Consider the following 45,869-nt stretch of genomic DNA (forward strand, 5'->3'; position numbering starts at 1 on the left):
CGCCGGACGCTCCCGCGCCGGACGCTCCCGCGCCGGACGCTCCCGCGCCGGACGCTCCCGCGCCGGACGCTCCCGCGCCGGACGCTCCCGCGCCGCGCGAGGCGGGGCCGGGCGGTCAGGCCGGGGGCTCGTCGACCAGGATCACGTCCAGTCGCCTCGGGCCGTGGACCCCCTCGACGCGGTCGAGTTCGATGTCGCTCGTCGCCGACGGGCCCGAGATCCAGGTCAGCGGGCGTGTGGGGTCCAGGCGTTCGAGTGCCGGCGGTACGGAGGCGACCACCTGCTCGGGAGTGCGCACGACGCAGATGTGGTGGTCGGGTACAAGGGTGACGCGGCGGCGGCCCTGGTCCGGCCCGGCGTCGAGGACGACGGTGCCGGTCTCCGCGACGGCGACGGCGCAGCCCGTCACGACGCTGTCGATCCCGTCGAGGTCGTACGGCGTGAGTTCGGCCCGCTCGTCCACGACGGCCGCGTCCGTACGGCTCAGAAGGGCGCGGGGCAGCCCCGCAGGGGCCAGGACCCGGCGCGCGCCCCGCTCGGCCAACAGGCGTCCGATCAGCTCGGGGAGCGCCTCGGGGCGGCAGCGGTGGACGACGGCCCGGTAGTCCGCCAGGTTCTCGGCCAGCAGGGCGACGGTCTCCTCGGCGTCCCGATGCCCGTGCTCACGGGCGTAGTTCCTGTCGACGGCCCGGTCGTAGGGCGCGTCGGAGGCGGGTACGTCGGTCAGGGCCGCGCGGATCCGGCGCAGGATCAGCTCTCTGCCGCTCACTCGGACCCCTCCTTCCGCTCGTGCTCACGCTTCCACCAGTCGCGGAAGCCTTCCGCCGGGACCTCGGGGAGATCGCGGCTGTCCGTCCACGCCCGTCCGGGACCGGGCAGGCGGGAGGGGTGGAGCCTCCGGGTGAGGGAGGCCAGGCGCTGCCCGGCCGCGTAGACGCCCGGCCGGCTGAACGCCCATGTGGCCGCACCCATCGCGGCCTTCTCCAGACGGTGACCCTCGCCCTCGGCGACCTTCTCACGGAGGTGGACGAGGACTTCGGGGATGTCGATGGCGACCGGGCACACCTCGTAACAGGCCCCGCAGAGGGAGGAGGCGTACGGCAGCGAGGCGTCGATCTCGCTCGCGGTGCCCCGGAGCTGAGGGCTCAGGATCGCCCCGATGGGGCCCGGATAGACGGAGCCGTAGGCATGTCCGCCGGCCCTCTCGTAGACGGGGCAGACGTTCAGGCAGGCCGAGCAGCGGATGCAGCGCAGGGCCTGGCGGCCGACCTCGTCCGCAAGGGTGTCGGTACGGCCGTTGTCGAGCAGGACGAGATGGAAGGTCCGCGGTCCGTCACCCTCCGTCGTGCCGGTCCACATGGAGGTGTACGGATTCATGCGCTCGGCCGTCGAGGAGCGCGGGAGGGTCTGCAGGAAGACCTCCAGGTCCCGCCAGGTCGGCACGACCTTCTCGATGCCGACGACGGAGATCAGGGTCTCGGGCAGTGTCAGGCACATACGCCCGTTGCCCTCGGACTCGACCACGACCAGCGTGCCGGTCTCGGCGACCATGAAGTTCGCGCCCGAGATCCCGACCTTGGCGCGAAGGAACTTCTCGCGGAGGTGGAGCCGGGCGGCCTCGGCCAGCTCGGCGGGGCTGTCGGTCAGGTTCTCGGGCGCCGGACGGCCCCAACGGCGCATCTCGGACAGGAAGATGTCCCGGATCTCACCCCGGTTGCGGTGGATGGCGGGTACGAGGATGTGCGAGGGACGGTCGTGGCCGAGCTGCACGATCAGTTCGGCGAGGTCGGTCTCGTACGCGGCGATGCCTTCGGCTTCCAGTGCCTCGTTGAGCCCGATCTCCTGCGTCGCCATCGACTTGACCTTGACGACCTCCCTCTCACCCGTGGCCCGCACCAGACCCGTCACGATCCGGTTCGCCTCGGCCGCGTCCGCGGCCCAGTGGACGGTGCCCCCGGCCCGTACCACCGCCTCCTCCAGCTGGAGCAGATAGCGGTCGAGATGGCGCAGCGTGTGGTCCTTGATCCGCTTTCCGGCCTCGCGCAGCTCGGCCCAGTCGTCCAGCTCGGCGACCGCCTTGGCCCGCTTGTCCCGGATCGTGTGGGTGGCGTGCCGCAGGTTCGCCCGCAGAGTGGTGTTCCGCACCGCCTCGCGCGCGGCCTCCGGGAAGGCCGGCATGCCCAGAAACGTACCGCTCACGCCGTCGGCTCCTCTTCCGTGCTCGCCAGGATCTCGGCGATGTGGACGGGCCTGACGCCGACCCGGAGCCGGCTCATGGTGCCGCCGAGGTGCATCAGACACGAGTTGTCCGCCGCGCACAGGACGTCGGCCCCGGTCGAGACGGCGTTGCGGACCTTGTCGGTGCCCATGGCCGCCGAGACGTCGGGGTTCTTCACGGCGAAGGTGCCACCGAAGCCGCAGCACTCCTCGGCGCCCGGCAGCCCCACCAGCTCAAGGCCCTTGACCGCCGACAGCAGACGGTACGGCCGGTCCGCCAGGCCGAGGCCGCGCAGACCGTGACAGGTGGGGTGGTAGGTGACCCTGTGCGGGTAGGAGGCACCGACGTCCGTCACGCCGAGGACATCGACCAGGAACTCGGTCAGCTCGTACGTCTTCGGCACGATGGGTGCCACGGCCAGGGCGAGCCCGTCGCCTCGGCCCTCCGCCCGGGCCCGCTCGCCCATGCGCGGATACAGCTCGCGGACCATGGCGCCGCACGACCCCGAGGGCGTGACGATCGCGTCGTACCCGCCGAATACCTCGGCGAAGCGACGGGCGAGCGGCTCGGCGTGCCGCCGGTAGCCGGTGTTGTACTGGGGCTGCCCGCAACAGGTCTGCCCCGTCGGGAAGTCGACGTCGACGCCCAGCCGGGTCAGCAGCCGCACGACGGCGCGGCCCGTGTCCGGATAGAGCGTGTCGTTGACGCAGGTCAGGAAGAGAGCGACACGCATCGCGGCTCCTTCGCGGATCGGGGGCGGTGGATCGGGAGGCGGGGGGCGAGGTCCGGGAGATCGATTCGTTCCCCGAACGTAGCCTCCGCCCCCGCCCGCCGGCGACCCGCCCCGCCCGCCGGCGACCCGCCCCGCCCGCCGCCCCGCCCCGCGCTCCCGAGGCGCGGGGCGCCACGGCGTTCCGCCGGTCCGGCCGTCAGGCCTCACCCGCGACGCGCAGCAGCAAGGTGTGCAGGGCCGTACGTTCGTCGTCGGTGAGCGGGGCGGTCAGCTCGTCGGTGACTCCGCGGCTGGTCCGGTCGGTGTCCCGGAGGAAGCCTCCTCCGTCGCCGGTGAGGACGACGATCCGGCTCCGGCGGTCGCCGGGGGCCGGGCGCCGCTCCACGAAACCGAGCCGCTCCAGGTCGTCGACGAGGCTGACGATCGCGCTCGGGTCGTAGCCGAGGCTCGTGCTCAACTCCCTCTGCAGGGCGCCCTCCACGGTGGAGAGATAGCGCAGTACCGCGTAGTGGCGCAGCCGTACCCCGGACTCCTGGAGTGCCGCGTTGAAGAGCTGTCCCGAGCGCAGCCCCAGCCGGTAGAGCAGGTAGCCGGTGTCGGAGTGGAGCGAACGCATCCACGGTTCGTCGGAGTCCATCGCCAGGTTCATGCCTCCAGGATGCGCCATCCCCGACGGTTACGACAACTATTGACGTCGACAATTATTGGTCTTAGCTTCCCATCAGTCGTCCATCACCCGCACCTCCTGTCGAAGGGCCACCTGTGTCTGCTCCCGCCTCACCTGTCTCTCCACTTCCTTCCCGGGCTGTCGATCTGTGCGGGAAGGTCGCCGTGGTCACCGGCTCCGGGCGCGGTCTCGGCCTCGCCTACGCCACCGCGCTGGCCCGCGCCGGAGCGCACGTCGTCGTGAACGACCTCGACGCCCAGGCCGCCGAACAGGCCGCCGAGACCGTACGGAAGGCGGGCGGCGGTGACGCGGTCGCCGAGGCCGTCGCCGTCGGCACCGCCGAGGCCGCCCAGCGTCTCGTCGACCGGGCCGTCGCCGCGTTCGGCCGGCTCGACATCATGGTCACCAACGCCGGCATCCTCCGCGACCGCGTGCTGTGGAAGATGACCGACGACGACTTCGACGCCGTCGTCACCACCCATCTCAAGGGCACCTTCACCTGCGCCCGCGCCGCCACCGTGCGGATGCGCGAGCAGGGCGAGGGCGGACGTCTCGTCCTCGTCGGTTCACCCGCCGGCCAGCGCGGCAACTTCGGCCAGACCAACTACGCCGCCGCGAAGGCCGGGATCGCCGCCATGGCCCGCACCTGGTCGATGGAGCTGGCGAAGGCGGGCATCACCGTCAACGCGATCGTGCCGGTCGCCGCCACCGCCATGACCGAGACGATTCCCGCCTTCGCGCCGCACGTCGAGGCCCTGCGTGAGCGGGGTGTGCCACTGCCCGGCTTCCTGCGCAAGGGCGAGGGCTTCGGCACTGCCGAGGACTGCGCCGCGCTCGTCCCCTTCCTCGCCTCGGACGCGGCCCGTGACATCACCGGCCAGTGCGTCGGCATCGGCGGTGACCGGCTGACGCTCTGGTCGCACCCGCAGGAGGTCGCCTCGGCCTACTCGGACGGCGGCTGGACCCCGGACGCGATCGCCACCGCGTGGCACACCTCCGTCGGATCGAACCCGCAGACCGTGGGCATCGCCGCTCCGCGTGTGCCGGCCGCCGAGGAGATCCGATGAGCACCCCCGCCGCCCCGCCGGAGCGAGGACCCCTCGACGTCGACGCCCTCGTCGCCATCGACGTGCACACCCACGCCGAGGTCTCCGCCCACGGGCACGCCTCCCTGGCCGACGAGCTGAACGACGCCTCGTCCGCGTACTTCAAGGTCGCGGGCGACCGCAAGCCGACCGTCCCGGAGATGGCGGCGTACTACCGCGAGCGGAACATGGCCGCGGTCGTCTTCACCGTGGACGCCGAGTCCGCGACCGGCACTCCGCCGGTTCCCAACGAGGAGATCGCCGAGGCCGCGGCCGCCAACGCCGACGTGCTGATCCCCTTCGCCTCCGTCGATCCGTTCCGCGGCAGGGCGGGTGTCCGCCAGGCCCGTCGGCTGGTCGAGGAGTACGGGGTCAAGGGCTTCAAGTTCCACCCGAGCATCCAGGGCTTCTTCCCCGACGACCGCTCCCTCACCTACGCGCTGTACGAGGTGCTGGAGGAGACCGGCACCATCGCCCTCTTCCACACCGGCCAGACCGGGATCGGCGCGGGCGTCCCCGGCGGCGGCGGGATCCGGCTGAAGTACTCCAACCCCCTCCACGTCGACGACGTCGCCGCCGACTTCCCCCATCTCAAGATCGTCCTGGCCCATCCCTCGTTCCCCTGGCAGGACGAGGCGCTGGCCGTCGCCACGCACAAGCCCGGCGTGTACATCGACCTGTCGGGCTGGTCCCCGAAGTACTTCCCGCCGCAGCTCGTGAACTACGCCAACACGCTGCTGAAGGACAAGGTCCTCTTCGGCTCCGACTACCCCGTCCTGACCCCGGACCGCTGGCTCGCCGACTTCGCCCGGCTGCCGATCAGGGACGAGGTCCGCCCCAAGATCCTCAAGGAGAACGCCGCCCGGCTGCTCGGGCTCGTCTGAAGGGTCGCCCCCCATGCGCGACAAGGGAACGAACGTGGGCCTCGGCTCCTGGCCCGCACGCCGGGCCCGCAAGACCCCGCACCGCACCGCCCTGATCCACCAGGGAACGTCCCTGACCTACGCCGGACTTCACGACCGCGTCGGCAGGCTCGCGGCCTCCCTGCGACAGCAGGGTGTCCGCCGCGGCGACCGGATCGCCTATCTCGGACCGAACCATCCGTCCTTCCTGGAGACGCTGTTCGCCGCCGCCCTGCTCGGCGCCGTCTTCGTCCCGCTCAACACCCGGCTCACACCGCCCGAGATCGACCACCAGCTCACCGACTCCGGCGCGCACACGCTGGTGCACGCGCCAGGACACGCGGGCCGGACCACGCTGCACCTCGTCCGCCGTCTCCAGGTCGGCGAGGAGTACGAGGAGGCCATCGCCTCCGCCACCGGCCACGCACCGCCCGACGAGCCGGTGTCCGAGGACGACGTCTGCATCATCATGTACACCTCGGGTACCACAGGCCGCGCCAAGGGCGCCATGCTGACCCACTCCAACCTCACCTGGAACGCGGTCAACGTCCTGGTCGACACCGATCTGCGTGCCGACGAACGGGCCCTCGTCACCGCCCCGTTGTTCCACACCGCCGGTCTCAACATGCTGGCCCTGCCCGTACTGCTCAAGGGCGGCACCTGTGTTCTGGTGGAGCGGTTCGACGCGGACGCCACCCTGGACCTGGTGGAACACCACGGCATCACCTCGATGTTCGGCGTCCCCACCATGTACGAGCTGATGGCCCGCTCGCCGCGCTGGGCGCACGCCGACCTGTCGTCGCTGCGCACCCTCAACTGCGGTGGCGCGCCCGTCCCCGGCCGGCTCATCGCCGCGTACCAGGAGCGTGGCCTTCGCTTCCAGCAGGGGTACGGACTGACCGAGGCCTCGCCCGGGGTGCTCTTCCTCGACGCGGAACACGTCGTCAGCAAGGCCGGCTCCGCGGGTGTCCCGCACTTCTTCACCGACGTCCGGATCGCCGGGCCGGACCGGAGCGACGCCCCGCAGGGCGAGACCGGCGAGGTACTCGTCCGCGGCCCGCACGTGATGTCCGGTTACTGGGGGCTGCCCGAGGCGAGCGCCGCCGCCTTCAGCGACGGCTGGCTGCGCACCGGGGACGCCGCCGCGGTCGACGCCGACGGCCATGTCACCATCAACGACCGCATCAAGGACATGATCATCTCCGGCGGCGAGAACATCTACCCGGCCGAGGTCGAGGACGCGCTGCTCGCCCATCCCGACGTCGCCGAGTGCGCCGTCATCGGCGTACCGGACGCGAAGTGGGGCGAGGTGCCCCGGGCGGTGCTCGTGGCGCGCCCCGGAGCCACGCTCGACGCGGGCGCCGTCCTCGCCGGGCTCGCCGGACGGCTGGCCGCGTACAAGATCCCCAAGACCGCCGTCGTGGTGGACGTCCTGCCCCGCACCGCCTCCGGGAAGCTCCGCAAGCCCGAACTCCGCCGTCTCCACGGCGGCTCCGCCCACGAGAACCACGAGAACCACCAGAACCACCAGAACCACGAGAACCACGAGAACCACCAGAACCACGAGGAGAACCCCGCATGACCACCACCGTGAACGGCATCGACGAACTGCGTGAGCTCGCCCTCCGGAACGACGGCGACCTCGGTACGAGCGACTGGCTGGAGATTCCCCAGCAGCGGATCGACACCTTCGCCGACGCCACCGACGACCACCAGTGGATCCACACCGACCCCGAGCGCGCCGCGGCGGGCCCCTTCGGTGCGCCGATCGCCCACGGCTGTCTGACGCTGTCGCTCTTCATCCCGCTGTTCACCGGACTGCTCGACGTCCAAGGCGTCACAACGAAGGTCAACTACGGCTTCGACAAGGTCCGTTTCCCGGCCCCGGTGCCCGTCGGCTCCCGCATCCGCCTCGCCGGCCGCCTCGCCTCGGTCGACGACGTCCCCGGGGGCGTGCAGATCGCCGTCGACGGCACGATCGAGATCGAGGGCGGCACGAAGCCCGCGGCGGCCCTGCGCTTCCTCTCCCGCTTCTACGTCTGACGCCCTCGCGCGGTCGAGGGCGGGAGGAGCCCGTTCCCCTCGCGCGCGGAAGACCGACGAGAACGCCTGTGGGCCACCCCGACCGGGGTGGCCCACAAGCGTTTCGGCGGTCGGCGGATGCCGCCGGGTGTCACACGCCGTCGTCCGGCGGGCGCCGGCCCGCCGAGGCCAGGGCGGCCGGGTTCCAGCCACGGCGGGGGACGGAGTCGAGCAGCAGACGGGTGTAGGGGTCGGCCGGTGCGTCCAGGAGGGCCGACGTGGTGCCCTTCTCCACCACACGGCCCTGCCTGAGGACCATCACCTCGTCCGTGATGTGCCGGACCACGGCCAGGTCGTGCGTCACGAAGAGGAAGCCGATGCCCGTCTCGCGCCGGATCCGGCTGAGGAGTTCGAGCACCTGCGCCTGGATCGACACGTCCAGCGCCGCCACCGCCTCGTCGAGGACGAGGAACCGCGGCTCGGCGGCCAGCGCGCGGGCGATCGCCACGCGCTGACGCTGAGCCGCCGCCTCCCGCTCGCCGAGGCCCACCTGGTCGAGGAGTTCGGCGACGCGGGCCCGCCGCGCCGCCGCGTCCGAGGGGACGTGGAGGCGCAACACCTCCTCCACGCAACGGCCCACCGGTACGCGCGGGTCGAGGGAGAGGTAGGGATCCTGGAAGACCATCTGGATCTCGCGGGCCCGCGCCAGGCGCTCGGCCCGGCCGCGGGCCGGCGCCGAGCGGTCCCGGTCACCGACCCGGACCGTGCCGCCGTCCGGTCGCTCCAGGCCGACCAGCATCCGCACGGTCGTCGTCTTGCCGCTGCCCGACTCGCCGACGATGCCGAGCGAGGCACCCGGCGCGAGGGTGAACGACACGTCGTCCACGGCCATGTGGTCCCCGTACCGCTTGCGCAGTCCTTCGACCACGAGCTCCTCCGGGTCGTTCATGGTTCCGTTCACCGTGTGATCCCTTCGTCGGCGCGGTGGCAGGCGGCCAGGCCGTCGCCGTGGCGCGCCAGTACGGGTGTCTCCTGCGTGCACCGCGCCTGCGCGTGGACGCAGCGCGCCGCGAAGGCGCACCCCGGCGGGGCCTCGGCGAGCGAGACGGGCCGACCGGGGATGGGGCGTGGAGCGGAGGCGCCGGCCTCGATCCGGGGCGTGCAGGCCAGCAGTCCCGCCGTGTACGGGTGGAGCGGCCGGTCGAACAGCGCGTCGGTGTCCGCCGTCTCGACGATCCGGCCCGCGTACATCACGTAGACGCGGTCGCAGATCGCCGACGCCAGCTCCAGGTCGTGGGTGACGAAGAGCAGTCCGGTGCCGCGTTGGGCCTGGAGCCGGGTGAGGATCGCGATGATCTCGGCCTGCGTCGTGACGTCGAGCGCCGTGGTCGGCTCGTCGGCCACCAGCAGCTCCGGCTCGCCCGCCAGGGCCGCGGCGATCACCACCCGTTGCAGCATCCCGCCGGAGAACTGGTGCGGATGGCGGCGCAGCGCGCCTCGCGGATCACGGATGCCGACGGCGTCGAGCAGCTCCTCCGCCCGCGCGAGCGCCGTCGCCGCGGGGGTCCCGGCGGCCCGCAGGCCCTCGGTGAGGAAGTCGCCGATCCGGCGCAGCGGGTTCACGGAGGCGCGGGGGTCCTGGTAGATCATGGCGACCCGCCGGGCGCGCAGCCGGGTCAGCTCCGCGCGGTCCATCGTCAGGACGTCGCTGCCGCCCACCCGTACGGCACCGCTCGTCCGCGCCTTGGCCGGCAGGAGCCCGAGCACGCTGCGGCACGCGACCGACTTGCCCGAACCGGACTCGCCGACCAGGCCGACGGTCTCGCCGGCGGCGACCCGGAGGGTGACGCCGTCGAGGAGCGGCCTGGCCGCCTGTCCGTCCGGCAGCCGGACCCCCAGGCCGTCGATCTCCAGCACGGGAGGCCGTCGCGTGTCCTTGAGGCCGACGGGATCCACGTTGTTCACGGTGTTCATGAGGTTCATCTCTCCCGCTTCGCGATCCGGTCGGCGAGGCCCTCGCCGACGATGCCGAACGCCACCACGGCCAGGACCACGCAGAACGACGGCGCGAGTGCGGGCAGCATCGCCCCCTGCTGGAGGGCCGCCTGGCCTTCGTTGATCATGGAGCCCCAGTCCGCCGTGGGCGGCTGCACACCGAAGCCGAGGAACGACAGCGCGGCGAGGTCCATCAGGGCGTACCCGAAGTTCATCGCGGACTGCGCGAACACCGTCGGGGCGATGTTGGGCAGCAGATGCCGCAGACAGATCGTCCAGCCCGACCAGCCCTGCACGCGGTACGACTCGATGTACGGCCGGGCCTTCTCCTGCCGGGCGATCCCCCGCACGAGCCGCCCCACGTACGGCGTGTACGCCACCGCCATGGCGATCACCGGCGCGGTCATGCCCGAACCGAGGACGGCCACGAGGAGGATCGCGAACAGCAGTCCGGGAATCGCGAAGGCCAGGTCCATCGACCGGGACAGCAGCACGTCCGCCCAGCCGCCGCGCCAGGCGGCGACCAGTCCGACGAGGGTGCCCAGGAGCGTCGAGACGCCGACCACGAGCAGCGGGCCGAGCAGCCCCGTCCGCGCGCCGTGCAGCAGTCGCGACAGGATGTCCCGGCCCGACTGGTCGGTGCCGAGGAGATGGTCGCCACCGGTGCCCACCAGGCTCGCCGACAGATCGAGCGCCTCCGGGTGGTACGGCGCGAGTACGGGCGCGAGGGCCGCGACCAGGACGAGCCCGGCCAGCACCACGACGGCGGCCGCGAAGAGCGGCCCCTGACCGAGGACGCGCAGGGCGCCCAGACCCGGGCGGCGGCGCAGCGCCCCGGACGCGGGGGAGACGGTCATGGTCATCGGGATGCCTCCCCGTGGACGGACAGCCGGGGGTCGACCAGCGGAACGAGCAGGTCGACAACGAGATTGACGACGACGAACGCCGTCACGCTCAGCAGGGTGATGGCCTGGACGACGGCGAAGTCCTTGGCCGTCACCGACTGCACGAGCAGTGAACCGACGCCGGACACGTTGAACGCGGTCTCCACGATCGACGTACTGATCAGCAGACCGGCGAGCATCGTGCCGCCGACGGTCACGATCGGGCCCAGCGCGTTCCGGAGCACATGCCGGCGGACCACCGAGCCGCCCGCGACCCCGCGTGCCCGCGCCACCTCGACGTGCTCGCGCCCCATCTCGTCGAGCATCGCCGACCGGGTGACGCGGGCGAGCATCCCGGCGAAGGTGATCGCCAGCGCGAACGCCGGCAGGGTCAGGTGGTACACCCGGTCGGTGAAGCTCTCCGGAGTGCCACCGGGCCCGGGGAACCAGCCCAGTTGGACGGAGAAGAGCGAGACGAGCGCGATGGCGCTGACGAACGAGGGGGTCGCCGTCGCCACACCGGTGCCGAGCAGCACCGTCCGGTCCACAGGCCCGGGCCGCAGGGCCGCCAGGACGCCCGCGGACACCCCGAGGACGGCGACGAGCAGCGCCGCGTACCCCACGAGCACGGCCGTGCCCGGCAGGCGCGAGCCGATGAGCGGGCCGACGTCCTGGTGGAACTGCGCGGAGCGGCCGAAGTCGCCGTGCAGGACCCCGCCCAGCCACTTCGCGTACTGGACCGGAAGCGGATCGTCCAGGTGGTACTGGGCACGCAGCGCCGCCACCGCCTCCGGCGTCGCGGGGCGGCCGTGGAGCAGGAAGGACACCGGGTCGCCGGGTGCGAGATGCACGGCGGCGAAGACCAGGACCGACGTGACGAGCAGGACCGTCACCAGGCCGAGGAGCCGGCCCGCCAGATAGCGCGTCATGACTGTGCGGCCCCGATCGTCGCGGCCCAGGGGTAGTACAGCTGCGCGATCCCGGTGGGCGCGCCGGTGACCCCACTGCCCAGGAAGACCGTGTACGGGGCTTCGTACAGCGGGATGACGGGGAGCTCGCGCACGGCGATCTTCTGCAGTTCGGCCGTCAGGTCCGCCCGGCGGGCCGGGTCGGGCTCGGCGTTCGCCCGGTCGAAGGCCGCGTCGTACTGGGCGTTCGACCAGTTGCCGTAGTTCCCGACGTGGCCGGTGCTCAGGTACTGGTAGAACTCCAGCGGATCGGGCGTGTTGTCGTACCCGTTGGTGATGACCAGGTCCAGGCCCTTGCGCGCCTCGGGGTCGACGAAGATGCTGCTGTACGCCTCCGGGGCGACGGACTTCAGCCGGACGTCGAGCCCGATCTGCCGCCCCGCCGCCTGGACGGCGTTGGCCACGACGCTGATCTCCGGCGCGAGCGCACTGGTGACGAGCGTGATCTTCCGCCCGGTGGCACCTGCCTCCGCGACCAGCTTCTTCGCGGCGGCCACGTCGTACACCGGCTCGGGCAGGGCGTCGAAGTAGGCGTCGGTCCTCTCCGGCACGAGTGCCCACGCGCCGCGCGCGGTGGGCGCCTTGGCCGGGACGCCGATGCCGCCGGCCGCGGCCTTGACGATGTTCTCCCGGTCGAGGGCCATGGAGAGGGCCTGCCGGACCTTCAGATCGCCGAGCGGGCCCGTGAAGTCGAGGACGGAGAGGTCGGCGGCCGCCGTGTTGGGGCCGAAGTAGACCTTGCCCTTGGTGGTGGACCGCAGCTGGGCGAGCGAGGTGGCGGGCACCATGTAGCCTCCGTCGGCCGTGCCCGACAGGAAGGCGTTGGTGCGGGCGGCCGGGTCCTCGACGAACGTGAACGTGACCGTGTCGTTCTTCGGGGCCAGGGAGGTGTCCCAGTACCCCGGGTACTTCTTGAGCGTGACGCTCTCGCCCTGGGCCCAGCCGTCCAGGGCGTACGGGCCGGTGCAGTTGACCTTCCCCTTGGGGCCGCCGTAGTCCTTGCCTGCCTTCGCCAGGAAGGCGGCGCTCTCGACGGTGCCGGGGGACGCCGCCATCAGCTCGTTGAGCAGGACGTCGGGCCGGGAGAGCCGGATCGTCACCTCCAGCGGACCGCTGCTGGTGATGGAGGCGACGTTCCTGAACGCCGATCCCCAGGGCGACCCGGTCGCCGGGTCCATGTGGCGCTTGAGGGAGGCGACCACGTCGTCGGAGGTCATGGTCGTGCCGTCGTGGAACGTCACGCCCGGACGCAGGGTGTACACCCAGGTCTTCGGATCGGGGTTGGCGTACTTCACGGCGAGCCCCGGCTCGATCTTCAGGTCGGGGGTGACCCGCAGGAGCTGCTCGCACACGTTGGCGAGCACGGTGTTGGGCGGGTAGTCGTACGCGAGGGCGTAGTCGAGCGTGTACGGCTCGGCGTACAGCGACCAGGTGAGCGCGCCGATGGCGCCCTTCGCGGCGGGGGAGGTGGGGGTGACGGTGTAGGCGGCGCCGCCGCCGGATCCGGATCCGGTCGCGCCGGAACAGCCGGCGGTGGCGGCCGCGACGGCGGCGGTGCAGACGAGCAGTGCGGTGGCTCTGGAGATGCGCAAGGAGACCCACCCCTTACGGGTGTAGTGACGGGCGCTGGGGGATGGAGCGTGGTGCGGAGCACGGTGTGGTGCGGGGCCGCGGTGGAGCGGTGTGGGGGTGGTGCCGCGGAGTGGGGGGTGGGGCTGTGGGTGGGGGGAGGGTGCGTCGGGCTGTGTGGGCCGTGGCGGGGTGGCGTCAGGCCGTGTGGACCGGCGTGCCGCCGACGTACGTGCTCAGGACCCGCGCCTCGGCGATCTCCTCCGGCGGCGCGGTGAAGATGTCGCGGTCGAGGACCACCAGGTCGGCGAGCATGCCCGGGAGCAGCGTGCCGGTCTCGTCGAGCCCGTTCACATGCGCGGAACCGGCCGTGTACGCGGCGACGGCGGAGGCCAGGTCGAGGCGCTGCTCCGGCAGGAAGACCCGCTCGTCGGCCGTGCCGGGCTCCTTGCGGTTCACCGCGACATGGATGCCCGCGATCGGGTCGGGGCTGGAGACGGGCCAGTCGCTGCCCGCGGCCAGGGTGGCCCCGGCGCGCAGCAGGGAGCCGAACGGGTACTGCCAGGAGGTCCGTTCGGGTCCGAGGAAGGGGATCGTCAACTCGTCCATCTGCGGCTCGTGCGCGGCCCAGAGGGGCTGGATGTTGGCGATGGCCCCCAGGCGGGCGAACCGGCCCAGGTCGTCGGGGTGGACCACCTGCAGATGGGCGAGGTGGTGCCGGTTGCCGCGTCGGCCGTTGGCCTCGACCGCGGCCTCGACGGCGTCGAGGGCCTCCCGCACCGCGCGGTCGCCGAGCGCGTGGAAGTGCACCTGGAAGTCGAGGGCGTCAAGCCGGGTCACGTACGAGCGCAGCGCGACCGGGTCGACGAAGCTGAGCCCCGAGTTGGCGGTGGCGCAGCCGCACCCGTCGAGGTACGGAGTCGTCATCGCGGCCGTGAAGTTCTCCGCTACACCGTCCTGCATGATCTTGACCGAGCCGGCCCGGAACCGCCCGTACGTCAACTCCCTGCGACGGGTGACGAGGTCGTCGATCTGCTCCGCTCCCCGCTCGCGGTCCCACCACAGCGCCCCGGTGACCCGGGCGGTGAGGGTCCCGGCGCGGGCGGCCGCGAGATAGGCGCCGGAGGGATCGGGGTGGCCGCCGTACACCCCCAGCATCGCGTCCTGCCAGCCGGTGACGCCGAGCGAGTGGAGCAGCTTCTGGGCGCGCAGCAGCCCGGCGAGCCGGTCGGCGGCTGAACTCGGCGGAACGAGCCGGGAGACCAGCCCGGTGGCGCCCTCCTGCAGGGTGCCGCTCGGGGTGCCGTCGGGCTCGCGCTCGATCCGCCCGTCGGCGGGGTCGGGGGTGTCCCGGGTGAGGCCGGCGTGTTCGAGGGCGCGCGTGTTCGCCCAGGCGCCGTGGTGGTCGCGGTTGACGAGATAGACCGGCCGGTCGGGGACCACCGTGTCGAGCAGCTGCCGGGTGGGCAGGCCTCCCTCGAAGCTCTCCATCGACCAGCCGCCGCCGGTGATCCACGGCCGGTCCGGGTGGGCCTCGGCGAACTCCCGGATCCGGGTCAGGTAGTCCTCGACGCCGACCGTGCCGGTCAGATCGCACTCGGCCAGCTCCGTCCCGGCGAACACGGCGTGGACATGTGAGTCCTGGAAGCCGGGAAGAAGCAACTTCCCCCGCAGGTCGACGACCTCGGTGTCCGGCCCGATGAGCTCGCGCACCTCGTCATGGCCGACGGCGGTGACGCGCTCGCCGGTGACGGCGAGACTGCTCGCCCGGGTGCGGGCGGGATCGCCGGTGTGGACGGGGCCCTGGGTGAAGACCAGATCGGCCTTGTGCATCGGGGTGCTCCAGAACGGGAGAAGGAGGGGTGCCTGGTGAACGCACATGGAACTGGGCGAGCCGTTTACACGTCAATGGTGTTGTCATAAGGTGTCCGCATGGTCGAGCGAGTGGTCCCGGAAGGGCGGCGGCGGCGCCGCAGGCCCACGAAACAAGGCGCCGTCCTCTCGGAACGGCTGATCATCGAGACCGCGCTGCGGCTCGTCGGCGAGCACGGCGCGGACGCCCTGTCCGTCCGGCGGCTCGGCGCCGCCCTCGGGGCCGACCCCAGCTCCCTCTACCGCTACTTCCGCAACACCGACGACCTGCTGCTCGCCCTGGCCGACGAATTCGTCGGACGCGCGCAGGAGGGCTGGAGGGCGACCGGCGACTGGCGGGCGGACCTCCGCGACATGGGGCTGCGGATCCACGCCGTGTACCTCGCCAACCCGCAGGCGGCGCTGCTCGCCGCGCACCGGACGACGGGCCGCGCCCACGAGACGGCGGCGGTGGAGACGATCCTCGGCATCCTGCGCGGGGCCGGCTTCCCCGACACGACGGCCGTGCCGCTCTACCACGCCTTCGTCGACCAGGCCCTGGCCTTCGCGGCCCTGGACGCCGCCGCGCTCGCCCTGCCAGACCCGGCGCGCGTGGCGGACGAGGAGGTGTGGCGCGCCTCGTACGGAAGACTGCCGCCGGAGACCCATCCGAACATCGCGGCGACCTTCCCGCTGCTCGCCGCCGACATGCGCGACAGCGGCTACCCCTTCGCCCTGGACCTGATGCTGGACGCGGCGGCGGCCCGGCTGCCGTAGCCGAGGCCGCCCGGGGGAACCTCCCTCCCCCCGGGCTACGTTGACCTTCCAGGGGAGAGAACTCCGACGGGGGAGTGGCGCGGGAGATGAACGTCGAAGCGACGGCTCAGCTGATGATGGACCGCGTCTTACGGGTCGACCACGATCCCGACGCGTTGCGCTGGTTCCTGACCGACGAGGCCGCCGCGACGGCCGACGGCATACGCCGCGCCGGGACGTTGCCGGACGGGAACGTCCTGCTCGTCGCCGTCAACGCGATCGGGTACTACGAATGGTGCCGCCACCTCGCCGGCGAGGGGGCGGACATGGCGGCCCTCGGCTCCGCCGTCCTCTGCTTCCTCGACGTCCACCGCGCCTCGCCCACCCACGTACCGCCCGTCCTCCGCCCGGTCCTCGCGCTGCTCGCGGGCGAGCCCGCCGGAGCGGAGGCGGACCCCGGCGACACCTACCTGGCGGGCGCCGGAATCCTCGCCCTCTACACCCGCCACCGCCACCCCGGACCGCTGCCCGCCGCGGCCGCCCTGTTGCGCCACGCCGTCGCCGGGTTCCCCGACGGCAGCGCCGAACAGGGCACCTGCCTCTCCGACCTCGGTCTGACGATGCTGTACGGATTCCGGGACGGCGGGGGACCCGAGATCCTCGCCGAGGCCGTCCGTCACAGCCGCGCCGCCGTGGCCGCCGCACCCGGTGAGCGGGTCGAGCAGGCGCGCAGAGCAGGCAACCTGGGGCTCGTCCTGAACCATGCCGCGGAGGCCACGGGGGACCTCGCCGTCGCGCGGGAGAGCGTCGACGTGCTGCGCCGGACCGTGCGCGGGAGCCGACCGGACGATCCGCACCACGCCCTGCACCACGCCCTGCTGGGCACGGCGCTCCTGAACGCCGCCGCACAGCTCCACGACCCCGCTCTCCTCCCCGAGGCCGTCGACGCCCTGCGCCGCTCCACCGCCGCGAGCCCGGACCAGCCGCCGCCCGCCGCGCACCTGAACGACCTCGGGATGGCGCTCGTCACCCTCTCGATGGCGCCCGGGGACGCTCCCGGCGGGCAGGACCGCACCGCGCTCCACGACGAGGGCATCGCCGCCTGCCGACGCGCCGCCGCGGCGGCGGACAACCCCGTCGAGGGCTCCCTCTACCTCGCCAACCTGGCCCACGCCCTCAACGGCAGCGCGGTGAACACCCGGAACCTCTCCGCCCTCGACGACGCGCACAGCGCCGCGCGCGACGCCCTGGCCGCGGCCCCGCCCGGCCACCCGGCCCACACCCACGCCCAGTACGTCCTGGCCGAGGTCCTGCGCTCCCGGTACGTCGAGACCGGCGTCCTCGCCGACCTGGACGCCGCGATCGGGTACGCCCCCAGCGCGGTGGACGCCACCGGGAGCGACGACCGGCAGCACACAGGCCGGGTCCTGGAACTCGCCGCCCTGCTGCGCCTGCACGCCGACGCCATCGGAGCCCCGTCCGGCGCGCTCGCCGAACCGCTCGCCCTGCTGCGCCGGCTCGCGGCGGACACCCGCCCGCGGCCGGCCGAGCGGGCCCGCGTCCTACTCGAACTGGCCAGAACCCTGGACGCGTCGGCGGACGGCACGGGGGAGACCGCCGGGGCCGCCGCGGCGGAGGCGGAGCGGACGTTCCGGGAGGCCCTCGCCCTCACGGAGGCGACCGAGGGGGACCCGACGGGCGTGACCTACGCCCTCGGGCAGGCGCTCGCCTGGCGCTTCACCGACCGCGCCGGGGCGGAGGGCGTCCACGGCCCGGCCGCCGAGGAGAAGCGGAGCGAGGGCATCGCCCTGATCCGGCGGGCCCTCGACCTGCTGGGCGACGACGACCCGCGACGCTCCGAGTACCTGTCCGCCCTCGGCTGCGTCCACCTGGAGCGCGCCACCACGACGCGGGACCCGGACGGATACGCCGAGGCCGTCCGGGTCCTGCGCCTGGCCGTCGCCGCCGCGCCGCGCACCGGCGGCCACGACCGGGCGGTGAGCAGCTCCAACCTCGGCGTCGCCCTGGTGAGCCTCGGCGCCCTGACCTCCGACGAGGCGCTGCTGGCCGAGGGCGTGCGGGCGCACCGGGACGCCGTCGCCGCGACCGCACCGGGCGACCACTACCGCGCGCACCGCCTGGGGAACCTGGGCGACGCCCTGCAGGACCTCGCCCAGATCCGCTCGGACGTCGGCCTCGTCACGGAGGCGGTCGAGGTGTTGCGCGAGGCGGTACGGATCTCGGGGCCCACCACGCCCGGCAGGGGCGAGCACCTCTCCCGGCTGGGCACCGCCCTGCGCTCCCTCTGCCGCTTCACCGGCGACGGAACCCCGCTCGAAGAGGCGGTCCACTGGCACCGCCAGGCCGTCGCCGTGGCCGAGGAGGCCGGCTCCCACCGGACCGACACGTACGGAACCGGCACGCGCCACACCTCCGAGTCACGCGCCCGCTCCGGCCTCGCCAACGTCCTCGCCGAACTCCACCTCCGCACCTATGACGAGGACCTGCGCGACGAGGCCCTGGCCCACTACCGCGCGGCGCTCGCGAGCCCCCAGGATCCCGGCGAGCGCCACGCCCTGCTCACCAGCTACGGCACCGCGTTGTGCGGCCGGGCCGCCGACACCGCCGACGACACGCTCATGGGCACCGCGATCGGCTTCCTGCGGGAAGCCGCCGCCGTCGTCCCCGCCGACCACAAAGGACGGGCGGGCGTCCTCACGAACCTGGGCTTCGCACTCACCCGTCGCTCCCGCCTCACCGGCGACCGCAGGTGGCTCGACGAGGGCGTGGACATCCTGCGCCGCGCCGTCCGGCAGAGCCCGCCGACCTCCTTCGAGCGCGCCGCCCACCTCTCCAACCTCGCCGAGGCGCTACGGATCCGGTACGAGGCCACGCACGACCGGGCCGCCGCCGACGAGGCGGCCGGGCTGCTGCGCGAGGCGATCTCCCTCTCGGACGGCGAGCGGCACGGCAGGGACATCGCGCGCGTCAACCTCGGCGTCCTGCTGCACCGCACCGCACTCGGCGGCCCGAGCGACGCCACGGACCCGGGGCTGCTCGCGGAGGCGAGGCGCGTCCTGGAGGAGGCCGTCGCCGGCCTCGACGACCGTCACCCACGGCGTACCGTGGCCCTGATCAACCTGGCCGCCACGAGCATGATCACCGCGGACGTGGCCGAGGACCCCGCCGATCCGGCGCTCGCGCCCGTACTCGCACGCGGGGCGGCGGCCGCCCGGGAGGCACTCGACCGGCTTCCCGAGGGCCACCCCCACCAGGCCCACGTGCAGTGGGTCCTGGCCCGCACCCAGTTGGCGCGCATCCCCCTCGCCGATGAGAGCGTCGGCGAGCAGGAACTCGCCGAGGCCGTCCGCCTCGCCCGGCAGGCCGCCCGGAACCCGGTCGCCTCCGTGGCCAAGCGTCTGCTCGCCGCCCGCACCTGGGGCGAGGCGGCCGTCGCCGCCGGTCAGGACGCCGAGGCGCTCAGCGGCTACACGTACGCCGTCGGCCTCCTGCCCCGCCTCGCCCCACGCGGTCTCGAACGCGCAGACCAGGAGGACCGGCTGGTCGCCGGCACGGGACTCGCCTCCGACGCCGCCGCGCTCGCGCTGCGGCAGGGCGACCCGGAGGCCGCGCTCACCCTGCTCGAACAGGGGCGTGGCGTGCTGCTCGCCCAGGGCCTCGAAGCCCGTGGCGACCTCTCCCGGCTGCGTACGGCCGACCCCGCCCTGGCCACCGAGTTCGAACGGGTCCGCGACTCCCTGAGCGTCGGACCGCCCCGCCCCGCGTCGCCCACCGATCTCGGACCCGCCGACCCCACGTACTCCGGGCACGAGGCCGGCCTGCTCGCCGAGTCACGGCACGCCCTCGCCCGGACCTGGGACGACCTCCTCGACCGGATCCGCCGACTCCCGGGCCTCGAAGGCTTCCTGGCCGCGCCGCGCGTGACGGAGCTGATCGGCGCGGCCTCCGGGGGCCCGGTCGTCGTGGTCAACGTCAGCCGGTACCGCTCCGACGCACTCGTCGTCACCGTCGACCGGGGCATCGAGGTCGTCCCGCTGCCCGCCCTGACTCCGGTCGACGTCCTCGACAGGGCCACGAAGTTCCTCGCAGCCGTCGACGACGCCTACGGAGGCCGGGGGACCCGGCAGGCCGTCACCGCGATGGCGACGTTGTCGCAGACCCTGCAATGGCTGTGGGCCGCCGTCGCGGAACCGGTCCTCGACCGTCTCGGCCTGCACACCGCGCCGCGCGACGACGCGTCGTGGAGCCGGCTGTGGTGGTGCCCCACCGGATGGCTGGCGTTGCTGCCCCTCCACGCGGCGGGCACCTCCGGGTCCGGGACAGGTTCAGGGGCCGGGGCGGGTTCCGGGTCCGATACGAGCGTCATGGACCGGGTGGTCTCCTCGTACACCCCGACGCTGCGCGCCCTGGACCGCGCCCGGCAGGCGCCCTCCGCCGCCGTGGCCCCGCCCGCCCCGCTGATCGTCACTCTCGCGGACACACCCGGGGCCCCGTCCCTGCCCGGGGCCTCCCAGGAGGCGAAGCTGCTGCGGAAGCTGTTTCCGGCGCACCTCGAACTCGCGGGTCCCGCCGCCACCGTCGACGCGGTGCGGCGGGCGCTGCCCGCCCACCCGTGGGTCCACTTCAGCTGTCACGGGGTCAGTGAGCCGGACAGGCCGTCCGAGAGCGGCCTGATCCTCCACGACGGACGGCTCACCGTCCGCGACGCCGCCGAGCAGCGCCCGCGCGAGGCCGTCCTGGCCGTCCTGTCGGCCTGCTCCACCTCCCAGGGCGGACTCACGCTGCCCGACGAATCGGTGCAGCTGGCCTCCTCGTTCCAACTGGCCGGGTACCCGCATGTGATCGGCACGCTGTGGCCCGTCGCGGACAAGGTGGCGACCCGGCTCACGGAGGAGCTGTACACGGCTCTTGACGACGACCTCGCGCGCGGCCGCCCGATCGATCCGGCGACGGCGCTGCACCGCCCGGTCCGCGAGCTGCGCCGCCGCCTCGCCCGCGCCCCTCACCTGTGGGCCGCGCACATCCACACCGGCCCGTGACCCGTGCGCGGCGACGCGGCTCAGTCCGGCGCCGTCGCCCCGTCGCCCATCGCCGTGCCCGACGGTGCCTGCGGCACGTCGTCGGGCTCCGGCGCCTCGTCGGACGGCCGGTACGTCCGGCGCTCCGAGAACTCGGCGATCACGTCCTCCAACTCCTGCTCATCCGACGGTCGGTGATGTCGCGTCATCTCCCGCTCCTTCCACGTGCTCCCGAGACTCCTGCTCCGGCACGACCGGCGCAGTCTGCTGCTCCGGCACGACCGGCGGTGCCGACGGCGGCAGCAGCACTTCCAGTACGTCGATGTCGGCGGCCCGCAGATAGACCCCGCCGGTGTCGGGGACCTTCCCGAGGAACGTGCCGTCGGGCGCCATCCGGTACTGGGACTGGAGATAGAGGTCACCCGGCTGCGGATAGGCCGAGACCGCCGACCCGGATCCCAGCCAACCGCCGACCCACAGACCGTTCTTGAGCCTGGCCCGGACGAAACAGGACCCGCGGTCGCGGAAGAGCGCGTCCCAGGCCGTCGGGGTCGGCTCGTACCGCGCCCGCCGCCGTCGCCGGTCCCGGACCGCCTCCGCCCAGGCGATCCCCGACGGCACCGCCACCACCAGAAGCAGCGCTGCCAGACCCGTCTCCCGGGGGCGCGCGAGCATCCCGGCGACCGGCCCCCGGCCGTCCTCCGTGAGCAGCCGCACCAGCCATGGGCCCGCGGCCACCGCGTACACGGCGTCGAGCAGCGCCCCGGCCGCGATGGCCCGCACGATCCGGTTCTGCGGCTCCTGCTCCGCGGCCACGGCCCCGCGCAGATGCTCCCGTACGGCCTGGTAGAAGACCCCGGGCAGCACCAGGACCAACAGGATCGTCAGCTGCTGCACCGTCCCCGGAACCATCGCTCCCTCTTCCGTCCCTCCGCGTCACGAACTCCCCGGCTCACACCGTACGTCGGTGATCCACCGCGCGACACGTCGATCCGGGCCACGGTCCACCCGGCCGGGGCGAGGGGGCGAGAGACGGGGGCGCGACGGTACGCCGGGGTCGGCACCGACCTCGAAGCGGCCGGTGCCGAACGCCCGTCGGGCGAGCGCCCGGACGGTCTGCGGAGGGAGTCGCTGCCGTCCGGCCCGGGACGGCCGCCCTCTCCGTACACTGAAGCGCATGGCTTGCCGCATCACCGAACTCGTCATCGACTGCGCAGACCCGGATCGTCTCGCCGCGTTCTGGAGTTCGGTGCTCGGCTACGTCGAACGCGGCCGGGAGGACGACGGGAGCATCGAGATCGGGCCTCCCGCCTCCGCCTCCGCCTCCGCCTCCGCCTCCGCCTCCGCCTCCGGCGGGTCGGGGCCCACCCTCGTCCTCAGCCCGAGCACCGCCCCGCGGACGGGGAAGCTCCGACTGCACTTCGACGTCAACGCCACCGACCGCGATCAGGACGCCGAGCTGGAACGGCTGCTCGCTCTCGGCGCCAGGCCCGCCGACGTCGGCCAGAGCGGCGCCGAGAGCTGGCACGTCCTGGCCGACCCCGAGGGCAACGAGTTCTGCCTCCTGCGCTCCCGGCTCCAGCCCCTCTGACCTGCGGTGGCGCGGCCCGGAGGTCAGGGCCGGCGAGGTGGTGGGCCTGCTCGGTCCGAACGGGCCGGGCAGGAGGCCCACACCGTCCGGGGCGGCCGTGGCCCCCGTACCTCCCGACCAGGCCTTCGGCCCGATTGGCGCAGGTCATCGTCGCTCCTCGTGCTCGACCGACACGTCACACGGTGTGCGGCTGCGCTGACAGCACGCTGATCGTCGGGTGGCAGCGGTGCGCACGACGGGATCACGGCGTGCCGAGAAGGGCCTGCCAGGTCCACAGCCCCCGCGGACCGGTCAACACCGATGCGCTGTCCGGTCGTTGACGCCACCGCCCGTCGGAGCGCGGGCGCCGGTGATCGCCGCCCGGGGATCCCGGCGCCGTTCGCGTCTGTGCCCCCGGGCTCCCGAAGGGCATACTGGCTGGACGATGACGAACCGATCCGCGCCCCGGCGCCACCTGTCCACCAGCCCCTTCGCGGCTCCCGTCGATCCCGTGATCAAGGAGTTCGCCGTCGATGACCGCGTCTCCCACGATCGCCACGGCCTCGGGAAGATCATCGGCACGGAGCCGACGGGTGCGCTGCTCGTCGACTTCGGGGCCACCCAGGTCCGAGTCCTCAGCCCCTACAAGGGCATGCACAAGCTCTGACAGAGCTCCGACAGCCTTCACGGGACCCGCCCCGGCGCACACATCGCGCCGGGGCGGTTTCCGTTCCCGTGGCCGTGCCTACGATGGCCCCATGGCTGAACGCGAGGGATCCTCACCTGCGAGCGTCGTGCATCAGCGCACGCCCGGCGCTCCTGAGCTCGCCGCCGCGGCCGGGGTGTTCGCGCTCCTCGCGGACCCGACCCGGCTGCACCTGGTGTGGCTGCTGTCGCGCGCCGAGTCGGACGTCACCGCCCTCGCGGAGGCGTGTGGCGCGGCCCGGCCGGCAGTGAGCCAGCACCTGGCGAAGCTGCGGCTGGGCGGGCTCGTCCAGCACCGCAAGGACGGCCGCCGGGTGGTGTACACGCTCCCGGACGGCCATCTGCGGCGTCTCGTCGTCGAGGCGATCAACCATGCGGACCACCAGGTGACCGGCGAGCCCTGGCACGACTGAACCGATCCCTCCGCAGATGACATGTGCGCAACTATGCACATGTCCGCTACCGTGGTGACGACCCCCGGAGCCGAACGAGGGCGGGCCTCATGCTGTCCGTGTTGCGTCACCGCACCTACCGTCGCCTCTTCACCGCCCAGGTCGTCGCCCTCGCCGGCACGGGCCTCGCGACCGTCGCGCTGAGTCTCCTCGCGTACGACCTCGCGGGCGCCGACGCCTCCGCCGTCCTCGGGACGGCGCTCGCGATCAAGATGGTCGCCTATGTCGGAATCGCCCCACTGGTCAGCGCGTTCGCCGACCGGATACCCCGGCGCGCGCTGCTCGTCGCCATGGACCTCACGCGTGCCGCCGCCGCCCTCGCCCTGCCCTTCGTCACCGAGGTCTGGCAGGTGTACGTCCTGATCCTGCTGCTCCAGGCCGCCTCCGCCGCCTTCACCCCGACCTTCCAGGCGACGATCCCCGACATCCTGCCCGACGAGCGCGACTACACCCGGGCCCTCTCGCTCTCCCGTCTCGCCTACGACCTGGAGAACCTGTTCAGCCCGGCACTCGCCGCGGCCCTGCTCGTCCTCGTCCCGTCCGGCCTGCTCTTCACCGGCACCGCGGCGGGCTTCCTCGCCTCCGCCGCCCTCGTCGCCTCCGTCCTCCTGCCCACCCCCGCGCCGGCCGAGCGGACCGGCGGCGCGTACGCCAGGGCCGCCTTCGGCATCCGGCTCGTCCTGGCGACCCCGCGCCTGCGCGCCCTCCTCGCGCTCGATCTCGTCGTCGCAGCGGGCGGCGCGATGGTCCTCGTCAACACCGTCGTCCTGGTCCGCGAGGTCCTCGGCCGTCCCGTCGGCGATGTCACGCTCGCCCTCGCCGCGTACGGAGCGGGCTCGATGGCCGCGGCCCTGGTGCTGCCACGCGTCCTGGACCGGACCGGTGACCGGGCCCTGATGCTCCCCGCGGCCTTCGTGACGGCCGGGGTCCTGGCCCTCCTCCCGGCCGGCCTCCTGGCGGGCCCCGGTCCCTGGGCCTGGCCCGCCCTGCTCGCGGCCTGGCTCGTCCTCGGCGCCGCCACCTCCGCCGTCCTGACCCCAGGCGGGCGGCTGCTGCGGCGCTCGGCGGGCAGCGCGGACCTGCCCGCAGCCTTCGCCGCCCGGTTCTCCCTCGCCCACGGCTGCTGGCTGCTCGCCTACCCCCTGGCCGGGTGGACGGCCGCGCGCGCCGGCCTCGCGGCCGCCGCTGTCGCGCTGGGCCTCCTCGCCCTCCTCGCGGCCGTCGTCGCCCTATGGCTCTGGCCGCGCACGGACCCGGACGAGCTGGAGCACCGCCACCCCGAGCTGGCCACCGATCATCCGCACCTGGCGGGCGCGGGCCGGTGTCACGTGCACGACTTCCGCATAGACGCCCTTCACCCGCGCTGGCCGACCCCCCTGAAGCGGAGCGTGACCAGCTCGAACGGGCGCAGGGCCAGCTCCACGGCGCCGTCCTCCGCACGCGCCGTGCCGGGCGGTACGTCGGCGAGCGGCCGCTCCAGCAGGTCGCACACCGCCGCCCCGTCCCAGGCGAAGTCGGTGGTCAGGCGCGCCCGAGCCCGACCGCCCCGGGACTCGTAGAGCCGGACCACCACATCACCGCCCCGGTCGTCGGCCAGCTTCACGGCGCTCACCACGACGGCGTCCTCGTCCAGGACGACCAGCGGAGCCACCTCCGCGCCCCCCGGGACCCGGCGCTCCGGCAGGTTGATCCGGTATCCCTCGCGGACCGCGTCCCCGACCGAGGCGCCCGGCACCAGCGCGTGGCGGAACCGGTGCACCCCCTGGTCGGTGTGCGGATCGGGGAAGCGCGGGGCACGCAGCAGGGACATCCGTACGGTCGTCGTGGTGCCGCCGTCCTCGGGCCGTACGGTACGGGTCACGTCGTGCCCGTACGTCGACGCCGTCACCACGGCGACGCCCCAGCCGGGCTCCTCGAAGTGCACGAAGCGGTGATTGCACGCCTCGAACCTGGCCGCCTCCCAACTGGTGTTGGTGTGCGTGGGCCGGTACAGATGGCCGAACTGGGTCTCCGCCGCGTACCGGTCGGTGTGGAGGTCGAGCGGGAAGGCCACCTTGAGGAACTTCTCCGTCTCGTGCCAGTCGACCTCGGTCTCCAGATCGAGCCGCCCCGCGCCCGCCGCGAGCGTCAGCGTCTGCACGGCGCGCGAGGCCCCGAACGTCCGCGTCACCCGAACGGAGACGGAACCGGGGCTCGCGTCGGCGAGCGTCACCTCGTCCGCGCCGGTCAGGTCCGTGACGGTGTTGCGGTAGAACTGGTCGACGTCCCAGGCGTCCCACATGTTCGGGAAGTCGGGATGGATCTGGAGCAGGTTGCCCGCGGCCCCCGGGGCGAGCGTCTCCCGCCCGGCCACCAGATCGAGTACCGAGATCACCAGGCCGCGCCCGTCCACCGTCACCCGCAGCAGCCCGTTGTCGAGGACGAACCCGCCCCCGGCCCGCTCCCGCGCGGTGCAGCCGGACACCGGCCCCGTGACGGCCCTCGCCCCGCCCGCCGGGACCTCCGCGCGCTCGTGCGGGGCCGCGTTGAAGACCGTCTCGCCGCCCGCCACCGGGTCACCGGCGAGCACCTGCTGCGCCCGGCCGATGATGCCGTTCAGCTCCTCGGCGACCGCCGCGTACGTCCGCTCGGCCTCGCGGTGCACCCATGCGATCGAGGAGCCCGGCAGGATGTCGTGGAACTGGTGCAGCAGCACCGTCTTCCAGACCCGGTCCAACTCGTCGTGCGGATAGGGGAATCCGGACCGCACGGCGGCCGTGGCCGCCCACAGCTCCGCCTCGCGCAGCAGGTTCTCGCTCGCCCGGTTGCCCTGCTTGGTCCGCGACTGACTCGTCAGCGTGGCCCGGTGCAGCTCCAGATACAACTCGCCCACCCAGACGGGCGCGTGCGGATACTCCGCCTCCGCCTTCGCGAAGAACTCCGCGGGCCGCTCCCATCGCACCCGGGCCGAACCCTCCAGGTCCCGCAGCCGGGCCGCCTTCGCGACCATCTCCCGGGTCGTGCCGCCGCCCCCGTCGCCCCAGCCGGTCGGAGCGATGGAGTGCCGGGCCCGGCCCTTGTCCTTGAAGTTGCGGACCGCGTGGGCGATCTCCTTGCCCCGCATCGAGCAGTTGTACGTGTCGATCGGCGGGAAGTGCGTGAAGATCCGCGTCCCGTCGATGCCCTCCCACCAGAACGTGTGGTGCGGGAACGAGTTGACCTGGCTCCAGGAGATCTTCTGCGTCAGCAGCCACCTCGACCCGGCCGCCTTGATGATCTGCGGCAGCCCGCCCGCGAATCCGAACGTGTCCGGCAGCCACGCCTCCTCGTTCTCGACGCCGAACTCCTCCAGGAAGAACCGCTTGCCGTACACGAACTGACGAGCCATCGCCTCCGAGCCCGGCATGTTCGTGTCGGACTCCACCCACATGCCGCCCGCCGGCACGAACCGGCCCTCGGAGACCGCCTTCTTCACCCGCGCGTAGACCTCCGGACGGTGCTCCTTGATCCACGCGTACTGCTGGGCCTGCGACATCGTGTAGACGAAGTCCGGCTCGTCCTCCAGGAGCGCCGTCATGTTCGCCGTCGTCCTGGCCACCTTGCGGACCGTCTCGCGCAGTGGCCACAGCCAGGCCGAGTCGATGTGGGCATGGCCGACCGCGCTGATCCGGTGCGCCGACGGCTCGGCCGGCGAGGCGAGCGCCCCGGCGAGGCGTGAGCGGGCCTCCGCGGCCGTACCGTTGACGTCCTGGAGGTCGACCGCGTCCAGCGCGCTCTCCACGGCCCGCAGGATGTCCCAGCGGCGCGCGCCGTCCACCGGCAGCTCCGCCATCAGCTCGCCGAGCACCTCCAGATCGATCACCAGCTGCCACACGGTCTCGTCGAAGACCGCCAGGTCCATCCGCGCCAGCCGGTACTGCGGTGTGTCGCCCGCCGTCTCCTTCTCGCCCAGCTCGGTCGGCAGAAAGGGGTGGTAGTCCAGGATCACCGGATTGGACGCGGCCTCCACATGGAGCAGCACCTCCTCGCCCCCGACCGCCGGGGCGGCGATCCGCACCCACTGGTTGCGCGGACTGAGGCCCTTCACCGGTGAGCCGTCCGGCAGGTAGACCAGCCCCTCGCACTGGAAGCCGGGCATGTTCGCGTCGAAACCGAGGTCGATCAGGGCCTCCACCGTCCGCCCCGCCCAGGCATCCGGAACCCGCCCGGAGACCGTGAGCCAGCTCGTACCCCAGGGGGCGCCCCAGGCCTCGCCCGCCGCGATCGGAGTACGGGGCGCGGCGATCCCCTCCGCCACCGGCACCGGCTCGTCCGGCGCCGTCCAGATCCCGACCTCCAGGGGTACGGACTCCGGATGGACCGCCGGCCGGATGCGCTCCTCCAGGACGCGCTTGAGACGGGACTCGATCAGGGTGCGGTCGTCATGCATGCCAGTCGCTCCATCACGTAAGAGAGGGCGGTCGTCAGGGCCTGTCGACGTCGTCGACGGTGACCGTCTCGGTGATCCCGCGTGCGGTGAGATGATCGCGGTCCGACGCCCGGGACGCCAGTACGACGGTCGGCCGCGCGCCGTCCGCGGCGAGCCGCATGAACGCCTCGAAGAACGCCCCGCCCGGCGCGCAGGCCGAACGCTCCGCCTCGTCCGGGAGATCGAGGACGAGGGCGGTGGTCCTCGCGCGCGGCCGGTGCGCGAGGCCGCGGAACTCCGCCACGGCGTCGGCGAGTGCCCGCCCGGCGGGCTTCACCGCACCGCCGCCGGTCAACAGGCCGAGGCTGTACTCCAGTTCGGGGAAGTCGGCGAGCGAGCGGTCGACGTCGTGCGAACACCACCAGGTGATGCCCCAGAGGTCCGGACAGTCGAGCGCCGCCGCCACGGTCGTACGGGTGAAGGCGGCCGCCCGGTCGGGCGCGATGTGCGGAGTGGGAGCCCCCACCTCCTGGAGCCACACCGGCCTCCCCGGATCCTCGGCCCAGGCCTTCGACAGCTCGATCAGATACGCGGCGTGCTGCCCGGTCGCGACGGAGTCGGCGCCGTAGCGTTGGGCGGTGCCGTTGAAGACCCAGGAGTGGACGGCGGTCACCGCGCCGATCCGGGCCGCCTGGGCGGGTGTGAAGGGATGCTCGTCCAGGTACCAGGCGGCGTCGTACTCCGCGTGGAGGTGTATCCGTCCGGGCGCCGCCCGCTCGCATACCGCGAGCATGCGTCGCAGCCAGCTCTCCGCCTCGCCCGGGGTGATCCGGTCCGGATCGGGGTGCGGATCGCCGGAGAACTGGTTGATCTCGTTACCGAGCGTCATGCCCAGGAAGTTGGGGCGGTCCGCGAGGGCCGAGGCGAGGGCGCGCAGATAGGCGGCCTGGCCGTCGAGAACGTCCGGATCGGTGAAGAGGTTGCGCCGGTGCCAGGTGAGCGTCCAGGAGGGCCGGAAGTCGAAGCTGGACAGATGACCCTGCAGCCCGTCGACGGCCACGTCCAGACCCCGTTCGGCCGCGGCGTCCACCAGTGCGACCAGCTGGGCGACGGCGCGCGGGCGGATCAGGGTGCGGTTCGGCTGGAAGACGGGCCACAGCGGGAAGACCCTGACGTGGTCCAGGCCGAGGGCGGCGATCGAGTCCAGATCGGCGCGGACCGCGTCGAGATCGAAGTCCAGCCAGTGGTGGAACCAGCCCTGGCTCGGCGTGTAGTTGACGCCGAAGCGCGGGGTGGCGGGCAGCGGGGTCATTCTCCGCGTCACGTCCTCTGCGTAGGTCATCCCTTGATGGCGCCTTCCTCGACGCCCCTGAAGAAGAACCGCTGGAGCGCGGCGAAGACGGCCACGATCGGCAGGAAGGCGATCATGGTTCCGGCCGCGATCAGCCGCGGGTTGGCCGTGAACGTGCCGTCGAGGTACTGCAGCCCCACGGTGAGGGTGTACCGCTCGGGGTCGTTGAGCACGATCAGCGGCCACAGGAAGTCGTCCCAGGCGCCGATGAAGGTGAAGATCACGACCACGCTCAGCATGCCCCGTACGTTCGGCAGCCCCACATGGACCAGCCGCTGCCACACGTTCGCCCCGTCGACGAGCGCGGCGGCGTCGAGTTCGGGCGGAACCGCCCGGAACGCCGTGTACATCAGCAGCACGTTGAGCATGGCGACGGCACCGGGCAGCGCCACTCCGAGCAGGGTGTCGGTCAGGCCCATGCTGCGGACCGTCACGTACTGGGAGACGATCGTGACCTCCCCCGGCAGGACCAGCGTGGCGACGAAGAGGCCGAGCGCGAGCCGTGCGCCGCGGAACCGCAACCGGGAGAGGGCGAAGCCCGCGAGGGTGGCCCCGACCACGTTCCCGGCCACCGCGATCGCCGCCACGGTCAGCGAGTTGAGCGCGTACGTCCACACCGGGACGGTGTCGGCGACCTGCGCGTAGTTGGAGAACGTCGGGTCGCGCGGCAGGAAGTCCGGCGTTCGGGAGTAGACGTCCTCGCCGGGGCCCTTGAGGGAGGTGGACAGCTGCCACAGGAACGGCCCGGTCGTCAGCAGCAGGACGACGGCGAGCAGCGTGTACCGGGCCGCCTGCGCGGCCGGGCCGGGGGTCCCGAAACCCCGTGACGCTCGTACGGGCATGGTCAGGCCGCCTTCCGGTTCAGCCGGGCGAGGAGCAGCATCGGGCCGATGGTGATCACGAAGAGCAGCAGGCTCAGGGCGGAGGCGTAGCCGATGTGCCCGGTGAAGCCGCGGCTGTACATCTGGATGAGCATGACCACCGACATGTCGCGGCCGCCCGGGCCGCCGGTGCCGTGGGAGAGGACGTACAGCTCGGAGAAGACGCGCAGCGCGGAGACCGAGATCAGGACGGAGACCAGCATCATCGTCGTCCGTACGCCGGGCAGGGTGACGTGCCAGAAGCGGCGCACGGCGGACGCTCCGTCGACGGCGGCGGCCTCGTGCAGCTCGCGGCCCACGTTCCCGAGCGCGGAGAGATAGATGACCATGTAGTACCCGAGGCCCTTCCACACGGTCAGGCCGATGGCGCTGAACAGCAGCAGCCAGCGGTCGGTGAGGAAGTCGACCGGACGGTCCGTGAGCCCGAGACGGCCGAGCATGCCGTTCAGCAGGCCGCGGTCGTCCAGGAGCCAGCCCCAGATCAGGGCGACCACGACGGCGGAGGCGACCACCGGTGTGTAGAAGGCGGTGCGGAAGAAGGTGATGCCCGGCAGCTTCCTCTCCACCAGCAGGGCGAGCAGCAGCGGCAGCAGGGTCAGCAGGGGCAGACAGATGAGCAGGTAGACGATGCTGTTGATCAGGGCGTCGGTCAACTGGTCGTCGTTCAGGGCCCGTTCGTAGTTGGCGAGGCCCGTGAAGCGGCCGCCGCCCAGCGGTTTGGCGTTGGTGAACGACAGGATCACGGTGTTCACCGCCGGCCACAGGTTGAAGACGGCGAGCCAGACGACGGCCGGTCCGGCGAGCAGCCATGGGGTGAACCAGCGCCGGTGTGTCATGGAGGTGCCTTCCGGGGAGTCCGGGCAGTCCGGGGAGTCCGGGTCGGGAGGGCGGCGCCGCTCGCGGCCGGTGGTCGGTGCGTGCCGGTGCTCAGTCCCCCAGCAGCTGGTCGGCGCGCTCCACGGCCGTGTCCAGCGCCTCCCTGGAGCCGGCCTGGCCGTTGAGGGCGAGGGCGATCTGCTGGTTGACGACCGTCTTGATCGCGTCGTTGGCCTGGACGGGCTCCAGCATCTTCGCCGTCGCCAGTGACGTGAACGCCGTGACCTTGGCGTTCCCGGCGTTCGTCCCGTCGCTCCCGCTGAAGAAGGAGTCCGAGGCCGAGGCCTTGGTGGAAGGGAAGATGCTGGTGAGGTGGGCGAACGCGGCCTGGTTCTCGGCGTTGGTGACCCAGCGGGCGAGAGCGAGCGCGGTGGCCCGGTTCTTCGTCGCCCTGGAGATCGACAGGCCCTGGACGTAGAGCGGCGGGGTGCCCATGGCGGGGGAGGAGACCACCTTGGGCGCGAGGCTCGGGTTGTCGGTGGCCAGCGAGGTGATGTAGTTGCCGCCCGCCGTCGTCCAGGCGGCCGTGCCGGAGGAGAAGAGCTTCGTGTTGCCCGCGTACGTCTCCGTCAGCACGTCCTTGGGCAGCAGACCCTCCTTGAACGCGGCGCGATAGGTGTCCAGGAGCGCGGCGGCCTCGGGGGTGTTGAAGGTGAAGGTCCTGCCGTCGTCGGACGTGAGCTTCACCCCGGCGTTGGCGAAGTCCATCAGCCCTGGCTTGCGGCTCATGAGATAGACCTCGCCGCCGGACTTCTCCTTGACGGTCCTGGCCGCAGTGATCAGCTCGTCCAGGGTGGCCGGCGGCTTCTTCGGGTCGAGGCCGTAGCGGGTGAGCAGCTCGGAGTTCCAGTAGTTGACGTCGGTGTTGAGGTACCAGGGATAGCCGTACGTACCGTCGTGGCCCGCGAACCGGTACGCGGCGGTGCCGCCCTCGACGTAGTCGGCGTCCAGCTTCGGGTCGGCGCCCGCCACGTCGAGCAGCATGTTCTGCTTCACCAGCGGCAGTGCGAAGTCCGGCGGCAGGTTGACCACGTCGGGCAGCGTGCCGCCCGCCGCCTGGCTGAGCACCTTCTCGGAGTAGCCGTCGCCCGGCTGGTCGAGCCACTCCACCTCGACGCCCGGGTGCTGCTTCTCGAAGGCGTCGATCACGCCCTCCATGAACGCGGTGAACTTGGGCTTCAGGGCCCAGGTCTGGAGCGAGACCCGGCCCGTCACCTCGCCCCCGCCGGAGCCTCCGGCGGAGGCGTCGCCGCCCGCTCCGTTCGGATCGCCGAGGCCGCAGCCGGCGAGGGTCACCGCGGCGACCGCGGCCACGGCCAGCCGTATCCAGTGGCTGCTTGTTCGCATGTGAGAGGTCTCCCGGTCTGTTCTGGCGGACGAGACAGAGCTACTAAACCGGTCTAGCGATGGGGGACTATGCTCCCGCTACACTCCGCTGTCAAGACAGTGCGCGAGAGGGAAGGGTCGCCCGTGGCCAGACCGACGATCGCCGACATCGCCCGCCGGGCCGGGGTGTCCAAGGGGGCCGTTTCCTTCGCGCTCAACGGCCGGCCGGGGGTGAGTGACGCGACCCGCGAGCGCATCCTGCGGGTCGCGGAGGAGATGAACTGGCGCCCCCACAGCGCCGCGCGCGCCCTGGGCGGCGCCCGGGCGGGTGCGGTCGGCCTCGTCCTGGCCCGCCCCGCGCGGACCATCGGTCTCGAACCCTTCTTCAGTCATCTCCTCAGCGGACTTCAGGCCGGGCTCTCCGCGCGCGGTACGGCCCTGAACCTGCTGGTCGTCGAGGACACGGCGGCCGAGATCGAGGTCTACCGGCGCTGGACCTCCGAGCACCGGGTGGACGGTTTCGTCCTCGTCGACCTCCAGGTCCGCGACCCGCGCATCCCCGTCTTGGAAGAGCTCGGCGTGCCCACGACCGTGCTCGGCGGACCCGGCCGGCACGGCAGCCTGCCCAGCGTCTGGGCCGACGACCGCGAGGCGATGATCTCGATCGTCGACTACCTCGCCGCCCTCGGCCACCGCCGTATCGCGCACCTCGCCGGACTCCCGGCCTTCCAGCACACCCAGCGCCGGATCCGGGCCGTGCGGGACAGCGCCCGGCGCCTCGGCCTCGCCGAGGCCGTCTCGCTGCCGACCGACTTCAGCGACGCCGAGGGCGCGGCGGCGACCCGCGCCCTGCTCGCCCGGCCGCAGCGGCCGACGGCGATCATCTACGACAGCGACGTGATGGCCGTGGCCGGGCTCGGCGTCGCCACGGAGATGGGTGTGGCCGTCCCCGGCGAACTGTCCGTCGTCTCCTTCGACGACTCCGCCCTCACCCGGATCGTCCACCCCTCGCTCACGGCGCTCTCCCGGGACACCTTCGCCCTCGGCGAGCAGGTGGCCCGGGCGCTTCTCGCCGTCGTCGACGACCCGGCCGCGGCGCGGGACATCAAGAACCCCACACCGCGGCTCACGGTCCGCGAGTCCACGGCGCCGCCCGCCCTTGACCCGGCCGACTAAAGCCGTTTAGCCTCCCGGGCGAGACCGCGGCCCGCCCGCCCACCGCACGTACCGGCGCCCGCCCCATGCCCAAGGGCACGCTCACGTCGCGCCCGCTCGCACCGCCGCACGCTCGTCACACCGCGCAGGCTCACGCTCGCACCGCCGCCCGCTCGTACCGCCGTACCTCCCGTACGCCCAGCACCCCCACCCCTCCCGCTGGACCGGAGTATCGGATGAGACGACACCTCCCCCTGCTGACGGTCGCGGCGCTCTTCGCCGCCCTGCTCGGCCTCACCCCCCATACCTCCGAGGCGCGCGCCGCCGCCCCCGCCCCAGCCCCCGCCGCCGGCGACCAGCCCTACGCCTCGTACTGGCACCCCGACACCCTCCTGAACTGGGATCCGGCCACCGACCCCGACGCGAGGTTCAACCGCTCCCGCGTCCCGCTGCGGCCCCGAGTCTCCGACCCGGCGCTCAAGGCCAACCCCAACGCCCGGGCGGGCGAGGGGAAGATCGCCGCGCTCGTCTCCTTCGGTCCCACCTCGGACAACCCCTCACAGGGCTCCACGAACCCGCACTACTACGCCTTCGGCCACTGGCAGTACATCGACAAGCTGGTCTTCTGGGGCGGTTCGGCCGGCGAGGGCCTGATCCTCGCCCCCAACGCGACCGTGATCGACGCCGCGCACCGCAACGGTGTCAAGGTCTACGGCACCGTCTTCTTCCCGCCGATCGCCTACGGCGGCCAGATCCAGTGGGTGCGCGACTTCGCCCGGAAGTCCGGCTCCACCTATCCGGTCGCCGACAAGCTCGCCCAAGTGGCGCAGTACTACGGCTTCGACGGCTGGTTCGTCAACCAGGAGACGGCGGGCGGCGACGCGGCCCTCGCCACCGAGCTGCGGAACGAGATGCGGTACGCCCGCTCCCTCGGGCCCGTCGAGTTCATGTGGTACGACGCGATGACCGAGTCCGGTGCGGTGACCTGGCAGGACTCGCTGACCTCCGCCAACGACGCGTTCCTGCAAGAGGGTTCGCAGCGGACCTCCGACTCGATGTTCCTCGACTTCGGCTGGAGCGCCTCCGGGCTGAACTCCTCCCGTACCCTCGCCCGGAGCCTCGGCCGCAGCGAGTACGAGCTGTACTCCGGAATCGACACCGAGGCGAACGGACACAACACCTCCGTCCCGTGGGGATCGGTCTTCCCCGCCGGCCGGCCGCACGTCACCTCGCTCGGCATCTACCGGCCCGAGTGGACCTTCACCTCCTCCACCGGCCGTGCCGACTCACAGGCCCGCGAGGCCCGCTACTGGGACGGCGCCAACGGCGACCCGTCGAACACCACGACGACCTCGGCGTGGAAGGGGCTCGCCCACTACGTCCCCGAGTCGTCGCCCGTCACCGCCAAACCCTTCGTCACCTCCTTCGGTGCCGGTCAGGGCGACTTCTTCCACTCCGGCGGAGTACGGGTGTCGTCGGCCGGCTGGAACAACCTCTCCCTCCAGGACGTACCGCCCACCTACCGCTGGCTCGTCACCTCCGGCGGCTCCAGACTGACCCCCTCCATCGACTTCGCCGACGCCTACGAGGGCGGCTCCTCGCTGCGTCTGACGGGCACGCTCGACGCCGTGAACACCGTCCGGCTCTACCAGAGCAGGCTGCCGGTCGCCGCAGGCACGAGACTGTCGGTGGTCCTGAAGACCCCGGCCGCGGGGCCCACCCGCCTGAAGGCCGCGATCGCCTTCACCGATGCTCCGACCATCTTCACCACCCTCGACCTCGGCTCGACCACCACCACCGGCTGGGAGCGCAAGACCCTCGACCTGTCCGCCTTCGCCGGCCGGACCATCGCCCAGATCGGTCTGCAGGCCGCGGGCTCCGCCCCCACGTACGACATCCGGGTCGGCCAACTCGCCGTCCAGGACGGGGCCGTGGACACCGCCGCCGCCCCGACCGGGGTGACCGTCCTCGGTGCCAGCGACGTCGGCGCGGGAGCCAGGTCCCTGCGGCTCGCCTGGACTCCCTCGGCCTCCGGCTCCGTCCACCACTACGAGGTCTACCGGCGGAACGCCGACTCCACCCGTACCTTCCTCGGCGCCACCCCCAACGACGCGCTCTTCGTCCCCCGGCTCGACCGCGCCGGTACGGAGACGTCGACGACGCTGGAGGTCGAGGCCGTCTCCACCGAGTACGGCCGCTCGCCCGCCGCCACCACCACCGTCAGCTGGTTCCCGGGCGCCGAGTCCAACCTCGCCCTCGGCCGTCCGGCGACCGCCTCCGGCCAGTGCAACACGAACGAGGCGCCGGCCAAGGCGGTCAACGGCTCCGTCTCCGGGGGCACGGCCGACAAGTGGTGCACCACGATTTCGGCCAAGTGGCTGGAGGTCGACCTCGGGGCGGCCCGGAGCATCGACCGGCTCACGGTGAAGCACGCGGAGGCGGGCGGGGAGAGCGCGTCCTGGAACAGCCGGGACTTCACCCTCCATGTCCGCGGCTCCACCGCGGACCCCTGGGCGACCGTCGCGACCGTCACCGGCAACACGGCGGCCACGACGACGCACGCGGTGAGCGCCACGGCACGCTACGTGCGCCTGCAGATCGCCCGGCCCACACAGACGAGCGACCCCGCCGCACGGATCTACGAGTTCGAGGTCTGGGGGTCTTGACGACGGCGAAATAAGGAGGAAAATCCCTAATACACCAGAAAACCAGAGCGAGCCGCACTCGTCGGTGAAGACGTTCGCCGACCCGCGTGACCCACTCGCTGGCTCTGGCCAGGCCCCCGGCAGATCCTCCCGGAACTCAGGCCTTTCGGCGACGACCGAGACGTCCGAGTGCGGAGACGGACTACCGGGGACTGCATGTGTGGAGGTTCCTCCCCGTGCCCCGTATCGAAGCGGTCCTGATCGACATCGACGGTGTGCTCACCGTCTCCTGGAAGCCGCTGCCGGGCGCCGTGGCGGCCATGGAGCGACTGCGGGAGAGCGGAGTTCCGCTCGCGCTGGTCACGAACACGACCTCCCGCACCCGCGCCTCCCTCGCCGCCACACTGGCCGGCGAGGGCTTTCCCGTGGCCGCCGACGACATCCTGACGGCGCCCGCCGCCACCGCCGCCCATCTGCGGGAGCACCACCCCGATGCGCGATGCCTGCTGATCAACACCGGGGACGTACGGGACGACCTGGCCGGCCTGACGCTCGTCGAAGAGGGCGAGCGGCCCGACGTGGTCGTGCTGGGCGGGGCCGGCGAGGAGTTCGGCTACGCCACCCTCAACCGCGCGTTCCGTCATGTACGGGACGGTGCACGGCTGGTGGCCATGCACCGCAACCTGTACTGGCGTACCGCCGACGGCCTCGATCTGGACACCGGGGCCTTCCTCCTCGGACTCGAACGGGCCGCCGGGGTCGAGGCGGCGATCACCGGAAAGCCGTCGCCGGCGTTCTTCGAGGCCGCCCTCGCGCGCGTCGGCACCGAGGCCGCCGCCACCCTGATGGTGGGCGACGACATCGAGTCGGACGTCCTGGCCGCCCAGCACTGCGGGATCACCGGGGCCCTGGTGAAGACCGGAAAGTACCTGCCCGAGACCCACCGGGCGGCGTCGGGTGCGCCGGACCATGTCCTCGACTCCTTCGCCGATGTCCCGGCGCTCCTCCGAACGAACGATGGTTGATCGTTTCCGCAGGTCAGTGATGGTGTGTGGGTGATCGTTCCGGGGGAGAGCCGGGGAGGCCGGAGGCTGCTCCGGCCCTCACCGCCGAACGAATGGGAACCGTCCATGCGCCTGCGCGCCCTCCATCCGACCGCGCCCCGGGGCGGCGGGCGGGGTCGGATGGCGGGCGGGGTCAACGGGCGGCGGGCGGGGTCAACGGGCGGCTCCCGCCTCCAGGATGCCCTTCAGGTTCTGCTCGTTCCGGGGCAGCTCCTTGCGCGTGTGCGGGCGGACGACGAGCGGGACGAGCATCTTGCCCTTCCCGTACCCCTCGAAGTCGAGGGAGATCGTCAGCCGGGAGTGGGTGCCGTCGTCGATCGGCTCGATCCTGCCCTGGACGTCACCACGCACGGGGCCGTCGATGCCGTGGAGGTGCCAACTTCTGGGCGGATCCATGTCGATGACCTGCATCGTCGAGACCATCTCGTGCCGTCCCATGCGCCGGGTCACGGCGACCTTCGAGCCGACGCGGAGCGGTATGTCGCCCAGTGGCCGGACCGAGACGGCGCTCTCCTGCCAGTCGGGCAGATGGGTGGGATCGGTCACGTAGGAGAAGACCTCCTCGGGGCGGCGGGAAATGTCAATCGATTCCTTGATTGCGGACATTTCGCCCTCTTTGCTGAGTTCTGCGCATGTGTGTTGTCGCTTCATACAAATGATCCCATGTGCGGGCATCCGGCGCCATCAGCCGCGGTGGGCGCACCCGGGTGTCAGCGTGTCCTGGCCGACGGGTCCGGCCGCCCGGCGCCGCGTGCGCGGTGAACTCCGCCTGACCGCCCGGGGCCGCGTCTTGAGCACCACGTCAGCCCTTGCGGGCCGATGCCCGCCCCACCGACTCCACGAGCGGCAGCAGTCGGTGCGGCACGCGCTCGCGCAGCGCCATCTCCGTACGGGTCCTGACCACGCCCGGTAGCTGGATCAACCGCTGGATCACGTCCTCCAGGTGCCCGTTGTCCCGCGCCACCACTCGCGTCAGGAGATCGCCGCCGCCGGTGATCGAGAACGCCTCGACGATCTCCGGCACGGCGGCGAGCGCGTCGCCGACCTCGTCCAGATGTCCCTGGGTCACCTCGATGTGCACGAACGCGAGGACGGGGTGACCGAGCGCCGCGGGGGAGAGGACCGGACCGGTCGCCGTGATCACGCCGTCCCGCTCCAGCCGGTCGATCCTGGCCTGCACCGTTCCGCGGGCCACTCCGAGGATCCGCGCGTACTCGCGCACGCTGGTGCGCGGCTGCTCGATCAGGAGGCGAAGGATCCGGGTGTCGAGCTCGTCCACCGCCATGGTCCGTTGGCTCCCTTCTGGCTGTACCAGTCCTGCCTCGACTGTACCAATGGACCAGTCTTGGATGCGTCGGTTGAGCCAGTGGGTGCCCAGGTGTTTTCCTCTGGGAACAGCAGTGAAGACATGGCGCCGCGCGAGCGCCGGACCGGCGACGAGGCCGGTGACCGGACCGCGGCGCCTTTCCCATGTCCTGAGGCCGCCACAAGCAGGCCGGGGCACGAGAAGACGCGAAGAGGGTGTGTGTACGGCAGCGGGGGCGGAACTACCGTCGTGAAGGACCTCCGGGCGACCGGTCGTCGGCTGGTCAGGCTCGTGTTCGTGGCCCCCGATCCGGGCCGCGTCCGGCTGCGCGTCTCCTCGCGTGCCGTCCTCGCCATCGTCCTCGCCGTCGCCGCGTCGGAACTCTGCGGACTCTCCCTCACCGCCTCGATCACCGGCGGTCTCGCGGCCCTGCTCGCGCTCTTCACCGTCGCCGACCCCACCGTCCGCCGCCAGGCTGTGACGACGGCGCTGCTTCCCGCGGCCGGCTTCCCCGTCCTGGCCCTCGCGACCACGCTGCACAACGCGCCGCTGCTGCGTGACACCTCCTGGCTCCTCGTGATCTTCGCGGGCGTGTACGCGCGCCGCTGGGGTCCCCGCGGACACGCGCTGGGCATCTTCGCGTTCATGATGTTCTTCGTCACCCAGTTCCTGCACGCGCTGCCCGCGCAGCTGCCGGAGCTGTACGGGGCGGTGGCCCTGGCTCTCGCCGCGGCGGGGGCGGTGCGCTTCGTGGCCTGGTGCATCGAGCGGCGCGTGCCGCCGCCCGCCGCGCCCGCACAACTGCCGGGCCGCGGCCTCGACCGGCCCACGACTCGGCAGGCGTTCCAGACGACGGTGGCCTGCGCGGTCGCGCTCGCCGCGGGTCAGTTCATCTCGCACGAGCGCTGGTACTGGGCGGTCGGCACCGCGTGGTGGATCTTCGTCAACACCGCCTCCCGCGGCGAGACGCTGGTCCGTGGCTTCCGCCGGGTCGTCGGAACGGTGACCGGCATCGCCGCCGGATTCCTGATCGCGATCCCCCTGGCGGGCGCGCCCGCTCCGACGGCGGCGCTGGTCGCCGTCTGCGTCTTCGGGATCTTCTACACGGCCCCGCTCTCGTACAGCTGGATGATGTTCTTCGTGACCGTCATGGCGGGGCTTCTGTACGGGCTTCTCGGGGTGCTGCACCCGGGGCTCCTGGTGCTGCGCTTCGAGGAGACGGCGGTGGGCGCCCTCGGCGCGGCCCTCGGCGTGGTGCTGCTGCCGGTGACCACGCACGCGGCCACCAACGCGTGGATCGAGCGCGCCGTGACCTGCGTCCACACCTGCACCACCGCGGCGGCACGGCGGCTCGCCGGCGACCCGGAGGCCGACCCGGCCCCGCTCGCCGCCGAGCTGGAGGTCCTGCTGGGCCGCGCCCGGCTCTCACTGGCGCCCCTGGTCCACCCGCTGAGCCCGCTGCGGGCCCGCAAGGCGCGCGCCCGCCGCGTGCTCGCGCTGCTCGACGACTGCGCCCGCGAGATCCGGGGCCTGGCGGCGGTCGCCACGGACCCGGACGCCTCGCACGACGCCCGGCTCGCCGCGGCGGCCTGGCGGGTCGAGGCCGCCGTGCACGCGCTCGTCCCCCCGGCCGCCCCTGCGCACCGGGCTACGGTCGAGCCGCAGGGCGCACCGACCCACCACCCGGGCGCCGAGGCCGCCCTCGGCCACCTCCACGGCCTGGAAGAGGCCCTGGTGGCCCTGAAGGCCCCCGTCCGCACGTCTCCCGGCGCTCCGCTGGTTCCGGCCGCCTGAGGCCGCCGCGGGAGGCGGCTTCGGCCCGGTGGTCAGGTCGCGGCGGGGACACGGCCCGCCGCCGCGACCTGTGCCATGGTCCGGAGCCTCGTGAAGTACGCGGCGTGGTACTCCGCGTTGATCAGGGGCGCGGTCTCGTCGAGGTCGGCGATGCGGCCCCAGAGGCAGGTTCGTGACGGCGACGGTCGCGGACTCGTACCGTCGTACGAGTGCCGCACGCGTTCACGCGAGGTCTCCAGCACGCTCATGACGCGCATCGAAGCGTCACCTGGCAGGACCAGGTCCGCGACCGGGCCGTGCATGTCCGCGTGGTCGAGAACGACACCGCGGGCGCGCGGGTCCGGTACGGGCCGAGGGAGCGGGCTGGACGGCGGCAGGACGTTCACCGGCGCCGTCTCGTCCGGTGCGGCCCGCCCGTGCCAACGCCTTCGCCCGCGGCGACGGTCGGGTCGCGACATGATCCAAGTTGGTCTAGACCGCCTGCTAACGTCGGCCCCGACCGCGGGGCCGTCGGACGACCGCCCCCAGCAGCGAGGGGAGACGCCATGAGTGGGGCAGACGTGCGTGGACCGGGGCGGGCCTTCATCGGCTCCTTCACATCCGCGGGGGGCCGCGGCATCCTCACCGCCGAGGTGGACCCGGACACCGGCGCCCTCACCGTCACCGGCGCGACGGACGTCCTCCCCGACCCCTCCTACCTCGCCCTCGCGGGCCCGGTCCTCTACGCCGTCTCCGAGGCCGAGGAGGGCGCCGTGGCCGCCTTCGACGTCTCGGGCGTCGTGCCCCGGCCCCTCGGCGCTCCCGTGGCCGTGCGCGGCGCGGGACCGACCCACCTCGCCGTCGTCGCGGGTCATGTCCTGACCGCCAACTACACCTCCGGCAGCGTCACCGCCCTGCCCGTCTCGGTCGACGGGTCCCTGGGCGACCCCGTCGCCGTCGCCCTGCACGAGGGCTCAGGGCCCGTCGCCGACCGTCAGAGCGCCCCGCACGCCCACCAGGTCCTTCCGGCCCCCGGAGGGCCCTGGGTGGCCGCTGTGGACCTCGGCACCGACTCCGTACGGATCTACGCCCTCGACGCCGTCTCGGGGGCGCCGAAGCCGCACGGCGAGACCCCGCTCCGTCCCGGCACGGGCCCGCGTCACCTCGTATTCCACCCCGCGGGGACCCACGCCTACGTACTGAACGAGCTGGAGCCCACCCTGACGGTCTGCCGCTGGGACCCCACGACGGGCACCCTGGAGCCGCTCGGGGAGGTCCCCGTGGTCGCCGGAGGAGCCACGGGGCCGGAGTACCCCTCCGCGATCGTCGCGTCCCCCGACGGCCGCTTCCTGTGGGCCGCCGTGCGCGGTGGCGACTCCCTCGCGGTCCTCGCCCTCGACCCGAGCGGAGAGAAGGCCGAACTCCGCGCCACCGTGTCCTGCGGCGGCCACTGGCCGCGCGACCTCGCCCTCGACCCCTCCGGTCGGCGGCTGTACGCGGCGAACGAGCGCTCCGGCGACGTGACCTGGTTCGACCTCGCCCCGGAGTCCGGCATCCCGCACCGCGCGGGCTCCGTCGACGCCCCGGCGGCCTCCTGCGTGGTCTTCCGGCGTCTGCCCTGACCCCGGCGCCCCGAATCCCGGCGCCAGGGCACGGGCTACGGCGACAGGGCGATGCGAATCGGGGAATCGGGGAAACGGCGAAACGGCGAAGGGCCCGCCACCGGTCGTGTCCGGTGCGGGCCCCTCGCCGTGTCCGCTCAGTGAGCCTGGGCTCCCTGCGGCTGCTGCGGCGCGATGCCCAGCGCCGCCGTGTACTGCGACAGCACCAGCTTGCCGATCGCCGGGTACGCGCCCAGCGGCTCGGCGGCGGCGCAGCCCGCCTCCCTGGCGGCCGCGTCGAGCAGGCCGTCGGCCAGCTCGGGACCGATCAGGTACGGGGCCAGCGCCAGCTGCTCCGATCCGGAGCCGCGCAGCTGCTCGGCGATCGCGGTGATCGAACCCTCCTGGTCGAGGGCGGCGGCCATGACCGGCACGGCCAGGCGCGCGGCCAGCAGCATGCCGGTGATCCCGGCGGCCTGCACGGCCTCCTCGCCGCCGACCGTCGCGAGGACGATGCCGTCGGCGGCCGTGGCGACCGTGAAGAGCCGCGCGCGGTCCGCGCGGGCCAGACCGGCCTCCGACAGGCGCACGTGGAGCGCCTCGGCGAGCAGCGGGTGCGGACCGAGGACGTCCGTCAGCTCGGCAACGTTGCCGCTGTCCATCACGGCCTGCCGGATCCGGCGCATCAGCGCGCTGTCCGGGCCGGCGAGCAGCGGAACGGCGACCGCGGCGGGACCCTCAGGGGCGCTGGCCTCACGGCCGGCGGCCAGGGCCAGCTCGTACCGCTCGGTGCGCAGCGCCTCGGTGCGCGCCAGCACGCTTCCGAGGGTGGGGTACTCGGCGTCGTCCCCGTCCAGGTAGCCGATAGCGGCCTCCAGGCCGGGCAGCTCGGAACGGGCGATGCTCACGACCTCTTCGGCCAGCGAGCGTATGGCGGCCGACGGCACACCGGGAACAGCGAGAACCAGCGCGGGAGCGCCCTCGGGCGCCGCCACGGGTTCGGGGCGACGGTGTCGTCCTGGCTGGCGGGGTCGCGGCATTCGTACAGGCAGGCCGGAAGCAGGCCCAGTGGGGGAGCTCATGGCGCCGCATGCTACTGGTTTTGACCGCCGAGCACTGCGGTGAGGTGCAGCAGAGCGTTATCTGCCCCTCTTTGTCCGAAGCGCGGCTTACATGGTCACATGAAACAACTTCGGCTCCACCGGCAGCCGTAGCGAGTCCGTCGCCAGCGCGGCTGCGAGGGCGAGCGCTCCGGACAGCGGATCCCCGGCCGCCGACACCTGTCGGCTGTGCGGCAGTTGCTCCGCCAGCTCGGCGCGCAGCGGTACGAGCAGAGGCTCGCCCAGCTTGAACAGACCACCCGTAAGAGCCACTTCGTACGCACCCGGGGCCGGGCACACGGCGGCGGCGGCCTCGGCGACATGCCGGGCCGCCTGACGCAGGATCCCTGTCGCCACCGGGTCGCCGTCGGACGCGCGGCCGGCCACGTCGGGTGCGAACGAGGCGAGGACGGCCGGCCGGTCGGTCCGGGGGTAGAGCGCGCCCGGCAGACCCGCCACCGGGCCGAACCGCGCCTCGGCGCGGTCGAGCAGCCCGGCCGAACCGCCGCGCCGGCCGTCGTACGCGCGCATCGCGGCCTCCAGGCCGGCACGGCCGATCCAGGCACCGCCACCGCAGTCGCCCAGCAGATGACCCCAGCCGTCGGCACGGCGCCAGGTCGTCAGATCCGTACCGAGGGCGATGAGGCCCGTGCCGCCCGCGACGACGGCACCGGGCCGCTGGCCGAGCGCCCCCGCGTACGCCGTGACGGCGTCGGCCGCCAGCGCCAGGCGTCGTACGCCGAGGGCCTGCTCCAACGCGCCGGGCAGGACCGCACGCAGCTCCTCGCCGAGCGTCGCCATACCGGCGGCGCCGACGGCGAGGGCGACGACGGGCCCGGCCCCCGCGCGGACCCGCAGCGACTCCACGGCGTGCAGCAGCTGCCCGAGCAGATGAGCCGCCTCGATCCCGCCCGGGCCCGTCCGCACCGGCTCACGGGAGGCCACGGTCTCCACGGCACGCCCGTCCGAGGCGCGTGCCAGGGCGATCCGCAGCCCGGACCCTCCCGAGTCGACCCCGACGACCCAGCCCTCTCCTCCGGCCGTCACGGCAGCCGCCAGTCCACCTCCTGCGCCCCCTGACGCAGAAGCAGTTCGTTGGTGCGGCTGAACGGCCGCGATCCGAAGAAGCCGCGGTCCGCGGACATGGGAGAGGGGTGCGAGGACTCGATCGCCGGCAGGCTGCCGAGTAGCGGACGCAGGTTGCGCGCGTCACGCCCCCACAACACGGACACCAGCGGCTTGCCGCGTGAGGCCAGCGCACGGATCGCCTGCTCGGTCACCGCCTCCCAGCCCTTGTCGCGGTGCGCCCCGGGCTTCCTCGGCGCCGTGGTGAGCGCCCTGTTGAGCAGCAGCACCCCCTGGCGGGTCCACGGGGTCAGGTCACCGTTCGAGGGCCGCGGAAGCCCCAGATCGGTGTGCATCTCCCGGAAGATGTTCTCCAGGCTCGGCGGCAGCGGACTCACCTCCGGCGCCACCGAGAAGCTCAGCCCCACCGCGTGCCCCGGCGTCGGGTACGGGTCCTGTCCGACGATCAGGACCCGTACCTCGTCGAAGGGCTGCTGGAAGGCGCGCAGGACGTTCGCTCCGGCGGGCAGGTAGGTACGCCCTGAGGCGATCTCCCGGCGCAGGAAGTCGCCCATCGCGGCGATGTTGTCGGCCACCGGCGCGAGCGCATGCGCCCAGCCCGGCTCGACGATCTCATTCAACGGTCGTGCTGCCACGGCCGTCACTCTACTGGCGCAGTGCCGTGTTCTCTCACCCGATCACCGCCGCCCGTACGCAGAGCACATCCGGCAGATGCCCGGCCAGGAGCCGCCAGCTGTCTCCGTCGTCGGCGCTGGCGTACACCTCGCCGTTGCGGTTGCCGAAGTAGACGCCCGCCGGGTCTCCGTCGTCCGTGCACATCGCGTCCCGCAGTACCGTGCCGTAGTGGTCGCCCTCGGGCAGCCCCGCGCTCAGCGGTTCCCAGTGCTCCCCGGCGTCACTCGTACGGTAGACCCGGCAACGGTGGCCGGCGGGCACGCGGTCCGCGTCGGCGTTGATGGGGAACACATAGGCCACATCGGCCCGATGGGGGTGTGCGGCCACCGTGAAGCCGAAGTCGGAGGGCAGACCGCCGCCGATGTCGGTCCACTTCCTGCCCGCGTCGTCACTGCGGTACACCCCCCAGTGGTTCTGTAGATAGAGCCGGTCCAGGTCCCCGGCGTCCTGCGCGATCTTGTGCACGCACTGGCCGAACTCCGGGTCCGGATCGGGCAGGAAGACCGCCGACACACCCTGGTTGGAGGGGGCCCAGCTCGCCCCGCCGTCCCGGGACCGGAACACCCCGGCCGTCGAGACCGCCACCGTCACGGCCGCCGGGTCGCGCCGGTCGGTGACGATCGTGTGCACGGCCTCGCCACCACCGCCGGGCACCCACTGGGACCGGGTGGGGTGCTCCCAGAGCGGGCGGACCAGCTCGAACGACTCCCCGCCGTCCTCGGATCTGAAGAGGGCGGCGGGTTCCGTCCCGGCGTAGACGACGTCGGGGGAGTGCGCGGGCGCGGGGTGCAGCTGCCAGACGCGCTCCAGCGAAGCGCCCGTGTCCTGGGGGAACTTGACGGCCGGCTTCGCGGGCTCGGTCCACGTCGCGCCGAAGTCGTCGGAGTGGAAGACGGACGGACCCCAGTGCGCACTGTCCCCGCCGACGAGCAGCCGCGGTGTCGCGCGCCGCGTGTCGATGGCCACCGAGTAGATCGCCTGCGCGTTGAAACGGGGTTCGTCGAACTCCCACCGGCCGTCGCGCCGTCGGCCGATGAACAGACCCTTGCGGGTACCTACGGTCAGTACTACGTCGGGCATGGCCGACACCTCCAGGACGCCGTTGTCGCGGATACGGGCCAGTCTGCACCCGACCACTGACATTGATGCTGATACTCAGGTCCCGGTGGTCGTGGCTCTGCCACTGACTGACGCCCTGCTGGGCTGTCTTCCCGCTGTTCTGTCCGG

Annotated in this window: 38 protein-coding genes and 1 pseudogene; 15 read left to right on the forward strand and 24 right to left on the reverse strand. The window is 72.8% G+C overall.

The genetic code is table 11. The features are described from left to right. Positions 1-115: 115 nt before the first annotated feature. The 4 genes from ACFUJR_RS25630 to ACFUJR_RS25645 all read right to left on the reverse strand — a co-directional run bounded on the left by ACFUJR_RS25630 (position 116) and on the right by ACFUJR_RS25645 (position 3,600). Entirely contained in the window at positions 116-769 is a 654-nt protein-coding gene (locus ACFUJR_RS25630) for a lactate utilization protein C (RefSeq protein WP_383167109.1), read from the reverse strand. Continuing rightward, the gene (locus ACFUJR_RS25635; RefSeq protein WP_383167112.1) at positions 766-2,199 is read right to left on the reverse strand and encodes a LutB/LldF family L-lactate oxidation iron-sulfur protein; all 1,434 of its coding nucleotides are present in this window, start codon (positions 2,197-2,199) and stop codon (positions 766-768) included. Before ACFUJR_RS25635 ends, ACFUJR_RS25630 begins: the two co-directional genes overlap by 4 nt. Beyond that, positions 2,196-2,951 (reverse strand): (Fe-S)-binding protein, encoded by a 756-nt coding sequence (locus tag ACFUJR_RS25640; protein ID WP_383167115.1) that lies wholly within the window; start codon positions 2,949-2,951, stop codon positions 2,196-2,198. The genes ACFUJR_RS25635 and ACFUJR_RS25640 overlap by 4 nt, the downstream gene beginning before the upstream one ends. A gap of 196 nt (positions 2,952-3,147) precedes the next feature. Beyond that, positions 3,148-3,600, reverse strand: coding sequence for a MarR family winged helix-turn-helix transcriptional regulator (locus ACFUJR_RS25645; RefSeq protein ID WP_383167118.1), 453 nt, complete (start codon positions 3,598-3,600; stop codon positions 3,148-3,150). 113 nt (positions 3,601-3,713) lie between these two features. Between ACFUJR_RS25645 and ACFUJR_RS25650 the strand changes: the two genes are divergently transcribed. From ACFUJR_RS25650 to ACFUJR_RS25665, 4 genes are read left to right on the forward strand one after another with little or no spacing between them, the layout of a single operon-like run. Next, positions 3,714-4,685: an SDR family NAD(P)-dependent oxidoreductase gene (locus tag ACFUJR_RS25650; RefSeq protein WP_383167120.1), complete on the forward strand. Its 972-nt coding sequence runs from the start codon at positions 3,714-3,716 to the stop codon at positions 4,683-4,685. Then, positions 4,682-5,587 carry an amidohydrolase family protein gene (locus ACFUJR_RS25655; RefSeq protein WP_383167123.1) on the forward strand — a complete coding sequence of 302 codons (906 nt, stop codon included), beginning with the start codon at positions 4,682-4,684 and terminating at the stop codon, positions 5,585-5,587. Before ACFUJR_RS25650 ends, ACFUJR_RS25655 begins: the two co-directional genes overlap by 4 nt. A gap of 13 nt (positions 5,588-5,600) precedes the next feature. Then, the gene (locus ACFUJR_RS25660; RefSeq protein ID WP_383167126.1) at positions 5,601-7,187 is read left to right on the forward strand and encodes a long-chain fatty acid--CoA ligase; all 1,587 of its coding nucleotides are present in this window, start codon (positions 5,601-5,603) and stop codon (positions 7,185-7,187) included. After that, complete coding sequence (locus tag ACFUJR_RS25665) at positions 7,184-7,648, forward strand: MaoC family dehydratase (RefSeq protein ID WP_383167129.1); 465 nt, start codon at positions 7,184-7,186, stop codon at positions 7,646-7,648. Before ACFUJR_RS25660 ends, ACFUJR_RS25665 begins: the two co-directional genes overlap by 4 nt. 130 nt (positions 7,649-7,778) lie before the next feature. Here the strand turns inward: ACFUJR_RS25665 and ACFUJR_RS25670 are convergent, their stop codons facing one another. From ACFUJR_RS25670 to ACFUJR_RS25695, 6 genes are all read right to left on the reverse strand, one after another. Beyond that, positions 7,779-8,576: an ABC transporter ATP-binding protein gene (locus tag ACFUJR_RS25670; RefSeq protein WP_383450747.1), complete on the reverse strand. Its 798-nt coding sequence runs from the start codon at positions 8,574-8,576 to the stop codon at positions 7,779-7,781. Positions 8,577-8,584: 8 nt separating this feature from the next. Beyond that, positions 8,585-9,601, reverse strand: a complete 1,017-nt coding sequence (locus ACFUJR_RS25675; RefSeq protein ID WP_383167131.1) for an ABC transporter ATP-binding protein — start codon at positions 9,599-9,601, stop codon at positions 8,585-8,587. A 5-nt stretch (positions 9,602-9,606) separates the two neighbouring features. Further along, positions 9,607-10,485 carry an ABC transporter permease gene (locus tag ACFUJR_RS25680; protein WP_383167134.1) on the reverse strand — a complete coding sequence of 293 codons (879 nt, stop codon included), beginning with the start codon at positions 10,483-10,485 and terminating at the stop codon, positions 9,607-9,609. Further along, positions 10,482-11,435 carry an ABC transporter permease gene (locus tag ACFUJR_RS25685; RefSeq protein WP_383167137.1) on the reverse strand — a complete coding sequence of 318 codons (954 nt, stop codon included), beginning with the start codon at positions 11,433-11,435 and terminating at the stop codon, positions 10,482-10,484. Before ACFUJR_RS25685 ends, ACFUJR_RS25680 begins: the two co-directional genes overlap by 4 nt. After that, on the reverse strand, positions 11,432-13,066 hold the full coding sequence (locus tag ACFUJR_RS25690) for an ABC transporter substrate-binding protein (RefSeq protein ID WP_383167140.1): 1,635 nt from the start codon (positions 13,064-13,066) through the stop codon (positions 11,432-11,434). Before ACFUJR_RS25690 ends, ACFUJR_RS25685 begins: the two co-directional genes overlap by 4 nt. Positions 13,067-13,241: 175 nt before the next feature. Beyond that, positions 13,242-14,876 carry an amidohydrolase gene (locus ACFUJR_RS25695; RefSeq protein WP_383167143.1) on the reverse strand — a complete coding sequence of 545 codons (1,635 nt, stop codon included), beginning with the start codon at positions 14,874-14,876 and terminating at the stop codon, positions 13,242-13,244. A 99-nt stretch (positions 14,877-14,975) separates the two neighbouring features. Here ACFUJR_RS25695 and ACFUJR_RS25700 point away from each other — a divergent pair, with 99 nt between their 5' ends. Next, the gene (locus ACFUJR_RS25700; RefSeq protein ID WP_383167144.1) at positions 14,976-15,671 is read left to right on the forward strand and encodes a TetR/AcrR family transcriptional regulator; all 696 of its coding nucleotides are present in this window, start codon (positions 14,976-14,978) and stop codon (positions 15,669-15,671) included. Between the two features lie 86 nt (positions 15,672-15,757). Further along, a complete protein-coding gene (locus tag ACFUJR_RS25705) occupies positions 15,758-20,710 on the forward strand; it encodes a CHAT domain-containing protein (protein ID WP_383167147.1) in 4,953 nt (1,650 codons plus the stop codon). A 20-nt stretch (positions 20,711-20,730) separates the two neighbouring features. Here the strand turns inward: ACFUJR_RS25705 and ACFUJR_RS25710 are convergent, their stop codons facing one another. Then, entirely contained in the window at positions 20,731-20,898 is a 168-nt protein-coding gene (locus tag ACFUJR_RS25710) for a hypothetical protein (protein ID WP_383167150.1), read from the reverse strand. Next, entirely contained in the window at positions 20,870-21,601 is a 732-nt protein-coding gene (locus ACFUJR_RS25715) for a DUF6338 family protein (protein WP_383167153.1), read from the reverse strand. The genes ACFUJR_RS25710 and ACFUJR_RS25715 overlap by 29 nt, the downstream gene beginning before the upstream one ends. A gap of 265 nt (positions 21,602-21,866) precedes the next feature. Between ACFUJR_RS25715 and ACFUJR_RS25720 the strand changes: the two genes are divergently transcribed. From ACFUJR_RS25720 to ACFUJR_RS25735, 4 genes and pseudogenes are all read left to right on the forward strand, one after another. Further along, complete coding sequence (locus tag ACFUJR_RS25720) at positions 21,867-22,280, forward strand: VOC family protein (RefSeq protein ID WP_383167156.1); 414 nt, start codon at positions 21,867-21,869, stop codon at positions 22,278-22,280. A gap of 424 nt (positions 22,281-22,704) precedes the next feature. Further along, positions 22,705-22,926, forward strand: coding sequence for a hypothetical protein (locus ACFUJR_RS25725; protein WP_383167159.1), 222 nt, complete (start codon positions 22,705-22,707; stop codon positions 22,924-22,926). Positions 22,927-23,017: 91 nt separating this feature from the next. Further along, a complete protein-coding gene (locus tag ACFUJR_RS25730; RefSeq protein WP_352187616.1) occupies positions 23,018-23,377 on the forward strand; it encodes a metalloregulator ArsR/SmtB family transcription factor in 360 nt (119 codons plus the stop codon). An 89-nt stretch (positions 23,378-23,466) separates the two neighbouring features. After that, a pseudogene (locus ACFUJR_RS25735) lies at positions 23,467-24,786 on the forward strand (MFS transporter); the annotation flags it as partial. On the opposite strand, the gene ACFUJR_RS25740 reads toward ACFUJR_RS25735, so the two are convergent. The 5 genes from ACFUJR_RS25740 to ACFUJR_RS25760 form a co-directional block, all read right to left on the reverse strand. Then, complete coding sequence (locus tag ACFUJR_RS25740; RefSeq protein WP_383167163.1) at positions 24,771-27,824, reverse strand: alpha-mannosidase; 3,054 nt, start codon at positions 27,822-27,824, stop codon at positions 24,771-24,773. The pseudogene ACFUJR_RS25735 and the gene ACFUJR_RS25740 sit on opposite strands and share 16 nt — an antisense overlap. 34 nt (positions 27,825-27,858) lie before the next feature. Beyond that, positions 27,859-29,145 (reverse strand): glycosyl hydrolase, encoded by a 1,287-nt coding sequence (locus ACFUJR_RS25745; RefSeq protein ID WP_383167166.1) that lies wholly within the window; start codon positions 29,143-29,145, stop codon positions 27,859-27,861. After that, on the reverse strand, positions 29,142-29,996 hold the full coding sequence (locus ACFUJR_RS25750; RefSeq protein ID WP_383167169.1) for a carbohydrate ABC transporter permease: 855 nt from the start codon (positions 29,994-29,996) through the stop codon (positions 29,142-29,144). Before ACFUJR_RS25750 ends, ACFUJR_RS25745 begins: the two co-directional genes overlap by 4 nt. Before the next feature lie 2 nt (positions 29,997-29,998). Continuing rightward, entirely contained in the window at positions 29,999-30,871 is an 873-nt protein-coding gene (locus tag ACFUJR_RS25755; protein WP_383167172.1) for a carbohydrate ABC transporter permease, read from the reverse strand. Between the two features lie 91 nt (positions 30,872-30,962). After that, a complete protein-coding gene (locus tag ACFUJR_RS25760; protein WP_383167175.1) occupies positions 30,963-32,258 on the reverse strand; it encodes an ABC transporter substrate-binding protein in 1,296 nt (431 codons plus the stop codon). Positions 32,259-32,381: 123 nt separating this feature from the next. On the opposite strand from ACFUJR_RS25760, the gene ACFUJR_RS25765 reads away from it, so the two are divergent. The 3 genes from ACFUJR_RS25765 to ACFUJR_RS25775 all read left to right on the forward strand — a co-directional run bounded on the left by ACFUJR_RS25765 (position 32,382) and on the right by ACFUJR_RS25775 (position 37,062). Next, on the forward strand, positions 32,382-33,413 hold the full coding sequence (locus ACFUJR_RS25765) for a LacI family DNA-binding transcriptional regulator (protein WP_383167178.1): 1,032 nt from the start codon (positions 32,382-32,384) through the stop codon (positions 33,411-33,413). A gap of 215 nt (positions 33,414-33,628) precedes the next feature. Then, positions 33,629-36,058, forward strand: coding sequence for a discoidin domain-containing protein (locus ACFUJR_RS25770; RefSeq protein ID WP_383167181.1), 2,430 nt, complete (start codon positions 33,629-33,631; stop codon positions 36,056-36,058). A gap of 215 nt (positions 36,059-36,273) precedes the next feature. Further along, positions 36,274-37,062, forward strand: coding sequence for a TIGR01458 family HAD-type hydrolase (locus ACFUJR_RS25775; protein ID WP_383167184.1), 789 nt, complete (start codon positions 36,274-36,276; stop codon positions 37,060-37,062). 192 nt (positions 37,063-37,254) lie between these two features. Here the strand turns inward: ACFUJR_RS25775 and ACFUJR_RS25780 are convergent, their stop codons facing one another. After that, positions 37,255-37,707: an SRPBCC family protein gene (locus ACFUJR_RS25780; RefSeq protein ID WP_383167187.1), complete on the reverse strand. Its 453-nt coding sequence runs from the start codon at positions 37,705-37,707 to the stop codon at positions 37,255-37,257. A gap of 196 nt (positions 37,708-37,903) precedes the next feature. Beyond that, positions 37,904-38,386 carry an Lrp/AsnC family transcriptional regulator gene (locus tag ACFUJR_RS25785; protein ID WP_383167190.1) on the reverse strand — a complete coding sequence of 161 codons (483 nt, stop codon included), beginning with the start codon at positions 38,384-38,386 and terminating at the stop codon, positions 37,904-37,906. Positions 38,387-38,698: 312 nt separating this feature from the next. Between ACFUJR_RS25785 and ACFUJR_RS25790 the strand changes: the two genes are divergently transcribed. Further along, complete coding sequence (locus tag ACFUJR_RS25790) at positions 38,699-40,201, forward strand: FUSC family protein (RefSeq protein ID WP_383167201.1); 1,503 nt, start codon at positions 38,699-38,701, stop codon at positions 40,199-40,201. Positions 40,202-40,233: 32 nt separating this feature from the next. Here the strand turns inward: ACFUJR_RS25790 and ACFUJR_RS25795 are convergent, their stop codons facing one another. Next, positions 40,234-40,659, reverse strand: coding sequence for a hypothetical protein (locus tag ACFUJR_RS25795; RefSeq protein ID WP_383167192.1), 426 nt, complete (start codon positions 40,657-40,659; stop codon positions 40,234-40,236). 87 nt (positions 40,660-40,746) lie between these two features. Between ACFUJR_RS25795 and ACFUJR_RS25800 the strand changes: the two genes are divergently transcribed. Beyond that, entirely contained in the window at positions 40,747-41,802 is a 1,056-nt protein-coding gene (locus ACFUJR_RS25800) for a lactonase family protein (RefSeq protein ID WP_383167195.1), read from the forward strand. Between the two features lie 137 nt (positions 41,803-41,939). Here the strand turns inward: ACFUJR_RS25800 and ACFUJR_RS25805 are convergent, their stop codons facing one another. From ACFUJR_RS25805 to ACFUJR_RS25820, 4 genes are all read right to left on the reverse strand, one after another. Then, a complete protein-coding gene (locus ACFUJR_RS25805; protein ID WP_383181228.1) occupies positions 41,940-42,863 on the reverse strand; it encodes a sirohydrochlorin chelatase in 924 nt (307 codons plus the stop codon). A gap of 87 nt (positions 42,864-42,950) precedes the next feature. Further along, positions 42,951-43,928: an N-acetylglucosamine kinase gene (locus ACFUJR_RS25810; RefSeq protein WP_383181232.1), complete on the reverse strand. Its 978-nt coding sequence runs from the start codon at positions 43,926-43,928 to the stop codon at positions 42,951-42,953. Further along, positions 43,925-44,602: a uracil-DNA glycosylase gene (locus ACFUJR_RS25815; RefSeq protein ID WP_383181235.1), complete on the reverse strand. Its 678-nt coding sequence runs from the start codon at positions 44,600-44,602 to the stop codon at positions 43,925-43,927. Before ACFUJR_RS25815 ends, ACFUJR_RS25810 begins: the two co-directional genes overlap by 4 nt. Positions 44,603-44,636: 34 nt before the next feature. Further along, complete coding sequence (locus ACFUJR_RS25820; RefSeq protein ID WP_383181238.1) at positions 44,637-45,779, reverse strand: WD40/YVTN/BNR-like repeat-containing protein; 1,143 nt, start codon at positions 45,777-45,779, stop codon at positions 44,637-44,639. Positions 45,780-45,869: the final 90 nt, after the last annotated feature.

Origin of the sequence: Streptomyces sp. NPDC057271 (assembly GCF_042668715.1) — a bacterium.
In the GTDB taxonomy this organism is placed as follows: Bacteria; Actinomycetota; Actinomycetes; order Streptomycetales; family Streptomycetaceae; genus Streptomyces.

Bases quoted from the DNA above. Each gene is read 5' to 3' on its own strand.
- ACFUJR_RS25640 (WP_383167115.1), bottom strand. From the start codon at position 2,951: ATGCGTGTCGCTCTCTTCCTGACCTGCGTCAACGACACGCTCTATCCG.
- ACFUJR_RS25645 (WP_383167118.1), bottom strand. From the start codon at position 3,600: ATGAACCTGGCGATGGACTCCGACGAACCGTGGATGCGTTCGCTCCAC.
- ACFUJR_RS25655 (WP_383167123.1), top strand. From the start codon at position 4,682: ATGAGCACCCCCGCCGCCCCGCCGGAGCGAGGACCCCTCGACGTCGAC.
- ACFUJR_RS25660 (WP_383167126.1), top strand. From the start codon at position 5,601: ATGCGCGACAAGGGAACGAACGTGGGCCTCGGCTCCTGGCCCGCACGC.
- ACFUJR_RS25665 (WP_383167129.1), top strand. From the start codon at position 7,184: ATGACCACCACCGTGAACGGCATCGACGAACTGCGTGAGCTCGCCCTC.
- ACFUJR_RS25670 (WP_383450747.1), bottom strand. From the start codon at position 8,576: ATGAACGACCCGGAGGAGCTCGTGGTCGAAGGACTGCGCAAGCGGTAC.
- ACFUJR_RS25675 (WP_383167131.1), bottom strand. From the start codon at position 9,601: ATGAACACCGTGAACAACGTGGATCCCGTCGGCCTCAAGGACACGCGA.
- ACFUJR_RS25680 (WP_383167134.1), bottom strand. From the start codon at position 10,485: ATGACCATGACCGTCTCCCCCGCGTCCGGGGCGCTGCGCCGCCGCCCG.
- ACFUJR_RS25685 (WP_383167137.1), bottom strand. From the start codon at position 11,435: ATGACGCGCTATCTGGCGGGCCGGCTCCTCGGCCTGGTGACGGTCCTG.
- ACFUJR_RS25695 (WP_383167143.1), bottom strand. From the start codon at position 14,876: ATGCACAAGGCCGATCTGGTCTTCACCCAGGGCCCCGTCCACACCGGC.
- ACFUJR_RS25700 (WP_383167144.1), top strand. From the start codon at position 14,976: ATGGTCGAGCGAGTGGTCCCGGAAGGGCGGCGGCGGCGCCGCAGGCCC.
- ACFUJR_RS25705 (WP_383167147.1), top strand. From the start codon at position 15,758: ATGAACGTCGAAGCGACGGCTCAGCTGATGATGGACCGCGTCTTACGG.
- ACFUJR_RS25710 (WP_383167150.1), bottom strand. From the start codon at position 20,898: ATGACGCGACATCACCGACCGTCGGATGAGCAGGAGTTGGAGGACGTG.
- ACFUJR_RS25715 (WP_383167153.1), bottom strand. From the start codon at position 21,601: ATGGTTCCGGGGACGGTGCAGCAGCTGACGATCCTGTTGGTCCTGGTG.
- ACFUJR_RS25720 (WP_383167156.1), top strand. From the start codon at position 21,867: ATGGCTTGCCGCATCACCGAACTCGTCATCGACTGCGCAGACCCGGAT.
- ACFUJR_RS25725 (WP_383167159.1), top strand. From the start codon at position 22,705: ATGACGAACCGATCCGCGCCCCGGCGCCACCTGTCCACCAGCCCCTTC.
- ACFUJR_RS25730 (WP_352187616.1), top strand. From the start codon at position 23,018: ATGGCTGAACGCGAGGGATCCTCACCTGCGAGCGTCGTGCATCAGCGC.
- ACFUJR_RS25740 (WP_383167163.1), bottom strand. From the start codon at position 27,824: ATGCATGACGACCGCACCCTGATCGAGTCCCGTCTCAAGCGCGTCCTG.
- ACFUJR_RS25745 (WP_383167166.1), bottom strand. From the start codon at position 29,145: ATGACCTACGCAGAGGACGTGACGCGGAGAATGACCCCGCTGCCCGCC.
- ACFUJR_RS25750 (WP_383167169.1), bottom strand. From the start codon at position 29,996: ATGCCCGTACGAGCGTCACGGGGTTTCGGGACCCCCGGCCCGGCCGCG.
- ACFUJR_RS25755 (WP_383167172.1), bottom strand. From the start codon at position 30,871: ATGACACACCGGCGCTGGTTCACCCCATGGCTGCTCGCCGGACCGGCC.
- ACFUJR_RS25760 (WP_383167175.1), bottom strand. From the start codon at position 32,258: ATGCGAACAAGCAGCCACTGGATACGGCTGGCCGTGGCCGCGGTCGCC.
- ACFUJR_RS25770 (WP_383167181.1), top strand. From the start codon at position 33,629: ATGAGACGACACCTCCCCCTGCTGACGGTCGCGGCGCTCTTCGCCGCC.
- ACFUJR_RS25780 (WP_383167187.1), bottom strand. From the start codon at position 37,707: ATGTCCGCAATCAAGGAATCGATTGACATTTCCCGCCGCCCCGAGGAG.
- ACFUJR_RS25785 (WP_383167190.1), bottom strand. From the start codon at position 38,386: ATGGCGGTGGACGAGCTCGACACCCGGATCCTTCGCCTCCTGATCGAG.
- ACFUJR_RS25795 (WP_383167192.1), bottom strand. From the start codon at position 40,659: ATGTCGCGACCCGACCGTCGCCGCGGGCGAAGGCGTTGGCACGGGCGG.
- ACFUJR_RS25800 (WP_383167195.1), top strand. From the start codon at position 40,747: ATGAGTGGGGCAGACGTGCGTGGACCGGGGCGGGCCTTCATCGGCTCC.
- ACFUJR_RS25805 (WP_383181228.1), bottom strand. From the start codon at position 42,863: ATGAGCTCCCCCACTGGGCCTGCTTCCGGCCTGCCTGTACGAATGCCG.